The sequence below is a fragment of the Planktotalea sp. genome, from assembly GCF_050633725.1.
Classification (GTDB): domain Bacteria; phylum Pseudomonadota; class Alphaproteobacteria; order Rhodobacterales; family Rhodobacteraceae; genus Planktotalea.
Window position 1 is genome coordinate 56,586 of sequence record NZ_JBOEHB010000008.1, and the last position, 56,015, is coordinate 112,600.

Genomic DNA, 56,015 nt, shown 5'->3' on the forward strand with positions numbered 1-56,015 from the left:
CCAAGTTAGGCCAGCGTTGCACTGTTGTGCCTCAGCATGCGGCAGGATTCAATCGCTCGCGCAAGGGATCGCTCGAATGGGATTTACCATATGCCTTTGTCGTCATAAGGTGCGGATTGAAAAGGGCTCTTTTGGGCTTCTAGGACACTGAGAATTCAGGGTGAGAGTATGCGTTTGATTTGCCCGAACTGTGGGGCCCAATACGAAGTGCCTACAGAGGTCATTCCAACTGAAGGGCGTGATGTTCAATGCTCGGCCTGTTCTAACACTTGGTTTCAAGCGCACCCCGATCACGATGCAGCCTTAGCCGATGAAGTGGATACGCCAAGCGTTGAGCCTGTTACGCCTCCGCCCGAGCCCGCGTTAAATCAAGAGCCAGAAGTCGAAGAAGCTGACAACCAACAGCCCCCGATGCCACAGGTGACCAAGCGCGGACTAGATCCCCAAGTGTCAGATGTTTTGCGCCAAGAGGCCGAATTTGAAGCTGCCGCGCGTGCGGCCGAGCAATCAGCCCCGCTTGAAAGCCAACCCGATCTGGGTTTGGACGCCCCAGCCGAAGACGAAGGCGCACGCCGTGCACGCGAAGCGCGCGAGCGCATGGCCCGCATGCGCGGCGAGCCGGTTCCAGACGAAGTAGCGGTCGCCGCTGTAACCGCTGCGGCAGGATCACGCCGAGAACTGCTGCCCGATATCGAAGAAATCAACTCGACCCTGCGTGCCTCTGGCGAGCGCCGCAGACCTGCTGAAGCCACCGATGCCGACTTGCCCGGCACGACGCCGCGCATTCGCCGCAAGCGTCATGGGTTTAAGCGATCGTTCTTTGGCGTGTTGCTCTTAGCGCTGCTCGCAGCATGCCTTTACGTTTTTGGCCCAAAAATTTCGGCACTGGTTCCCGCACTTGAGCCATTGATTGAACAGTTTACGCAGGCGATCGAAGGCGCACGCTCTTGGCTCGCAGAGTCTGTAGATAGCGGCTTGGCATGGCTAGACAAAATGGCTTCGGAAAACCTCTAGGCCCAACAGTCGCCTTTAGAAGCGGTCCAGCAAACGCTTGAGATAGTCGCGTTCGCCCTCTGGACGCGCACCCTCGCCGCTTCGTTTGCGTATTTCATCCAGCAGCTCTCTCGCGCGGCGATAAACGTCTTCGCCTTGCAATAGGCCTTCGTCAGTTCCGGCCTGACCTGACGCGCCGGGACTGCGCCCCAAGGGATCACGCTGGCTGCCGCCTTGACGACCCTCTGCTGTGCCTTGCTCACCTGCTGGACGCTCGGACTGGGCCAAAGCCTCTCCTAGATTACGCATGCTATCGCGAAGCGCATCCATTGCTTCGGCTTGTTGATCAATTGCACCGGGCAAGTCATCACGGCTTAACGCCTCACCTGCGCCGCGCATTGCTTCTTCCGCACGGCGAAGTGCCTCTCGCGCAGCATCGCCAGCTTCCGTTCCCGCGCCAGGCAAAGATCCCTGCTGCCGCTCAACTTCTCTGCGCAATTCCTCTTGCCGCTGCGCCAAACCTCCAGCGCCGTTTTGCGCGCTTTGACGGTCTTGGCCTTGCCCTGATTGACCTTCGCCTTCCCCCTGACCTTCGCCAGAGAGGCCATCATGTGACTGCCCACGCCCCTGCCCGCCGTTGCGGCCCTCATTTCCTTCATTTTCGCCCGCTTGTGCATTAGGATTGTGCTGCTCTTGCAGATCGCGAAAGGCCTGATCCGAAAGACCCTGCTGATCGCGCAAAGTGTCAGCGAGCCCTTCCATTGCCTGCTGCCCTTCGGATTGCTGGCCTTGACCTTGCTGCCCTTCTGCAATCTGCATGTTCTCCATCATCTCTTGAAGCTCTTGCAGCGCTTGTTCAGCTTCGGCCATGCGGCCTTCTTCCATGAGCTCCTGAATGCGGTCCATCATCTTTTGCAGATCATCTTGTGTCATCTGCATCGCGTTGTCCTGCCCGCTTGGGGATTGCTCTGGATCCTCACCGTTGCGAGCGGCTTCGCGTTGTAACTGCTGGATATAATTCTCATTGGCACGGCGCAGCTCGTCCATGAGTTCAGCAATCTCATCATCGCTTGCGCCATTCTTCATGGCTTCGGATAGGCGTTCTTGCGCGCGACGCATCCGCTCCAGAGCGTCCTGTACATCGCCCTCTTCAATCAAAAGCGCCAGTTCCCACAGTGCTTGTGCGGCCTCGTCACGCGTTTCATTGCTAAAACTGTCAAAAGCAATCTGGGTTTCCATGCGCCTTAGTATTACGCGCAGACGCAAATATGCGGTTTCAGAGCGGAAGATGTCGTCGGGCCGATGAGACATCGCGCGCAACATTTGTGTGACCGCTGAAGCGTTCGCTTTGGACCATAAAAGCCACTGACGTTGCTCAACAATTGCGCTGGCGAGCGGGTCAAAAAAGCGTCGCCCGGGAAGCACCATATGTGTTGTATGAGCGTCAGAAGCCTGCCCTTTTGCATCTGTTACGCTAAGTGTCATTTGCACAGGAAGATTAGCAAAAGGATGCTGGGAAAAATCACCGAACAGGGTTTCAGAAAAATCACTGCGATCGCCTGAAATAGGCAGCGGAAGATCAAGCGTGATCGCCTCGCGCGGCTCGGGATCAACGCTAAGCCCATAGCGGCGCACGATAGATTGCAAATCCAGATCAACGACCGCGGTTCCCGAAATCACCTCATAATCGTCCGACGCGGCAAAGGGCAGGCTCATCACGCCTTCTGCCGAGCGATCAGGCGCGCCCGTCACCTCAACACGTGGCGCGGTATCCGGCGTCACGGTGAAATCCCATTTGCGCCCATTCACCCCTGCAATTTCGAGTTGACCGCTTTTATTAGCAAGAAAGTTCTGCTCGGGGTCGGCGACGCTACCAGTGTTCTGAGTGCGCGCTGAAATGGTTTCCGTGACTGTCAGCGCGCCTACTTCACCATAAAGGCGTACCGAAATCTGGCTGCCCTCAGGCACGGTGATACGGCCCTCTTGATCGTTCAAATATAGGCTCGGCTTGCCTGTATAGGCGGGCGGTTCGATCCAGCCTTCCCAAACAGGTCCACCCGCCACATCCACGGTGCCCTGCGCGATGTCTGTGACCGAGGCCACGCGCCACACCGAGCCGAACATCAACGCAACGGCTAACAGAAGTGCTGCAACATAGCGCAGCGCGTAAGGATCGCGCGCAGCTAGTCTGATTGTCGGAGCAACAGCCCGCGCATTCGCCGCACGCGTCGCCATCCGCTCCTGATGCACACGCCAAACCGCTTTGGACGCCTCATCTTGCGGCCCAATCGCTTGACTATCCATCAACGCTTGGATCGGGCGACCCTTTAATGTGCTATCTAAACGCGCCAACGCCTCGATGCGTTTTGGCAATCGAAACAACACAAAGCCGCGGATGAGGAAAAAGGCGGCCGCAATACAGGCGCTTACGCTGAGGACCCAAATCACTTCGATTGGCAGGCTTTCATGCCAGCCCAGCATCAATGCGCCCAGCACCGCGATCACAAGACTCCAGAGCGGCCATAACGCGCGCGCGGCACGCTCTGTTGTCATCCCGATCCACGTCAACGCCAATGGCACGCGCAACCGCGCGAGCGCTTTGGAATGCCGGGATGTGCCTTGCGTCATTCGCTACTCCCCGCTCACATATGCGGGATGCACATTAGAGCCATTCGGGGATCGTATCGCGGTTTATCATTTCTTCAAAGGTCGGACGTGACCGAATGACAGCGAATTGATCGCCTTTCACCAAAACTTCGGGAATGAGAGGCCGCGTGTTGTATTCGGACGCCATAACAGCGCCATATGCACCCGCTGATCGGAACGCCACCAAATCACCAGATTTCAGCGGCGGCATCTCGCGCCCTTTGGCAAAAGTATCGCCACTCTCACATACGGGCCCAACGATATCATAGGGCTGCCGAAGCACCCCTGCTTCTGGTTCGATCACAGGAATAATATCGTGATGGGCTTCGTACATTGCAGGGCGGATCAAATCGTTCATCGCCCCGTCAATAATAAGAAATTCCCGATCCTCACCAGATTTCACGTAGATCACTTCGCTGACCAAAAGGCCTGCGTTGCCTGCGATCAAACGACCGGGCTCAATCTCGATCTCGCAACCCAGATGGCCCACACATTTCTTGATCACAGCGCCATAGTCTGTTGGCAGCGGCGGAGCCTCATTCGAGCGCGCGTAAGGAATGCCTAGCCCGCCTCCGAGATCGAGTCGCTTGATTTCATGTCCATCGGCGCGAAGTTGCTCAGTCAGCTCTGCGACCTTGTTGTAGGCCGCCTCAAACGGGGCAAGATCGGTCAACTGGCTGCCAATATGCACATCAATGCCGATAACTTTCAGACCCGGCAAAGACGCGGCCAAAGCATAGACTTCGCGCGCGCGGCTGATTGGAATGCCAAACTTGTTCTCGGATTTACCCGTTGCGATTTTGGCGTGGGTTTTTGCATCCACGTCGGGGTTCACACGGATCGTGATCGGGGCTTGAAGGCCAAGCTCGCTGGCGATTTCAGAAATGACATGCATTTCTGGCTCGCTCTCTACGTTGAACTGGCGAATCCCGCCGCTCAGCGCCAACCGTACTTCATCGCGAGTCTTGCCAACGCCAGAAAAAACAATTCGATCGCCGGGAACACCCGCCGCCTTTGCGCGCGCGTACTCGCCACCCGACACAACATCCATACCAGCGCCGAGCGCCGCAAGCGTCTTCAGGATTGCCTGATTAGACGCTGCTTTCATCGCATAGCAGACCAGATGATCCATGCCCTCAAGCGCGTCATCAAACAGCTTGAAATGCCGCTCAAGAGTTGCAGTTGAATAGACATAAAACGGCGTACCGACGCTTGCAGCGATTTCGCTGATCGGGACATCTTCGGCGTAAAGCGCGCCGTCGCGATAAAGAAAATGATCCATGCGCGCGTGAATAATGACAATCACGCGCGCATTCAATCTGATAGTGTAGACGCTCCCCTGTCATCTTTGGGGGAACATCAGCCTAGCCAAACCTGTGGCACGGCTGTTGTCTTATATTTGCTGCTCTTTACGCAGTTTTTTGAACTCTTCGGTGCGCGTTTTCAGGATAGCTTGCGTGCGCGCCGCAACCTTATCGAACACAGGAGCGAAGTCTTCGTTCTTAATGCCGCGATCATGCGCCAATTGATACAGCGTATGGAAAGGGTTCGCGTTACATTCGATGATCACGGGACCATCTTCGCCGACCGCAATGTCCCACCCAAAAACACCGAACTCGGGGAACATGCTATGGCCTTGGCATGCGACCTCTTTGATTTTGTCCCAATGCGGGACTTGGAAACCAGCAAAGCTCTTGCCTGAAACGGGGTGCTGCTCAAGAATCTGGCGATCAAGCCCACCGCCCGTAATCGCATGGCTGACTTTGCCCGTTTCTGAATCCACCGCGCCCAACATTGAGCCCGATTGCCAAAAGTTGTCTGACATCGCTTTGGGGGATGGGATTTTCCAAACTGTGTACAGTACGCGTGGCGCGCCATCTTCGATCACCGTGACAACGCGCATCGTGCCAACGGCCTGACCAGCCAGCGCAGAAACAGCGTCATGTTGCTGGACTGCACTTTGAAAGGTGAAACCCTCTGGGTAGTCCATGATCACTTCTTCCGCGAATGCATCAATGTCAAAGGCTTTGCCATTGCCCATCTCGACCAAGCCCTTTGCCGCATCGATCCCTGTCAAAAGCGCTGAACCCACGGACTTGGAGCCCTCCAATGGCTTGGCGAATACAGGATAACGCGCCTCGCTGCGTAGGAACCGCGCAACATCGGCTGGCGTACGAAGCGTGTTGATCGCACCAAACCCGCGCTCTGTATGCGCAACGGCCTGTGTTTCCGTTGTCGGCATATCCATGCCACGCAGCATCGTCGTGTAAAGAACCTTGTCGCGGATAAACGACCGCTTATCGCCAAGTTTCGCAGGCGACAGGCGTAGGTTCAAATGATAGCTGCCCTTCTCGCCGACAAACTGAAGCTTTTCTTCAGCAGTAAGGTCTGTGCGATAGTGCTGGGCGGCATAGTATTCACCAAAGGAAATCCCTGCTTTGCGATCAAGGCGGAACATCTCGCGCATTTGTTTGATCGGGCTGACACCAAATTGGCGCGCCACTTCGACGATCATTTTTGATGCTGGCATCGCCGCCTTTTCCGGCGCGGCCAAAAGGGCTTTTTGCGAATGGACTTGGGATGCGTCGATGCTGCTCATGGGATTTATCCTCTGTGTGTTAATTGCCTACTCACACAAGAAAATGGGTGCCAAATGTGCCGAAACTTGGGCAGCAGAGGGTCCAAATTGGGAAAATCCTTACAATTCTCTTAGTTTGTTTCCAAAAACGTAGCTAATTCGCTCAAATAACTGGGCGCGTACGCAGAAAAAGATAAAGCGGCAGACCGCAACTCAGCCCGATGCAAAACGTAGCTGGGATCGCAATCAGCGCACTCCAATTGCGGCGCGCCGCAACTTCGGCCAATATCCAAACCGTTAAAGCAATTGCAGCAATCGTCAAATCCCAGACAAGTCCCGAGCTGGCCAAATTGCTATTCCAAGCGGACATCATCTTTCCGATGTCTAGCCCTTCTTGTCGAAACCAACGAATAAAATAGTACATCGGATGCGCTGCGCCCCAAACTGCCAAAGCGAAATAAATCATTCGGAGCACAGACATAGTTACCCTCGTTTCTAAGACGCGGCTGCGGCGCTAACAGGCGGAGCCTCTTCCGCTTTGTCAGACTTCGGTTCTGGCTTGGTCGGCATCCCATCTGCCCCGCAAGAGGCAAGAAATGCCGCCATGACCAACAGGCTTACCAAATGCTTCATGCCAAAACCCCACGCCAACGCGCGACCTGAGCGCGCACTTGGCTTGGCGCCGTGCCACCATAGGACGTGCGCGAGGCGACTGAGGCCTCAACCGTAAGCACCGAATATACATCTTCCGTGATCTCGCTATGAACCGATTGTAATTGCTCAAGCGACAAGTCAGGCAGATCACAGCCTTCTTTCTCTGCCAAAGCGACCAGCGATCCTGTTACGTGATGGGCATCGCGGAACGGCATGTTCAGCGCCCTTACGCACCAATCCGCCAAATCCGTCGCCGTTGAAAAACCTGATCCAGCCGCCGCAGCAAGGCTCTCTTGGTTTGCCGACATATCGCGCACCATGCCATCCATAGCCGCAAGCGCCAGCATCCAGTTGTCCGCGGCATCAAAGACCTGTTCTTTATCTTCTTGCATATCTTTCGAGTAAGCTAACGGAAGGCCCTTCATCACAATCATCAATGCCGTGTTTGCCCCAAAAATCCGACCGATTTTGGCACGGATCAGCTCTGCTGCATCGGGGTTCTTCTTTTGGGGCATAATCGAAGAACCGGTAGAAAAACGATCCGACAATGTTACGAAACGGAATTGCGCTGAGGACCAGATCACCAACTCTTCCGCCAAGCGGCTTAGATGCACTGCGCAAATCGACGCCGCGCTCAGGAACTCCAACGCAAAATCACGATCGCTCACCGCATCCAGCGAATTGGCAGACGGGCGATCAAAGCCAAGCGCCTGCGCGGTCGCATCGCGGTCAATCGGAAAGGATGTTCCAGCCAAAGCAGCAGCGCCCAAAGGCGATTCATTCATGCGCGCACGTGCATCGCGCACCCGAGATAAATCGCGCCCCAACATTTCGACATAGGCCATCATATGATGACCCCAAGTCACAGGTTGCGCGGTCTGCAAATGTGTAAACCCGGGCATGACCCAATCTGCGCCCGCCTCAGCTTGATCCAACAAGCCGCCAATCAATGACAAAATAGCGCCTTCAGCCGCGTCTAACTGATCCCGCACCCAAAGTTTGAAATCTGTCGCAACCTGATCGTTCCGCGAACGCGCTGTGTGCAAACGCCCTGCTGGCTCGCCCACAATCTCTTTCAGGCGGGATTCCACATTCATGTGGATGTCTTCCAAAGCAGCGGAATACTGAAACGTTCCGCCCTCAATTTCTGACAAGACCGTGAGCAGCCCTTCCCGAATTACGCTTGCATCGGTATCTGTGATGATACCTTGCGCGGCGAGCATCGCTGCATGAGCGCGAGATCCGTCAATGTCTTGGCGTGCCATACGCTTGTCAAACCCGATAGAAGCATTAATTGCTTCCATGATCGCATCGGGTCCGGCAGCAAAACGGCCGCCCCACATTTGGTTCGAAGTTGAATTGGTCATAGGCCTACCCTTGGAGGGAAAATGAGAAATATCGTTGTTGCTGTGATGTATACCGCTCTGCTGTTAGGTGCAAACCTAGCGCACGCAAATATGAGCGAAATTGCCGCGATGCGTAGCGGCGATATGGGAAAACTCAATTTCCACACCGTGCCAAAGGCAACATCAGAACAAAGCTACATCAAAGAGGATGGCAGCGAAGGCACCCTTGCGGACCACCAAGGCAAAATCGTTCTGCTAAACTTTTGGGCCACTTGGTGCGCGCCATGTCGTAAAGAAATGCCAATGCTTGCTGAGCTGCAAACAGAACTTGGCGGAGAAACCTTTGAAGTTCTCACTCTGGCGACCGGTCACAACCCGCCCCCGGCAATGAAAAAGTTCTTTAAAGACAGCAATATCACAAACCTGCCGTTACACCGGGACCCGAAACAGAAAATCGCGCGGGACATGGGGGTCTTGGGGCTGCCAATTACTGTAATCCTAAACACCGAAGGCAAAGAAATCGCGCGCCTTCGCGGTGACGCTGACTGGTCTTCCGACACGGCCAAAGCCATCCTGAGCGCACTCATAGAACACACTAACCCGACGCAGTAATGCTTCTTTGGTCCAAAAATATCTCGGAGTTTGAGGCAGCGCCTCAACCCGCCCCGTCAGGGGCAAAACTGCGCGCCTGTTAGGGCGCACAATTGTCTCAAGCAGCTTCGTGGGCGAGTATCGCAGCTTCAGATTTCGACAAAATCCTGCGCGCATAGCCGCCGTAACTGTTTGGATCTGCTTCAAGCTGGTCATTTACCTGTGCAAGACGCGCGCGGTCATCCTCTGGAATTGTCGATAAGGCGGTTGACGCGGGGTGGAAACTTTCCGTCTCAACTCCATTGGCCATGACAATCTGATGGCTTGGTAACATAAGATGAATGTAGGTCACTTCCTTGACCTGCGTATCCGTCGTTACCGTCGATCCGTTTATCAAATCTTTTGCCGCCACAAGAACTTCGGGCGTGTTGAAGAGATCTCGCGCAACGGCCCCTTTGATCAGCATTCGATGGTGCGGCGAGACGAGGAATTCCTGTTCCGGCTTCTCAACACCAAAAGCACCAGCGCGAATGCGCACAGGGCGCAGTTCTGGCATAGCGAACAATCGGGCCCCCGTCATTCGCCGCGCGCCAATCCATTGGATATCCTGTGCGCCGCTGTCGCGTGTCTGAAGCCGATCGCCTTCACGTAGATCTTCAACCAATCGCGCCCCATCGGGCGTATCGATTAACGTACCGGGCGTGAAGCAAATGACACCACCTGTAGAAACGGACACCATTTCATGGCTTCTTGCATCAATCGTGTGATGCACGACCCAAAGATCAACATCCTTTGGCGGCATTTCATCCAAGAACATCAAGAGCGGAGCCTTGCTCCCTGCGACATCAATCACAGTGATCGTGTAACTTTGCGCTCCGTCAGTCACCACAAAACTGCTGTCTCGTATCGGGTGATCGACGTCTACATCGTCCAGATTTTTTACATCCGTCAGCGCGGCGCCAACAAGTTTACGTACCATTTTTGCCGCGCGTTTGCGAATACTCGCATCCCCGTCTGCCTCATCCAATCGCAACAATTCGACTGGTCCATCAACGCGTACTGCGTCGCCGGTCCAAGCCCAAGCCGTACCCACATCAAGAGACTGCAATGGAACAGCCCCCATACCATCTAACTTTGTTTGCGACCAAGATATGACAAACGTGCCTCGAAAGCCCGTTTTCATATTCTAGCTCTGCCTCGTTCTTCTTTTATTATTACCAAAAGGTTAACAAACGAAGTTAAAGCAGGAAAGATTAATCCGGAATGCACCTAGGGATTGTGGCTAGAATGTCTCAAAACTTGAGAGCCAAGCGGATTGAGCCCACAACTTGCTCACTTGCTTGACTGGTATATTCGCGCCCCAAATAGGTAACACCAAAGAACCCGTGACTGGTTTTTCCCTGCCAAATAAGGCCCGCGCGTGCGCGATCTCGGTGATCTGTCAGCGTAAAACCAAGGCTTGTCGGCAGGTATTCGCTTTGTGCTACGATTGCAGTGTCCACGCCCATCACGAATGAAACCCCGCCTTCACCTAGCAAGATTGTGCGATACCTTTGACCGGTTATGCCGTCACGAACCATCAGATCATTGCCAGTCAACTCGCCAAATTCAAAATCAACACCGACCCGAGCAAGCATCTCAACGCCTGCGCGTGCCTCTACAAACGGGCGCAGATGCGCGCGTTCGCCAAAGCTAAATGTGCGACCAACTTCGACGACGCCGCCGGGATAAATCTTGTTCCCGATCTGCGCATTGCGCGTCGCGAGCGAGGGTGGTGCAACCCCGATCCCATCATGAAGCGCTGTTTGAAATTGATCGAGCCGCGTCTGCGGTCCCGTCGCCACCAACTCCGCACCAAGCGAGTATTCAAGGTGGGCGCGTTGAAAATGCGTGTGCAAACCAGCAGTCACCGATCCAGCAAAGGGACGATCGCCTGGCGCAGGATTTACTAGGTTATCTGGGGACTTAATGTCTGCCTGCAAACGAAATTCCAGAAATTCCCCGAACCGCGATGGCAGTTTTCCCGCCCAAGCTTCACCGTAGATTCGGCTGGCGACGTAGGATCCTGTTTGGCCCCGATCCTTCAGATCACCCAGAAAGTCATTGTTAATGAGACGGCCATATCCAAGCTGAACGATTTCACCCGAGGATGCTAAGCTTGGCAAAAAAGCAGCTATGCTCACACAGGCGGCTTTCAGGATAGCTCCAAAATGGTTCATTTGCGTCTTCCCAATTCAATCCCGAAGCAACGCTACAATTACGCGCGTGCCGTGCATGAAGCCAGCCCTTAGCAACCCTACGGACCAGCCAATCGATTTCTGTGTCAAAAGCGCCGCGTTTTTGGGCCAGCCTTGGCCGATCTCTTGGCCGCAGGATTCTCCTAGATGGTGGCCCAAACACGCAATCTTTCAACGAATGTTCCCGAAACGGTTACGATAGAAACATGTCCGCAATTGGGCGAAGATCGATTAAACGGGCAAAGCCGTGGTTTTGAACACCGTGCGCAGCGCGAAAGAACTTTGCATTTGAGCAACCCCCGGCAACCGCGCCAAATACTGGCGGTGAATACGCGCGAAATCTTCTGTGTTCTCGGCCACAACCTTAAGCAGGTAATCCGCACTACCCGCCATCAAATGACATTCCAGAACATCGGGAATTCGCGCAACAGATTTCTCAAAGGCATCCAGCACGTCGTCTGCTTGTCCGCTTAGCGTAATCTCGACGAACACTGTCGTGGGAACCTGCATTTTTCGAGCGTCCAGCAGGGCGACATAATCGCGGATATAGCCATCCTTCTCCAACCGCTGCACTCGCCTATGGCAAGCGGACGGGGACAAGTTCGCTTTTTCAGAAAGCTCTGCATTCGACATCCGCCCGCTCTTTTGCAGCGCCGCCAATATACGCTTATCGGTCGCATCTAGGCTCATCTGTCGTCAATCCTTGCATCTGATTGCCAAAATATAGTCGTTTATTGCACAGCTTTCGCCGAAAGAGGGCGATATTTCACAACACTTGCACGACGCCTTTGCCACTTTCAAGACATACGCAAGGGAGAGATGCGATATGAAGATTGGTTGCCCCACAGAAATTAAGCCGCAAGAGTTCCGTGTTGGAATGACACCGAATGCAGCCCACGAAGCTGTTTCACACGGTCACAGCGTTCTCATTCAAAGCGGCGCAGGCACGGGTGCTGGCTTTAGCGATGAAAACTATATCACCGCAGGCGCAGAGATCGCAGCAAATGCGCAAGACGTGTTCGCGCGTGCGGATATGATCGTGAAAGTGAAAGAACCGCAGGCAGCCGAGCGCAGGATGTTGCGCGAAGGTCAAATTCTATTCACCTACCTGCATCTTGCTCCGGATCCTGAACAAACCAAAGATTTGATTGCTTCTGGCTGCACCGCCATTGCCTACGAGACAGTAACAGATCGCAACGGCGGGCTGCCTTTACTCGCCCCAATGTCAGAAGTCGCAGGAAAACTCGCGCCCCAAGTCGGCGCTTGGACCTTACAAAAAGCCAATGGTGGTCGCGGTGTTTTGATGGGCGGCGTGCCGGGTGTTGGCCCTGCAAAGGTTGCAGTTATCGGCGGCGGCGTTGTGGGGACACATGCCGCGCGCGTCGCGGCTGGTATGGGGGCACAAGTCACCGTTCTGGACCGCTCACTGCCGCGCATGCGGTATCTTGATGATATTTACAGCAGCATTTTCAAGACAAGTTATGCCAGCGCGGGCAATACCGCTGAACTGGTCGCCGAGGCAGACATGGTCATCGGCGCGGTTCTGATCCCCGGCGCGGCCGCACCAAAGCTAATCACGCACGAGCAACTCGGCACGATGAAGCAAGGCGCGGCAATTGTGGACGTTGCGATTGATCAGGGCGGTTGCTTTGAGACCTCCAAGGCCACGACGCACCAAGATCCGATCTATGATGTTGACGGGATCATGCACTACTGCGTTGCCAACATGCCGGGCGCCGTCGCGCGCACGTCAACGATCGCTCTTGGCAATGCGACGATGCCCTTCATGCTGGCCATAGCCGACAAAGGGTGGAAGCAAGCCTGCGCTGATGATCCACACCTCCTGGAGGGCCTCAATGTCCATGCGGGCCAATTGACGTACTTCGCTGTTGGTAAAGCGCTCGGTCTCGATGTGACTTCGCCGCAACTGGTGATCAAATAGAAAAAAGGGCGGCACCGAGTGGGGCCGCCCTTTCAATTTCATTTCGAAGTCGCGATTATTTTTTCAACGCGGCCAGAATGTCTGCAAGCAATTCTTCCTGCGTTGGGCCAGCTGGTGCTGGCTCTGGCGCTGGCTCTTCCGCCTTCTTCGTCTTGTTCACGGCCTTAACCAACATGAACACAACAAATGCGATGATCAGGAAGTTGATGATCGCCATGATGAAGCGGCCCCATGCAAAGACGGCTGCGCCTGCTTCTTCAGCTTCTGTGATAGACCCATACTCGCCTTCACCCAGCAATGTGTACTGACCAGCGAAATCAACGCCGCCCATGAACAGGCTGATGATAGGATTGATCAAGTCACCAACCAATGACGTTACAATCGCGGTAAACGCCGCGCCGATGATGATACCAACCGCCATGTCCATGACGTTGCCCTTGGCGATGAAATCTTTGAATTCTTTAATCATGATAGTTCCCCTAGTTCCGTTTCCCTGTCTGCGCTTAATTTTCTATTGCATTTGCGCAGGTCCATATTGGTGATTTCGCACATGAAAGCCACTGTTTTAATGGGAAAAGATGCCCAAGTTCGTCACAACCGCATAGGAGAAAACCATGAACACCCTCAGCCAATTCGCCATAACCAAACGCTGGCCCACAAAACATGAAGATAAAATTCAGCTTTTTTCATTCCCGACCCCGAACGGAGTGAAAGTCTCCATCGCGTTAGAGGAGCTGGGGTTGCCTTATGAGCCTCACCTCGTCACTCTCTCGGATGCAGACGTGAAGAGCGATGAGTTCCTCTCGCTCAATCCCAACAACAAAATTCCGGCGATTATTGACCCCAATGGACCAGACGGCGCGCCCATCGGCCTGTTCGAGAGCGGCGCAATCCTGCTCTATCTCGCAGAGAAGACAGGCAAGCTGATTGGTTCAAACGCATCCGATAAGGCGCGCGTGACCCAGTGGCTCATGTTCCAGATGGGTGGCCTTGGCCCGATGCTCGGCCAGCTTGGGTTTTTCTACAAATTCGCAGGCTCTGAAATCGAAGACCCCCGCCCGCGCGAGCGTTACATCAACGAGGCCAAGCGCCTCTTGGCTGTTGTGGACAAGCAGCTAGACGGTCAGGATTGGATCGCAGGCGAGTATTCCATCGCCGATATCGCAATCGCCCCTTGGCTGCGCGCGCTAGATTTCTACGAAGCACGCGACATTGTTGGCTGGAACGATCACAAGAACGCAGTCGCCTATCTGGATCGCTTCCTTGAGCGCCCCGCGGTGCAGATTGGTCTCAACACCCCAGCGCGCCCTGCTTAAGCAGGCAGCGTCCCGTTCAAAACATAGCGCAGAATATCTGCGACTTGCTGTGGCTCTTTGCAAACCGCGAGGGCCGCAGCATCCACCTCTTTTAGCGCATGCTGATGCTCGTCCTGATGCAGGATGATCAAGGATTTCCCGAGCGCCGCAGCATAGCCCGCGTCAAACGCCGCGTTCCACTGTTTGTACTTCTCACCAAAGCGCACAACGACAACATCCGCATCCGCAATGCCTTTGCGCGTGCGGATGGCATTCAGCTTGGCACCTTTGTTGTCATGCCAAAACTTGTCTGGCTCTGCGCCCATGATCGCAACGCCGCAGTCATCGCTCGCATCGTGATCGGTCACAGGGGCCGAGAAAGACACGTCCAATCCCTCGGCACCCGCGATGATCTGCTCGCGCCAATCCGTGTGGATTTCACCTGAAAGATAGATCTTTAGCATTCCCAGCACCCTTCATTTTCCAAAATAAACTCTCGCCGAAGGCGAAACTATACCTTAACCGCGCAGCACACCGCCCGTGGCTTTACCAACCTTCTCGATGATCTTCGCTGCAACCGCTTCGATCTCCGCTTCTTTCAACGTTTTGTCAGCGGGCTGCAGGCGCACCGTCACAGCGATAGACTTCTTACCTTCACCAAGGCTGCCACCGATGAATTCATCGAACACGCGCACACCTTCGATCAGGGCCTTGTCCGCGCCAGCCGCCGCGTTGACCAAGGTCAAAGCCTCGACATTCGCATCCACGACAAAGGCAAAATCACGCTCAACCGCCTGCAAATCACGTACAACAAGCGCAGGGCGCGTTGCCGATTTCTTCTTCGGCAGCGGAACTTCCGCAGGCCAAATGGTAAAGCCCATCGCAGGACCTTTGACATCCATCGCGGCCAAAACCTTTGGGTGGATTTCGCCGAACACGCCAAGCACTTTCTTAGGCCCGAGGCAGATCACGCCGTGACGGCCAGGGTGCCACCACTCAGCGCCTGTGCGCAAGATTTGCACCTTTGCAGGGGCACCAATCGCCGCCAAGATCGCTTCGGCATCCGCCTTCACATCAAACACATCAACGCTGCGCGCCTCACCGTGCACGTCCTTTGGACCTGTGCGACCCACGATCAAGCCTGAAATCTGCACATGCTGCTCACCCGGCTCACCGCCGTGGAAGGCCGTGCCAACCTCAAAGAGCGATTGATCCATCGCCCCGCGCGCTTGGTTACGGGCAGCCGCCTGCAAAAGACCGGGCAACAAAGCTGGGCGCATATGGCTCATTTCAGAGCTGATCGGATTGGCCAGCATGCTCGCATCATCGCCGCCACTAAAGAGCGCAGCAGAGGCCTGATCAATGAAGCTGTAGGTCACGCATTCATTATACCCAAGCGCCGCCGCGGTGCGACGCGCCGTGCGTTCGCGCAGCTGCATGGGGGACAAAATCGCCTCTGTGATGCCAGCTTTCAAAGCAGGCAAAGGCGTGCCCACCAGACCCGTCAGGGATTCGATGCGTGCGACTTCCTCAACAAGGTCCGCCTCGCCTTGCACATCAGGGCGCCAGCTTGGCACTTGCGCCATATCGCCGTCCATCACAAAGCCAAGCGCTTCCAAAGTCGCGCGCTGCGTTTCGGCAGGAATATCCATGCCAACGAGCGAAGAACACCGATCCGTATCGAGCTTATAGGCACGCGAAACATCAGGCACCGCGCCCGCTTGGATCAATTCAGACGCTTCACCGCCCGCAACATCCACAATCATGCGCACCGCATGCTCAAGACCGACAGGCGTGAAGGCTGGATCAACGCCGCGCTCAAAACGGTAACGCGCATCGGAATTGATCTTCAAAGCACGGCCCGTGTAAGCGATCTGGATCGGATCCCAATAGGCGCTCTCAACGAAGACATTGACCGTTTCATCGGTGCAGCCCGTTTCCAAACCACCCATGACCCCTGCAATGCTCTCAGGGCCTTCATCGTCAGAAATGACCATCTGGCCCTTTTGCAGCGTGTACTCTTTGTCATCCAAAGCAACGATCGTCTCGCCGCCCGCCGCGCGGTGAACGCGCAGGTTGCCTTTGACCTTGTCCAAATCGAAGACGTGCAAAGGACGGTTCTGATCGTATGTGAAATAGTTGGTCACATCGACGAGGAAGCTGATCGGCCGCAGCCCAATCGCGCGCAGGGCGTCTTGCATCCACGCAGGGGACGGGCCGTTTTTCACGCCCTTGATCACGCGGCCACAGAAAACGGGGCACCCATCAAGCGTATCTTCGTCAATCGTGACAGAGACATCCGCCTTAAAGCTGCCTGCGACAGGTTCAACATCGCACGCCTTCAGTGTGCCAAGCCCACGCGCCGCCAAATCACGCGCAATGCCGCGCACGCCAAGGGCGTCAGGACGGTTCGGCGTAATCGCGATCTCGATCACAGGATCAACCTTGCTCGGGTCATTCTCTGCCAGCCAATCGACAAAGGTCTGACCCACCTCGCCAGAGGGCAATTCGATAATGCCGTCATGCTCCTCGGAGAGCTCCAGCTCACGCTCGGAGGCCATCATGCCGTGGCTCTCAACGCCGCGAATATTGCCAACGGACAGCGTCACATCAATACCCGGCACATAATCGCCCGGCTTACACAGAACCACAGTGATCCCCTCGCGCGCGTTCGGTGCGCCGCAAACGATCTGTTGTAGGCCCTCGTTGGTTTCAACTTGGCACACGCGCAAACGATCCGCATCGGGGTGCTGCTCGGCGCTCTGAACCTTCGCCAAAGTAAAGGACTTCAACGCATCCGCAGGGTTGCTTACCTCTTCCACTTCGAGACCGAGGTCGGTCAGCGCGTAGAGGATCTCATCCAAAGATGCCTCGGTCTCAATGTGCTTTTTCAGCCAGGACAGTGTGAATTTCATCGCTTTATTTCCTGTTTACTTAAGGCCGAGCGCTTCGCGGGCGAGCGCATGCCAATCTGTGTCGATGCCTTCGGGCACCTGTACCCAATCCTTGAACGGTCTGCCTTTGCCCGACGGATCGAACGGCACTGCCTCTGGATGGGAGACGAATATCTCTTCAACGCGGGATGCGCCGAGTTTGAAAACCATGCTGTCTTGATAAAAAGACAAGACAGGCTTTTGCCCCGCCAGCCGCGCGCAGGGTTTACCGAACATTTGCGCGGTTTCGAGGCTCGGAGCCTCATCGCGCATTTCGTCGATAAACTCTTCGAAGACCTGCGGGATTGCCATTAGAGCCCCGCCGCCAAGTTCGGCTGGTTCAAGCTAGAAAAGCCATAGTGACGCAACCAGCGCAAATCTGAATCAAAGAACGCGCGCAGATCGGGGATGCCGTATTTTAGCATCGCCATGCGGTCGATGCCCATGCCGAAGGCAAAGCCCTGCCATTCGTTCGGGTCAATGCCGCCCGCTTGCAGAACCTTCGGGTGCACCATGCCAGAGCCGAGCACTTCGAGCCAATCATCGCCCTCTCCCACTTTGACGGAACCGTTTTCCCAAGAGCACTGTATATCCACCTCGGCGGAGGGCTCCGTGAACGGGAAATGCGAGGCGCGGAAACGGGTTTTCACGTCCTTGCCAAAAAAGGCAGAGAAGAACTCTTCAAGCGTCCATTTGAGGTTCGCCATAGAGATGTCTTTGCCAATCGCGAGGCCTTCGACCTGATTGAACATCGGCGTGTGAGTCTGATCGTAATCGGCGCGGTACACACGGCCCGGGCAAATGATGCGGCAAGGGGCACCATGCGCTTCCATATGGCGAATTTGCACGGGGGAGGTGTGCGTGCGCAGAACATGCGGCGGGCGGTTATCGCCCTCGGCGCGGTGCGTGTAGAACGTGTCCATCTCTGCGCGCGCAGGGTGGTGGCCGGGAATGTTGAGCGCATCGAAGTTATACCAATCGGACTCAATCTGCGGACCTTCCGCAACAGAGAAACCAAGATCGGCAAGGATCGTGATGACCTCTTCGGTGACTTGCGAAATCGGGTGGATCGTCCCTGCAGGGCGCTGACGGGACGGTAAAGTCACATCGAGCCATTCACCGCGCAAACGCTCATCAAGCGCCGCATCGGCAAGGGCTGTTTTCTTTGCCGCTAAGGCCGAGTTGATCTCGTCCTTCAAAGCATTCAGTTTCGGGCCAGCGACCTGACGCTCTTCCGCGCTCATCTTGCCCAGCTGGCGCATTTGAAGACTGATCTCGCCCTTTTTGCCGACCGCTTGAACCCGCAGGTCTTCCAACGCGCTTTCGTCACTCGCCGCAGCAATTAAGCTGACGTATTTATCTCTTAGATCATCCATGACGGGCCTCGCGGAAACTATAGTGCAATGTGTTGCGTTGTGAGTTACCCGCTTGCCCCCTCGCGCGCAAGCGAGAGGCGCATAGATACAGCCAAGCTTTATTAAAATGCTCGGTTAACTGCGTGTTCTCGCCATATTTGCGCCACGCGACGCGCCAGTTTCAAGCGCCCTATTGGTCCCAAGGCCCGCTGCTGGGTCGATAGCATAAACCTCTGCTAAAGGACTTTACCATGAAAACGCCTATCGCTGCCGCTTTGTTCGCTTCTGCCATTTCGCTCGCACCTGCTGCGCTGCACGCTCAAGAAACGCTATACAATCCGAATCCCACATTTGCGCAAGCCGGTCAGTGGTACACAGCACCGAACGGGTGTTCTTATAGCCGCACGCAAGCACCGGGCCAGCCTGTACAATGGATGCTGATCCTTAATCCACACCACATTGGCGGCCGCAATGCCACATCAGGCTGCGCGAGCATTTTGCAAGGCTAACGCGCCTTACGCGGCCTGAAGCAAACTGCAAACTCTGCTTTGCTCTACAGGGCGCGCAAGCCCGATCAAACTATTGGCAAAGGCAATCGATTCTGGAAACAGATCGCGAATTTCCTTTGCCATTTGACTCGTCGCCAGAAGGCCTTCGTGACCGGGAAAAAAGCTCTCGGAGACAAAGCCAGAGCAGGTCACAAGCTGATGGCTTTCGAACATGACGTGCACATAGGTCACAGAGTTTCGCGACACCCGCTCAACCGTCTCGCCGTTGATCAGTGCCTTGGCGGGAACCAGTATTTCGTTCAAGCCAAACAACAACTCGCTCTGCCATCCTTCAATTAGAATCCTGTGCTGTGGTGAAACAAGGATGTTCTTCGTCGCCCCCAGCGTTCCCTTGCGAATGCGTATCGGAGCGTATTCACCTGTCCCGTCTACTTTGGTTTGACCAATCCAACGTACGGCGCATGCCCCATTGTCTATTGTTGAAACCAAATCGCCTACGCAAAGCGTCTCGATTGCAACAGGTCTATTCGGGGTGTCAATCATCGTGCCTTTCGTAAAACAGGCGAGACCAGAATCGCCCGGATTTACCGCTTCATAGACAAGCGTGTCAGGGTCAGGTTGATTGAATTGCAGCGTCGTTGTTGTGGAATTAGGCCCAACCACGACAGGCAGATTTTCGGACGTAGCGCCTGCCGCCAATCCATCAACCGCGACGATGTTCTGGGTGCCGCCGCCGATGTCATAGAAGTCAACAACAGTGCTCGTATCGGTATTGACCAGCGCATAAGCTTCATAGTTCCCGCTTCCACCACCATTCGGATCGGTCAAATAAATGGGAAAAAAGTCCGCAGAGATGACAAAGATTTGCTCGCCGTTGTCCGGATCAATTGAAGTTTGCACGTCAGGGTGCGTCAGTGGAATTTCAATGCCGACGGTCCCGTTCGCTTCATAAAACGAAACTGTGAAATCCGCAGGATCTTCACCCGCATTCAAGGCGACTTCTAAAAACTCAGAAACACCAGACGATGCTGCATAGGCGTTTGAGTAGTGTAGTTCACTGATACGAGCCATTGGGCAAACCCTCAGAACGAAAAACCAACATCGTTAAGATATGGTTTTCTTTGGTGGGTATCAGGGGGAAAACCCGCGAATTCCTTTCGGCAATGACAAAACCCTGTAAACAATCTGTTTCGCGAGCGTGAAGTCAATACGCGCGGAAATAGCCGCTGGCTAATCCTCTTGCGACACGGGCGCTTACCGCCCTGCGGGCTAAGTGAGCGGCTTCTCGAACCGCCAAAGCAAGAGAGGAAACGAGCCGCCTTGGGTATCGAGGGCGACCGTTTCTTCACCCACATTTCGCCAGCCTTGTCGGGCGTAAAAGCGAGCGGCGCGCTCATTGCCTATCGCGCAGGACAGCCAAGCCAATGTGTGACCGCTTGCGCAGATTGCTCGTTCAGCATCTTCTATTAGCAGCGACGCAACCCCTTTGCCGCGCGCTGCGCCACCGACATACATTTGATAAAGCTCCGCCGCCTTCACCATTGTAAAACCAAGCACTTCTTCGCCACGAAGCGCGACGCGCGTCTTGGTCATGTTCTCTAAGACGCGGTCTTGAAAGCTCTCTAAGGTGCGCAGCTTAGTCAGTTCAGCGGGAACGACATTGGCATGACCGTCGATCCACCCCTGATGCCAAAGTTGGGCGAGTTGCGCCGCATGCTCAGGCTTCATATCAACTAGCTTAATCTCCATTCCAAGACATCTAGTCGCCTTGGTGCCACGCAACAACGAAAAAGGCCCCGATCCAATGATCAGGGCCTTCTCAAATCTCGAAAAGCGGATCGCTTACGCTGCGAGCGCTGCTTTCGCTTGATCAACAACCGCGCCGAACGCTTCTGGCTCGTTCACTGCGAGATCAGCGAGAACCTTACGGTCCACTTCGATACCAGCAAGCATCAGACCATTGATAAAGCGGCTGTATGTCAGCGCCTCGTCGTGGCTGCGAACAGCTGCGTTGATACGCTGGATCCACAATGCGCGGAAGTTGCGCTTGCGGTTCTTGCGGTCGCGTGTTGCGTATTGATTTGCCTTGTCGACCGCCTGTGCTGCGACCTTGAAGGTATTTTTACGACGTCCATAATAGCCTTTTGCGGCTTTGACGACTTTACGGTGACGGGCGTGGGTTACTGTACCACCTTTAACGCGTGACATCTCTCAAATCTCCTTAGCGTGAATATGGCATCATCGACTTGACGATTTTCTCGTCAGCAGCCGCGAGTGTGGTTGTACCACGTGCATTGCGAAGGAATTTGTTTGTGCGCTTGATCATGCCGTGCTGTTTGCCAGCTTGAGCAGCTTTCACGCGGCCACTGGCCGTAGTTTTGAACCGCTTTTTGCAGCTCGATTTTGTCTTCATCTTGGGCATTTCCGTCTCCTCTTTAGGGTCGGTAAACGCGCGCACTCGGCATGCCACTTCGAGCCGGACGCACGTGTAGAGAGGGCCGTTTAGGACAGGCTTAAAGATTCCGCAAGAGGGAAGTTACCCGATCAGATCGCGTGTGACTTTAACAAAAACCTCCGGGATTTGATCAAGCGTATATCCTCCCGGCTTGCTCGTCACAGCCCAAGCTACCATTCCGCCACCTATCATGATCATAAGCGCAGCCGCGCGCGGTGTTCGACTGTCCGAAAAAGCCGAAACAATCGCGGGGATCGAAAACCCCGCAATGACCAAGCCTATCACCAAAGCCATGTCGTAACTCATCCCATACACTCCACAATTAAACGTGGCGGCACGCTACTCTGGATCAGAAGCGTAGATCAATCTTTCCTCGCAAGGTGCAACCCTGAGGATGTTTGTCGTGCCGGGAATATTGAAAGGAACACCCGCAGTGACAACGATTTGATCTGTTTCAGTTGCAAGACCACTGGATCGCGCGGCACGTGCCGCAGAAACAACTGCCCCTTTAAAGCGATCCAACTCGCCGGTCTTTACGCAGAATGTACCCCAGGTGAGGGCAAGACGGCGCGCCGTGCTAACCTGAGACGTCATCGCGATAATCGGTACACGCGGACGTTCGCGCGCAGTAAGCAGTGCTGTTGTTCCGCTTTGCGTAAAGCAGCAAATCGCCTTGATCTCAGTAGTCTCTGCAATTTCACGGGCGGCGGCAACAATACCATCCGCAACGCTTGTTCGGCTTGCCACGCGCGAGGATTCGATGATTTCCGTGTAGGTCGGATCGCTTTCCACCTCTTGCGCCACGTTATCCATCGTTGTCACGGCTTCGATAGGATACTCACCTGCGGCACTCTCCGCGCTGAGCATGATCGCGTCTGACCCTTCATAGATCGCCGTCGCGACATCGGACACTTCTGCGCGTGTCGGCATCGGGCTCTCGATCATCGATTCAAGCATTTGAGTCGCAACAATCACGGGCTTTGCCGCCGCGCGGCAGCGTCGCACCAACCGCTTTTGAATTGGCGGAACGTTTTGAACAGGCAACTCGACGCCTAGATCTCCGCGCGCGACCATTATGCCGTCGGACGCATCTAAAATCTCGTCAAAGCTGGAAACTGCGGAGGGCTTTTCAATCTTGGAGAGCACCGCGGCGCGCCCACGAACCAAGTCGCGCGCGTCCCAGACATCTTTTGCGCGCTGAACAAAGGACAATGCGAGCCAATCAACACCAAGTTCGCAAACGAATTCCAGATCAGCGAGATCTTTTTCTGATAGCGCAGCCAAAGGCAGCAAAACGTCGGGTACATTCACGCCTTTGCGATTTGAAATCGTGCCGCCAATAACAACCTCGCAATTGGCAAAATCAGCGCCGCAGTCTTTGACTTTTAGGCGTATTTTACCGTCATTCACCAAAAGGGATGCGCCAGGCTCTAATGCAGCAAAAATTTCTGGGTGCGGTAGACGCACACGGCTGACGTCGCCCGCCGCATCCTCAAGATCGAGCCTGAAATCCGCGCCTTCGATCAGTTCCTCTGCACCATTTGCAAACTCGCCAACCCTAAGTTTTGGCCCCTGCAAATCCGCGAGAATACCAATTGGGCTATCGAGGTCTTCTTCAACCTGTCGAATAGTTGCGTGTAGCTCACCGATTTTGTCATGCGTGCCATGGCTCATGTTGAGACGGAACACGTCCGCGCCCGCTTCATGAAGCGCACGGATCATATTATAATCGCTAGAAGCTGGCCCTAACGTCGCCACGATTTTTACGTTGCGATTGCGTCTCATATTTTAGTTCCCATCTCGGTTCATCTGGCGATCTGTCAAAATGTTATCGCTAACATGACTTATTGCGCATTTCCAATTGCGCAGCAACTACCCTATTGCTTAGGCAAACTAGGAAACAGACGTGTGACATACCAGCCTTTCTTTACATACGGCAGCGAACGGCAAGCCCGTTGGGTCGTAACCAGCGATCACGCGAGCAATACAGTGCCTGATTTTGTCAACGGTGGCGATTTGGGTCTTCCACCCTCTGACATGCAACGACACATAGCCTACGACATCGGCGCAGATGGCGTTGCACAGGCCTTGGGCGAAATGCTTGCCGCCCCTGTGATTTGCTCGAACTTTTCCCGCCTCGTTATTGATCCCAACCGCGGCATTGATGATCCAACTTTGTTAATGAAGCTTTACGATGGCACGATTATTCCAGCCAACAGAAACGCTGGCGCTGAAGAACTTAAGCAGCGCTTAGAAGCCTGCTACCTTCCCTACCACACTGCGCTTGACGCTCTTATGCAGCGCGTTGAAAAACCTGTTTTGCTCTCGATCCATTCTTTCACACCCCAGTTAAAAGGGCGCCCCAAACGACCTTGGGAAATCGGCATTCTTTACGCCCATGATGATCGCTTGGCACGTCCATTGATGAACCTCTTGCAAGATGAACCCGATCTCACGATTGGGGACAACGAACCTTACTTGGGTCATTTGCCGGGCGATGCAGTCGACAAACACGCGCTTCAGCACGGTCATCTTAATGTGCTGATCGAACTTCGAAATGATCTCATCGAAACGAAACCCCAGCAACGCGCATGGGCAGAGCGACTAGCACCTTTGCTTGAAACCGCGCTCGCTCGCACCGAGCTTTAATCCGACACGCTACAGGAGCCAAAAATGGACGCACAAACTCAGCTAGAACTCGAAGCCGCCGCCTTTCGCCGCTTGCGCGATCACTTAGCAGAACGCACAGATGTTCAGAACATCGACATGATGAACCTGTCAGGTTTTTGCCGGAACTGCCTCTCGCGCTGGTATCAAGAAGCGGCCAGCGAGCGCGGCATCGAGATGAGCAAAGACGAAGGGCGCGAAGCCTTTTACGGGATGCCCTATTCAGAATGGCGCGATCAATTCCAGACGGATGCCTCAGATGCACAAAAGGCCGCGTTTGAGATTTCTCACAAACAAGCGACCTAATGAAAAATGGCCCTGCGCTAAGGGAAACTTAGCGCAGGGCCTTCGTTGGCAATTAGTAAACGTCGCCGTCTTCAACACGTTTTGAGAACTCGGTCTCACCACCCGCTGCGAGCACTTTGGCTTGCGCAATCCAAGTGTCACGGCTTACGCGACCTTTGAACCCTTCGAGGTTCGCATTCACCCATGCTTCTTCGTCAGCAGTCCAATTGGCGATCTGATCGAAGTGATAAAAACCAAGCGAATTGCATAGCTTCTCCAGCTTTGGCCCGATGCCTTTGATCTGCTTGAGATCATCCGCCTGACCATTGCGCGCTTCGCTCAAAGTCTCGGGCTTGGTGCCCTCGTTTGCGCCTTCCAGAACGCCGTCGCCATCATAGTCAACCGCGTCCGTCGCTTCGGCAACAGGTGCTGGCGCGGCCGCTTCAACCACTGGCGCGGCGACTGCGGCAGGCGCGACTGGCTGTGCTTCCAGCTCTGCCTTGGCATCAAGCTCGGCTTGCAATGTCGCAATGCGCGCGTCCTTGTCAGCGTGTTTTGCTCGGCACGCCTCTAGCTCGCGACGTAGCCCATCGGCCTCACCGGAATCTACATTTACTGTGCTACGACGACCCCAAATCAACCAACCGACAAACAAACCTAGCAAAGCCGCCAGTAAGATCAGAACGACCATTTCACTTATCAAAAAGCCCCATTCACGAAACATAACTTAATCCTTCCACACTTTATTGCTGCGCCCAGCGCACTGTTGTCCGACGATTTGCCGCGCGCCCGTCTTCGGTCGCATTGTCTGCAATTGGTTTACTCGCACCATACCCGATGGCTGAAAGCGCGTTTTCCGGGATGCCCCGTGCGATCATCGCATTGCGCACCGCTTCTGCGCGCGCTGCGCTTAGCTCGAAATTGCCCGATCCGGTGTTATCCGTATGACCGCCAAGCTCTGCCACCAAATTTGCCTCTCGCACACAGCGGCCAAGAACCGCAGCCATTGCGTTGATCGCACGTAGGCTTTGCGGGCCAAGATCAGCTGAACCACTGAGGAAATTGATCTTCGTGCTCGCCAGAAGTTTATCCGACTGGGCACCGCAGTTTGCGAGGGACGGAGTAAAATCGAACTTGGGCAACCAAGCACCATACTCAAATCGCTCAGAGATGCCTGTCGCCGCATTCACCCGCTCACTCCCGTTTGCAGGGGTCGTCGTCAACGCCGTAAGTGAAGGCGTCAAAGAACCGTCGAAATCGTCGGCAATACTACTTTGTACAAGCGCTGCATTCACACCAGGAGCGGTCACACCTGACAAACTCGGCGTGTCACCCTGCATTGTGAGCGTTGCGTTTTCAAATTCGGGCAACCAGCCCTTTAGCTTTGCCAACATGCCGAGCGCAGGCGCACCTTCACCTTTCAATCCTGCTTTGGCACTGCCAGCGACCGCAGAAATGCCCAGCGCCGCGCCGATCTGCTGTAAATCAAGACCGTTTGGCAATTTACCGTCAACGGTAACGCCCTTTGCGGCATCGTAAGCAACCGAATAGGCAATTGGCTTCCCGTCGTCGCGGGTCTCGATATCGCTTTCTAATGTATAGCCTTCTGGCAGTTCCATCGCCGCAAGCAAAGTATCGCGATCATTTGGCGTATCAACCAAACCAGTGATGCGAAGCGTGTTGCCCGTCAGCGAGGTCGTTCCCTCATCGAGTTGCGACAAAGCCCCTAATCCTGTGCCGATTGCTGCTTCCCAACGCTCTGGGGCGCCGGATGCAAGCGTTAGACCCTCTGCTCCCGCCGCACCACTTTTCGCCAAGACTGCGCGCATTTCTTCAGAGGGAACGTTGCCTTGCATCAAGGTTTGTCCATCTTTGCGCGTAGCCGCGATTGTATAAGGCTTTGCAACGGGCAAAACCTCCAGCTCGTCCAGCACAACGCGACGACCTTCAACCTCGTGAAGCGATGCAACCAACGCCTCGCGTTCTGCTTCGGTGTCAGCCAACCCCGATATCCGAATATCGCGACCCGTAACTTCAGTTTGCACCGCGTGCACAGCGCTAGAAACAGCTGCTCCCGCGCGCTCACCAATTGCGTTTTGCATGTCCAAAGCGTGGTCTTTTGCGCCCCAATACCCAAGTGCGCCAACACCTGCGGCCAGCACCACACCACCTAAGAGTTTCCGCATAACTTGCCCTCTTTTCACTACACATTCTCGAATTTGAATGCTCTCAGCGCATAGGACGTCAGATCAATAGGCAGGCGCAAGGGGGAAGGTTCTTTGTAAAAACCCCAAAATGCACAAAACCTCGCGTTTCCACGCGAGGTTGCCACTAGAATAGGCGGTTTGCCAAATTTTCGATAGAGCTTTTAGATTGCTGTCTTCATGCTTTCTTCGAGATATAGCTCACGCAGACGTGGCGCGACACGTCCCGGTGTTCCATCGCCAAGCTGCGCACCGTCAATCTCTACGACAGGCATAACAAAAGTAGACGCAGAGGTAATAAAGGCTTCATCTGCCTGCATCGCCTCTTCAATGGTGAAGTTACGCTCTTCAACTTCCATCTGCGCCTCTTGCGCAAACCGCAACACCGCAGCGCGGGTGATACCGTGCAAAATGTCGTTCGACAGCGCGCGCGTGATGATTTTGTTACCCTTCACAATATACGCGTTGTTGGATGTGCCTTCCGTGACAAACCCATCCTCAACCAGCCAAGCATCATCAACACCTGCTTTTTTCGCCATCATTTTACCCATCGACGGATAGAGCAACTGAACCGTTTTGATGTCGCGACGCCCCCAACGCACATCCTCAATCGAAATGACTTTTATACCTTCTTGGGCGGCTGGTGACGCAGCAAGACCCGGCTTGTTCTGAGTGAACAGTACAATCGTTGAGGGCGTCGTATCAGGATCAGGAAAAACAAAATCGCGATCATCTGGCGCGCCGCGAGTGATTTGAAGATAGATCATGCCCTCTTCAATTCCGTTGGCGCGAACCAATTCACGGTGAACCTCTAACAGATCATCTTTGCTAATCGGGCTACGCATTTCCAACTCATCCAAAGAGCGCTGCAAGCGCACAGCATGTCCATCGAAATCAATCAGCTTGCCACCTAAAACCGATGTCACCTCATACACACCGTCCGCCATGAGGAAGCCGCGATCAAAGATCGACACTTTTGCTTCGGTTTCGGGGAGATATTCGCCGTTCACATATACGGTGCGGGTCATTGGGTTCGTCCTTGTAAGTAAATCAGTCGCGTTAGGGTGTCTTTTCCATAGCTTGCAGCACCTCTGCAAGGCTACGGATTGCCCCAGTTTGCAAATATTCCATCGCCTTGAGCGAGGCATCATGCGCCTCAATGCTGGACCCTGCCACGCACTCTTCAATCACGCGAGTGAAATAGTCCTGCTGATGGGCATCCACAAAAGTGTAATGCACGCATACATCCGTCAACCCGCCAACGAGGATCAGCGTTTCCGCTTTTAGACCCTTCAGCAGGATTTCCAGATCAGTCCCAAAGAACGCGGAGTAACGGCGTTTAGGTACCACGTAATCTGTGGGCAGGATTCCCATCTCTTTAACGGCCAACGCTGTTTTGGGATTGTCTTCCAAACAATGCACGTCTTCGTCACCATCAAGTTCACGGCCAAAGTCGATGAGATCCGGGCGGTGCACTTCTTGGATAAAAATCACAGGAATTCCTGCCGCGCGCGCGCCGTCAATAGCTTTGCGCGCCTCTAGCATACGCTCTTTATAACCCGGCATGTTGTCGATGGAACGCACGAGACTGTCGTCGATAAAGGTCGAGGCCTGAATATCAATCACGATAAGGGCTGCTTTGCCCTCGATAAGCGCGCGTTTAGGTGTGTTTGTGTTAGCCATTTCTTACCCCCAAAGCGCAGGTTCTGGCGGGTGAACGCCCTTGCTGTCAAATTGCAGCGGAGTTGCGCGATCTTCGGCCAACAATAGCGGCCCGTCCAAGTCCGTAAACGAAACACCTTGAGCCAGCAGCGTTGCTGGGGCCATCGCCAAGGAAGAACCAACCATACAGCCGACCATAACACCGTATCCTTCTGCCAAAGCCGCCTCTTTCAGCGCCAGCGCTTCGGTCAAGCCACCGGTCTTATCCAGCTTGATGTTCACCACATCATACTTGCCTTTCAGCTTCGGCAAACTCGCGCGGTCATGACAGGATTCGTCAGCGCAAACAGGCAGAGGGCGCTCGATTTCGCTTAGCATGTCATCTTGGCCCGCAGGCAAGGGCTGCTCCACCAATTCGACCCCGAGACCAACCAAATGCGGGGCAAGTTCCGCATAGACATCCGCGCTCCAGCCCTCGTTTGCATCAATGATGATCCGAGACTTGGGCGCACCTTTGCGCACGGCTTCAAGGCGGGGCATGTCATCTGGCGTGCCAAGCTTGATCTTGAGCAGTGGGCGATAGGCATTCTCTGCCGCCTGCGCTTGCATCTTTTCGGGGGTGTCTAAGGACAATGTGTAGGCGGTGATTTCTGGTCCAGGCTTGGAGAGCCCCGCAAGCTCCCAAACGGGTTTACCCGCGCGCTTGGCTTCCAAATCCCAAAGCGCGCAGTCCACGGCATTGCGCGCCGCGCCCGCTTCAAGCAGATCATAAAGCGCACCGCGCGTTACATCCGCTGGCAAGCCGCGTATTTGCGCTTCAACGCTTTCCATAGTTTCATCATAACGCGCATAGGGAACACATTCGCCCCAGCCGCTATGGGCACCGTCACTCACGCGAACGGTCAGCACTTTTGCTTCAGTGCGCGAGCCTCGCGAGATCGTAAAGACCTGCGCGAGTTTGAACACGTCGTGAGTGACGTCAATTTGCATAGTTTAAATTTCCGCTAGAGCATCTACCAATCGATCTGCACCATGACGATACGGATCAGTGGTTGGCAAGCCCATACGGTCCTCAACTTCTTTCAAATATGCGTCTGCCTCATCGTCGCTCATGTGCTGCGTGTTCACAGATATGCCAACAACCTTGCACGCTGGATTGCCCACCTGCGCCAGCGGCAATGCGGTGTCGCGAAGGGCCTCAAGGGTTGGAAGCGTATACGTTGGCAAGCCGCGCATATGCGTGCGCGTTGGCTCATGGCACAGGATCAAGGCATCAGGCTGTCCGCCGTGGATAAGCGCCATCGTTACGCCAGAATAGGACACATGGAACAAGCTGCCCTGCCCCTCAATCATGTCCCAGTGATCCGCATCATTGTCTGGTGTGAGATACTCAACCGCGCCCGCCATAAAATCCGCGACAACAGCATCAAGCGGAACGCCGTGACCTGTGATCAAGATGCCCGTCTGACCCGTTGCACGGAAGGTGGATTTCAACCCGCGCTTTTTCATTACAGCATCCATCGCAAGCGCTGTATACATCTTACCAGCCGAACAATCCGTACCCACTGCAAGGCAACGTTTACCCGTGCGCTTGATCCCGTTTGCGATCGGATACCCGACTGTTGGAACACGCACGTCGTGCAACGTGCCACCGTGAGTTTGCGCGGCAGCGACCAAATCGCCTTCATCGCGCAATAGATTGTGCAGGCCAGATGCCAGATCATATCCCATCTCAAGCGCCTCAATCAGCACGGCTTTCCAAGCTTGGCTGATAACACCGCCGCGGTTCGCAACACCGATCACCAGAGTCTTGGCACCCGCTGCTCTTCCCTCGGCCAATGTCATCTCTTTCAGACCAACATCAGCGCCGCATCCTTTTAGCGTAAGCTGACCAACAGAGTTCTCTGGACGCCAGTCCTTGATCCCTTGCGCAACCTTCGCAGAGAGCTGGTCCGGTGCGTCACCCAAGAATAGCAGATATGGTGTTTCAATCATGGTCGTCCCCTAAGAATCTATCGTGTTAACGCGCATTTTGCTGCGGACCAGTCGCGAGTTTCTTTTGTTGTCGTGAAGTTTGAGGGAAATATTGAAAGAATTTTGCAGGAAATCGAAAATACATGCAAAATTATTGCATCAATTCGCTGCAACCTTGCAACTTCGAGCGAGGCTCTCTGCAATGCGGCAACATCCAATGCAGGTGCAGAAAATTCACTTGCACTGCACCTCGCAACGAAATAACCCTGAACGCAATCAAAACGTAATTTAATTACTCGAAAGGTCTCCCATGAGCTTCCGCCTTCAACCCACTCCCGTCTCACGCCCGAACCGCTGCCAATTGTTTGGCCCCGGCTCAAACACCAAACTGTTTGCGAAGATGGCTGCAAGCGCTGCGGACGTTATCAATCTTGACCTAGAAGACAGCGTTGCGCCAACCGATAAAGACATTGCGCGTGCCAACGTGATTGCTGCGATTTCCGACATTGATTGGGGCAACAAGACTCTGTCCGTGCGTATCAATAGCCTCGACACACCTTACTGGTATCGCGATGTGGTTGATCTGCTCGAACAGGCGGGCGACCGCCTCGATCAAATCATGATCCCAAAAGTGGGCTGCGCCGAAGACGTTTATGCGGTGGACGCACTGGTCACAGCGATTGAAACTGCGAAGGGTCGCAGCAAGAAGATTTCCTTTGAGGTGATCATCGAAAGCGCTGCGGGCATCGCCCATGTTGAAGAAATTGCGGCGTCATCACCACGCTTGCAAGCGATGAGCCTTGGCGCTGCAGATTTCGCCGCCTCAATGGGCATGGCGACAACAGGCATCGGCGGCACGCAAGAAAACTACTACATGTACCGCGATGGCGACAAACACTGGTCCGATCCTTGGCATTGGGCGCAAGCCGCGATCGTCGCCGCGTGCCGCACGCACGGCGTTCTTCCGGTTGATGGCCCGTTTGGCGATTTCTCGGATGACGAAGGCTACATCGCGCAGGCCAAACGCTCTGCGACGCTGGGCATGGTCGGCAAATGGGCAATCCACCCAAAACAAATCGCGCTCGCGAATGAGGTGTTCACACCTTCCGAAGAAGCCGTCGCCGAAGCACGTGAAATTCTTGCCGCAATGGAAACCGCCAAAGCAAACGGCGAAGGCGCGACTGTCTACAAAGGCCGTTTGGTCGACATCGCGTCCATCAAGCAAGCGGAAGTTATCGTGCGTCAATCCGAGATGATCGCAGGTTAATCCCTTTTCCTCTTCAAGATCGCTTATCAGGGCCGGACGAAAGTCTGGCCCTTTTGCGTTCCAGCGCTTTTCATCAGCGCCTGCAATCGCTTGCCTTGGATCAACTTGTCTGTTCAATCTGCGCCACGCGACAAAAGCAAAGTAGAGCATGAGCAATATCGACATTCAGCACCTGCAAACGTGGCAAGGGCGCAGCGAAGAACACACAGACCTCATTTCCGCGTTCCCCTCAAACGCGCTGTCTGCAACGCTGGATCGCAGCGATGCGCCCTATCAGATCAACGATCCGCTCCCGCCGCTCTGGCATTGGCTGCACTTCCTGCCATTGCACAAACTTAAGGACAGCGGCTACGACGGCCATGCGGCGCTTGGCACGTTCTTGCCCCCTGTTCCCCTACCCCGCCGCATGTGGGCAGGCAGCCGCCTGAAGTTCCTTGCCCCCATGAGGATAGGGAAAAACTTGCGCAAACGCTCTGAGGTGACGCGCGTGTCGCATAAAGCAGGGCGCAGCGGGGATTTGGTGTTTGTTACCCTACAACACGACATTTGGGATGATCACACCCATTGCCTCAGTGAAGAACATGACATCGTCTATCGCGATTTACCAACGCCCCAAAGCCGCGCAAAAGCGCCGCCGACCGCTCCTGAGCGCAGCACATTTCAACGCCTCATCACACCTGATCCCGTCCTTTTGTTCCGCTATTCCGCCCTAACATTTAACGGCCATCGCATTCACTACGATCACCCATTTTGTGTCGAAAAAGAGGGCTATGAGGGCTTGGTCGTTCACGGCCCTTTGCTCGCTACTCTGATGCTTGATCTTATTCGCCGCGAGTTGCCCAGCGCCGTTATAAACACCTTCGAATTCCGCGCGATTGCACCGATATTCGACACACATCCCTTTTCCACCCACGCCACCATAAACACAGATGGAACCGTTAGCCTTTGGGTGCGCCGCCATGATGGCGCGTTGGCGATGGACGGCACTGCAACGATTGGACCCCAGCATGACTGACGCTTACGCAGACATTCGCGATGCGGTGCGCGCGCTGTGCGCTGAATTCCCGCCCGAATACCATCGCAAGATTGATGCAGAGCGCGGGTATCCAGAGGCCTTCGTAGATGCACTGACCAAAGCAGGTTGGATGGCAGCATTGATCCCAGAGCAATACGGCGGATCAGGACTTGGCCTGACCGAGGCCAGCGTCATCATGGAAGAAATCAATCGCGCAGGCGGGAATTCAGGCGCATGTCATGGCCAGATGTATAACATGGGCACCCTACTGCGCCACGGATCACAGGCGCAAAAAGCCAAGTATCTACCCCAGATTGCTGCTGGTGAATTAAGGCTGCAAAGCATGGGCGTGACCGAACCAACAACAGGCACAGACACGACCAAGATCAAAACCAAAGCTGAAAAACGCGGCGATAAATATGTGATCAACGGGCAGAAGGTCTGGATTTCGCGCGTTCAACACTCTGACCTGATGATCCTACTGGCCCGCACGACGCCACTCTCCGAGGTCACTAAGAAATCGCGCGGCATGTCGATCTTTATCGTCGATTTACGCGATGCGATTGGCAACGGCCTTTCGGTGAAACCGATTCCGAATATGGTCAATCACGAAACCAACGAATTGTTCTTTGATAACCTGGAAATTCCCGCTGAAAACCTGATTGGCGAAGAAGGCATGGGGTTCAAATACATTCTAGACGGGTTGAACGCGGAACGTGCGTTGATTGCCGCCGAATGTATCGGGGATGGATATTGGTTCACAGAAAAGGTGACCGAATACGCCAAAAATCGCGAAGTTTTCGGGCGCCCCATCGGACAAAACCAAGGCGTGCAGTTTCCTATCGCAGAAGCCCACATTGAAATCGAAGCGGCCAATCTGATGCGCTTTGAGGCGTGCCGCCTTTATGACTCAGGCCAGCCCTGCGGCGCGCAGGCGAATATGGCGAAATATCTTGCGGCAAAAGCCAGTTGGGAAGCTGCCAACGCATGTATTCAATTTCATGGCGGGTTTGGCTTTGCCAATGAATACGACGTCGAGCGCAAGTTCCGCGAAACGCGACTTTACCAAGTTGCGCCAATCTCGACCAACCTGATCCTATCCTACGTTGCCGAGCATATCCTTGGCCTGCCGAGGTCGTTTTAACATGCTGCCATTAGAAGGGATCACCGTCATCGCGCTTGAGCACGCTGTCGCTGCGCCGTTTGCAACGCGTCAACTGGCTGACCTTGGCGCGCGGGTGATCAAGATCGAGCGCCCCGGAACCGGTGACTTCGCGCGTGTTTACGACACCCGCGCTCGCGGCATGTCCTCGCATTTTGTGTGGACCAATCGCTCCAAGGAAAGCCTGACGCTTGATCTGAAATCACCTGCGGGCAAAGACATTCTTGGCAAACTCATTGCGCAGGCCGATGTGCTTGTCCAAAACCTCGCGCCCGGCGCAGCGGACCGCATGGGACTTGGCTTTGAAACGCTCCACTCGGACCACCCCAAACTGATCCTGTGCAATATCTCTGGCTATGGCCCTGATGGCCCAGAAACCGATCGCAAGGCCTATGATCTTTTGGTGCAAGCCGAAGCTGGTTTTCTGTCGATCACAGGAACCGAAACGCATCCGAGCAAAGCAGGTGTCTCCGTTGGTGATATCGCGGCAGGTATGTATGCCTACAGCAATATCCTCGCTGCGCTTTTGCAACGCGGGAAGACGGGCAAAGGCGTGGAAATCAACATCTCGATGCTCGAAGCCCTTGCTGAATGGATTGGCTATCCGATGTATTACGCCACCGATGGCGCAACGCCGCCTGCGCGCGCGGGCGCAGCGCACGCTACGATCTTCCCCTATGGACCGTTCATGGCGGGAGATGGAAAAGAGGTCATGCTGGGCCTTCAGAACGAGCGCGAATGGGCGATTTTTTGTACCGACATCCTGCAAGCGCCAGCGTTGCAAAATGATCCGCGTTTTGAAAGCAATCACGCGCGCGCAGCGCATAAGCTGGACCTGACCGCGATCATCATAAAGGCGTTTTCTGAATGGAGCGCCGAGCAAGTGGTTGAAAGGCTCAGCGCAGTAGGAATCGCAAACGCGCGCATGAACGATATGGCCGGCCTTTGGGCACACCCCCAACTTGAGGCACGCGCGCGTTGGCGCAACGTGCAATCGCCCGTGGGCTCTATCCCGGCGTTGCTTCCGCCCGGCGGTTTAGGCAATGCGGAACCGCGCATGGACCCTATCCCGGGAATTGGCCAGCACAGCCGCGAAATTCTAACGCAATTAGGTCTGGACAAGTCCGAGATTGATGCGCTTTCTGAGCAAAGAGTGATCTAGATCGAAAAGGACGAGGTATTGGCAAAGCTTAAAGTCACTGTTGCCGAAATGGTCGCAAACGCCCGCCGCGAAATTCAGGAAATCGAAACGCCTGATCTTATCGCGATGCTAAATGATCCCGATGTGGTCATCGTTGACATTCGCGATGTGCGAGAGCGCCAGCGCAGTGGCTTCATCCCGAACAGCTTTCACGCACCGCGCGGGATGATCGAATTTTGGGTCGATCCCGACAGCCCGTATTTCAAACCGATCTTTGGAGAGAACAAGAAATTTGTCTTTCATTGCGCTTCTGGTTGGCGCTCGGCTTTGACCTGCCAAACTTTGAATGCAATGGGCTTTGAATCGGCGCATTTGCGCGAAGGATTTTCGACTTGGGAAGCCCAAGGCGGTCCCGTGGAGCATAAAAATTGAGCGCGCCCTCCCAATCCAGCTACGATGTCGTCATCATCGGCGGCGCGATGATGGGATCGTCCGCAGCTTGGTTTCTCACTGAAAACCCCGATTTTGATGGCTCTGTTTTGGTTGTTGAAATGGACAGCAGCTACGCCAATTGTTCAACGGCACACACCAATTCTTGCATGCGTCAGCAGTTTTCGAATGAACTGAACGTGCGTATTTCGCAATTCGCCGCCGATTTCGTAAAGAACCTACGCAGCAATATGGGCGGCGATACGCGCGTCCCTGAGTTGGACATTCAGAATTACGGCTACATGTACCTCGCCGACAACGAGGGTTTCGCAAATACGCTGCGCGAGAACCAAGCGGTTCAGCTAGCAGCAGGCGCGGAAACCCAGCTTTTGACCGCTGATGAGATCAAAGCGCGCTATCCGTTTTACAACGTCGATGATGTTCTGCTCGGGTCAATCAATCTAAAGGACGAAGGCTATTGGGACGGCGGCACGGTCTTTGACTGGTGGAGACGTTCGGCCAAAGATCGCGGCGTTGAGTATGTCACGAACCGCGTCGTCGCGATGGACGTGACAGATAGCAAAGTCACCTCTGTTACGCTTGAAAGCGGCGACGTCATTGCTTGTAGACAGGTTGTGAATGCCTCTGGTCCGCGCGGCGCGCTTACGGCGAAAATGGCGGGAATTGAACTGCCCGTCGAGCCGCGCAAACGCTTTACGTGGATTTTCAGCGCTGAGTATCCGCTCGATCAAGAACTGCCGCTGACGATTGATCCCTCTGGCGTGCATTTCCGTCAGGACGGACCCACCACATACCTTGCTGGCGCGCCGCCCGAACTTGAAGATGACATTGCCGTTGATCCAAACGATTTCGCGATGGATCATGGCCGTTGGCAGAACCATGTTTGGCCAATTATCGCCACACGCATCCCTCAGTTCGACGCGCTTAAAGTGGTCAGCGAATGGGCGGGACACTACGCCTATAATACGCTTGATCAAAACGCTGTACTTGGCCCGCACCCTGAGATCGAAAATTTCATTTTCCTCAACGGGTTTTCAGGACACGGCCTACAGCAAAGCCCTGCAATGGGACGCGCTGTTGCCGAGTGGATCACCTATGGCGAATATCGCGCGCTTGATATGTCTCCCTTTGGATTTGAGCGGATTGCCAAAGGGCAAGCCTTTGAAGAGAAAGCGATCATCTAGCGGTGCGTGAAACCACGCACCCTACGGCGCAACATCAAGTAAGGCGCGTGTCCTTCTGGCAGCGCCGCGAAGACAAGGATCACGTAGATGTTGAATAAACTCGTGCTTACAGGCGCTGCAGGTCGGCTAGGCTCAAGCCTAAGAGAACCGCTTGCAAAACTATGCAAGGAATTGGTTTCAACCGATATCGTTCCAATACAGGGCCCGCTCTTGGACAGCGAGCGCTTCATCCAAGCGAATTTGAACGATCTCGCCGCCATCGAAGAACTTACCAAAGGGGCCGATATGATCGTCCACTTTGGCGCGATTGGGGATGAAACCGAATTCGATGCAATCCTGCAATCCAACATCATTGGAGTTTACAATATCTGGGAGGCGGCACATCGAAACGGCATTCGCAGGGTCGTCTACGCCTCTTCTATCCATGCGGTCGGCATGTATCCTAAGACGGAATTTATCGACACAAACGTGCAACACCGTCCTGACACCTATTATGGGTTGGCCAAGTGTTTTGCTGAAGATCTCGCCCGCATGGTTTGGGAAAAACGCGGCATCGAAGCCGTATGTCTGCGCATTCTAAGCTGTTCCAAAGTAAACAATACCCGTTCACTGGGGTCTTGGCTAAGCTATGATGATTTACACCAGCTCGTACGACGCGCAATCGAAACGCCAATTACAGGTTTCACAGTCGTTTATGGCGTATCCAACAATGACCGTGTGCCGGTTGATAACTCTCAAGCCGCATTTCTGGGCTATCGTCCAAAGGACAATGCCGAACAGTTTGCACCCGAGATCCTTGCGAACGCACAGCCCTCAGACCCAAGCGACGCGGGGCAAATGTGTCACGGCGGTGCTTTTGCATCCGTTGCGCTTGGCCACAGTGGGAATGCCGGAATGACAATCGAAGACGAACGCGCGTAAACCTCTGCAATGCGGCAATGCATACAACGGTATACTATGGACGACTCATCCTTGATCAACTAAGCACACCTCAAATCAAGCACTGATTATAACAAGAGGTTTCTATGTCTGATCAAAGCACGCCCGATATCATCTACACAAAGGTTGATGAAGCACCCGAACTCGCTTCGGCTTCTTTTCTGCCGATTATCCAAAAGTTCGCAGCAGCAGCAGGCGTCAGCGTTGGCACGAAAGATATCTCGCTTGCAGGTCGCATCCTCGCGACTTTCCCTGAGCACCTTAGCGCAGAGCAGCAGCAGTCCGACGATCTGGCCGAGCTTGGCAAACTGGTGAAAACGCCAGAAGCCAACGTGATCAAGCTGCCAAACATCTCCGCGTCTGTGCCGCAGTTGGTTGCAGCCGTAAGCGAGCTTCAGTCCCAAGGTTTCGCGCTTCCTGATTACCCAGAAGCACCTGCGAGCGACGAAGAAAAAGCAATCCGCGCAAAGTATGATGCGATCAAGGGCTCCGCTGTGAACCCCGTCTTGCGCGAAGGCAACTCTGACCGCCGCGCCGCGAAAGCCGTGAAAAGCTACGCGCAGAACAACCCACACCGCATGGGCAAGTGGACAAGCGATAGCAAAACACGCGTTTCCGCAATGAATGGCGGCGATTTCTTCTCTAACGAGACATCCGCGACGCTCGCAGCTGAGACAGGCGCGAAAATCGTTCTGGAAACAGCCGACGGCGAGACAGTTCTCAAAGAGGGTCTGAGCTACCCTGCTGGCACCGTCGTTGACGCGACATTCATGTCTGCAGCCGCGCTTGATGCCTTCCTCGCAGCAGAGATCGAAAGCACAAAAGCCGACGGCACGCTCTTCTCGCTGCACATGAAAGCAACGATGATGAAGGTCTCCGACCCGATCATCTTCGGCCACGCGGTCAAAGCCTTCCTCGCACCTGTCTTTGAAGCACACGGCGATCAAATGGCAGAACTTGGCGTGAACCCGAACTCTGGCTTGGGCGACCTTCTTGAGCGCGTTAAAGACCAGCCAGCGATCATGGCCGCGATTGAGGCCTGCATGGCTGAGCGCCCACCGATGTATATGGTTGATAGCGACAAAGGCATCACCAACCTGCACGTGCCATCCGACGTGATCATCGACGCCTCTATGCCAGCGCTGATCCGCGCGGGCGGTAAAGGCTGGGGTCCAGACGGTAAGGAAGGCGATTCCAACTGCGTCATCCCTGACAACTCCTACGCGCCCGTCTATGACGAGAGCATTAAGTTCTTCAAAGAAAACGGCGCGCTGAACCCTGCAACTGCAGGCACAGTGCAAAACATCGGCCTGATGGCGCAAAAGGCGGAAGAGTACGGCTCACACCCGACGACCTTCGAAATGCCTTCCGCTGGTACGGTCAAAATGATCCTCGACGATGGCACGGTTCTTCATCAGCACGCTGTTGAAGCAAACGACATCTGGCGCTCTGCATCTGCGCGTAAAGCGCCGATTGAAGACTGGGTGAACCTCGCGATTGATCGCCAAAAGGCCGAAGGCTGCCGCGCGATCTTCTGGCTCGATGCGAACCGCTCTCACGATGCTCAATTGATCGCTTACGTAAAGCCGATCCTTGAAGCCAAAGGCGTTGCTGACAAGTTCGAGATCATGGCACCGCGCGAAGCGACACGCGCCTCCCTCGAGACGATCACAGAAGGCAAGAACACAATCGCCATCACAGGCAATGTTCTACGCGACTACCTCACTGATCTGTTCCCGATCCTTGAGCTGGCGACATCTGCGAAGATGCTCTCCATCGTAAAGCTGATGAACGGTGGCGGTCTGTTTGAGACGGGCGCTGGTGGTTCTGCACCCAAGCACGTTCAGCAGCTGATGGAAGAAAACCACCTGCGTTGGGACAGCCTCGGCGAGTTCTGCGCGCTTGGTGAAAGCCTTCAGTTCCTTGCAGACGCACGTTCCAACGAAAAGGCGCGCGTTCTGGGCCAAGCGGTAGACGCCGCAACGCAAGGCATCCTGGACGACAACCGCTCCCCGTCCCGCAAAGTTGGCGAGCCTGACAACCGCGACAGCCACTACTGGTTTGCACGCTACTGGGCAGAAGCCCTTGCCGCGCAAAACAGCGATGCAGACCTCGCAGCCTACTTTGCACCTATCGCAAAAGGCCTGTCCGAGGGCGAAGAAGCCATTCTATCAGAGCTCGCAGCGGCGCAAGGCCCAAGCGTTGATCTTGGTGGCTACTACCACGGCGACGCGGCGAAAACCGCTGCTGTCATGCGCCCATCCGCGACGCTAAACGCGATCATCGGTTAAACAAACAAAAGGCGCGCGCAAATTTCCGCGCGCGCCTTATACTTCTTTGGTCCCTAAATATCTCGGGGGAGTCTCAGCTTGCTGAGACGGGGGCAGCGCCCCCAAACCCAAATTGACGTTAGGACCAGCCCTTTCTCCCCTCGCCTTTCCAGTCAAGCTTTGCCAAATTGCACATCTGGGAGACGACAATGACCAAAACCCGCGAACAGATTGCCTTGATTGGTGCAGGCCCAATGGGACTTGCCGCCGCCAAAATCATGGCCGAGCTTGATCTGCCCTTCCAAGGGTTTGAGTTACATTCAGATGTCGGCGGCCTCTGGGACATCGATGCACCCCGCTCAACCATGTACGATAGCGCGCATCTGATCTCTTCCAAACGCATGACCGAGTTTACCGATTTTCCAATGCGCGAGGACGTGGCCGAATACCCCTCGCATCACGAAATGAAGCAATACTTTCGCGATTTCGCGGCTCATTTTGATCTCTACCAACGCTATCACTTCAACAGCGAAGTCCTAAGCTGTGCTCCATGCGGTGAAACTGGCGAGGGCTGGCGGATCACTTGGCGCGACGCAGAGGGCGAGCATGACGCTGTTTTCGCAGGTGTTATGATCGCCAATGGCACCCTAAGCACGCCAAATATGCCGACCTTCAAAGGCGAATTTACAGGCGAGCTGATCCACGCTGCCGAGTACCGCGCAGCCACGCAATTCGCAGGAAAACGCACTTTGATTGTCGGAGCGGGCAACTCTGGTTGCGATATCGCGGTCGATGCGATCCATCATGCCGCGAGTTGCGATCTCTCCATGCGGCGCGGCTATTACTTTGTTCCCAAATACGTCTTTGGCAGGCCCGCAGACACGCTAGGCGGCGCGATCAAACTGCCGATGTGGCTCAAGCGCCCGATAGATCAAACCATTCTCAAATGGTTCACGGGCGATCCACAAAAATACGGCTTTCCCAAACCTGACTATAAGCTCTATGAGAGCCACCCGGTGGTAAATTCCCTCGTGCTTTATCACGCAGGCCACGGTGATTTGATGATCAAACCTGACATCGACAGATTCGATGGGCAGACCGTGCATTTCACCGACGGAACCAGCGCCGAGTACGATATGATCCTCGCCGCGACGGGCTATACGCTCGACTACCCTTTCATCGACAATACCTTGTTAAACTGGCAAGGCGATGCACCGCATCTTTTTCTTAATGCGATGCACCCCAACCGCGATGATCTCTTCGTGCTCGGAATGATCGAAGCCAGCGGACTGGGCTGGCAAGGACGCCACGAGCAGGCCGAAATGATCGTGCGCTACATTAAGGCTCTTAAACGAGACCACACCGGCGCACGCGCGTTGCAAGCTGAAAAAGCAGGCGACTTCAAACGCGCGACAGGCAAAATGGCCTATCTCAAACTTGCGCGCATGGCCTATTACGTAGACAAAGCTACCTATCGCAACGCCGTTGGGAATTGGATCAAGACATTGAAAAAGACTGACAGATGATCGACGACGTAGCTTTGAGTTTCAGCCCAAATTCGATCCTTGTGCTAAACGCAGTGCTCGCAATCGTCATGTTCTCGATTGCGATTGATTTGCTACCTCGCGATTTCAAAGCCATCGCGCGCGCGCCAAAGCCCTTGATCGTCGGGCTATGTTCGCAATTCATTCTTTTGCCTGCGCTCACGTTTCTGCTTGTTATCGTCACATCCCCTCCACCAAGCGTCGCCTTGGGTTTGATCCTCGTGGCAGCTTGCCCGGGCGGGAACATTTCCAACTTCATCACGCACCGCGCGGGCGGCAACTCGGCGCTTTCGGTGTCTTTGACCGCTTTTGCAACTGTCGGCGCAATCTTTCTGACCCCGATCAACATCGCGTTTTGGGGCAGCCTTTACGCGCCCACGCGCGCCATTTTGCAAGCTACTGAAATTGATCCCGTCTCTGTCGCGATCACCGTTGGTTTCATGCTGATCCTGCCGCTTTTGCTCGGTGTTTGGCTCAACGCGACAAAGCCCGAAATCACAGCAAAGATGCGCAAGCCGTTGCAGTGGCTCTCCATGATCATTTTCGTTGCCTTTGTCCTTGGGGCAATCGGGGCAAATTGGGCAAACTTCACCCAAATCGCCGGCGTCGTCGCGTCACTGGTGATCGCACATAATCTGCTCGCGCTTTCAGGCGGTTACGCGTTGGCAACGCTCACAAGAGTATCGCCCTTTGATCGACGCGCCATAACAATCGAAACTGGCATTCAAAACTCTGGCCTTGGCCTTGTCCTGATCTTCGGCTTCTTCGGCGGACTTGGAGGCATGGCTGTTATTGCTGGCCTTTGGGCGGTTTGGCATGCGCTATCGGGGATCGCTCTGGCCAGTGTTATGTCACGCACGAAAGCCGCACAATGAGCCGCATTCTGATAACAGGCGCAGCAGGGATGATTGGGCGCGCATTGATCGAAGAACTAGCGCGCGATCCCGCCCATGAGATCATCGCGAGCGATCTTTCAAATCAAACTCTGCCACCCGATTTAAACTTTAGGATTCTCGACGTCACAGGCGAAGACGCCGACATCGTTATCGAAGACCTCAAGCCAGATGTCGTGGTGCATCTCGCCTCAATCGTGACGCCCCCAGACGGGATGAGCCGCGCTGCCGCCCATGCTGTCGATGTGCAAGGCTCGCGCAATGTCCTTGATGCCTGCCTTAAGCATGGCGTTAAGCGGCTTGTCGTGACCAGTTCAGGTGCCGCTTATGGGTATCATGCAGACAACCCCGCTATGCTGGTGGAAAGCGATCCCTGTAGGGGCAACCCCGAATTCCCCTATGCAGATCACAAGCGCCAAGTCGAAGAGATGCTGGCCCAAGCGCGCAAGGATGCGCCCGACCTAGAACAAGTCGTTCTGCGCGTCGGAACAGTTCTTGGCGCAGGCACAGAAAACCAAATCACCGCGCTGTTTCACAAACCACGCCTTTTGGCAGTGAAAGGCAGCGACAGCCCCTTCGTTTTCATCTGGACCCGCGATTTGGCCCGCATTCTGAAACGCGCAGCCACTGATGGACCTGTTGGAATTTATAACGTTGCTGGCGATGGCGCTTTAGGTGTCACGGCCCTTGCGCAGAAACTGGGGAAACCGATCTTGCGCTTACCAGCGTTTGCACTCAAAGCTGCGCTTTTTGTAGCGAAACCACTGGGCCTGTCTCGTTATGGCCCAGAGCAAGTACGCTTTTTGCAATATCGCCCTGTCTTGGCCAACGACGCGTTGAAGTCCCAATTTGGTTACACGCCAGAGAAAACATCACAAGAGGTGTTTGAGCACTGGCAAGCGAGCGTCGGTCTCTAACCCTAAGCTAGGTCAAGTGACGGCAGTTTGCGCGCAGTTAAAGCACTAAGCCCCAACATTATCGCTGCAACGGTAAGACACAGCGGCAACCCTCCAAGTTGATAGCTTGCCCCAGAGAGCACCGTGCCAAGCAAACGCCCCGCCGCATTCGCCATATAGTAAAAACCAACATCCATCGTGACGCGCTCTGCTGTTGTGAAGTGCAAAATCAGATAGGAATGCAGCGCCGAATTGATCGCGAACAGCGCGCCAAAAACTAACAATCCGCCAATGACAAAGGGGGTCAGATTGGGGATATCGCTCCAAACAAGCAGAGCAAGCGTCAAAGGAACAAGTGCAAGCACCGCCGCGAGCGAACTCGCGCTTTGTAAAGGCAAACGCGCCAGCAGTTTTGGGGCGCCCGCTTGCACGAACCCGTAAAAAATCACCCAGAACGCCATGAACGTGCCGATCAGGAAAAACGCTGCGCGATTGCCTTCTTCTGATCCATCTGACCAGATTCCGTAGAAATAGATAGAAATCCCCACAACGAACCAAACATCGCGTGCTCCGAACAGAAATACCCGTGCAAGGCTCAGCCAGTTCACATCTGAATTGGTTGAAAAAACAGCCGAAAACTTAGCGCCCTTCATGCCTTTCGGAAGCCCGTCAGGCATTTTGAAGAAAACCGCTATCAAAATTATCGTTAGCGCAGCAGCCATCCACAGGATCGCACCCTGAAAGCCGATGCTGCCCAGAAGCGCCGCGCCAACAAGAAACCCTAGGCCTTTCACCGCATTCTTTGAGCCTGTGAGCAGGGCCACCCATTTGAACAGCGATCCGTCCTCGGTCGGAGCAAGTAACTTAACAGCAGATTTACTGCTCATCTTCGCGAGGTCTTTCGCGACGCCAGAAAGCCCTTGAACACACATTACGAAGGTAACGGAGGCAGCGATGCTCCAGGTTGGATCAAGCTGCGTCAAAGCAAGCAGCGCAACAATTTGCAAAGCCAGCCCCGCGTAAAGCGTCGAATTCAAACCAAAGCGCGCAGCGATCCAACCCGCGCACAGGTTAGTGATCACACCTGCAATCTCGTAAAGCACAAACAGATAGGCAAGCTGAACCGGAGAGAAACCCAGCGTATGAAAGTGCAAAAGCACCAACATACGCAGCGCGCCATCTGTCAACATAAAGGCCCAATAGGCCGCGGTTACCGCAAGATAAGCCGTGAAACCGGCTGGTTTGCTCATATAGATGCGCCTACCATTAGGGCGACGTCGATCAAGCGATGCGCATAGCCCCATTCATTATCGTACCAAGCGTAAATTTTCACATGCGTGCCATTCACGACCATCGTAGAGGGCGCATCAACAATCGAAGAGCGAGGATCATTGGTGTAATCCGTTGAAACTAGCGGGCGCGTTTCATAACCTAGAATGCCCTTGAGCGGCTCTGAGTTCGACGCCGCCTCAAACAGTGCGTTTACCTCTTCGACGCTGGTCGCGCGTTCAACCTCAAACACACAATCGGTCAGCGACGCGTTCAACAGCGGCACCCGCACCGCATGGCCGTTCAATTTACCCGTCAGTTCAGGGTAGATCAACGTTATCGCCGTCGCTGATCCTGTGGTTGTTGGGATGAGCGAATTGAGCGCAGAGCGCGCACGTCGTAGATCTTTAGCGGGACGATCAACGATAGTCTGTGTATTTGTTACATCGTGAATCGTGGTGATCGAGCCATGTTTAATGCCTAAATTCTCATGAATAACCTTAACAACAGGCGCAAGGCAGTTAGTTGTGCAAGAGGCCGCAGTAATGATGCGGTGCTTGTTTGGCTCATAGGTGTCGTCATTGACCCCAATCACGATGTTTGCAGCGCTCTCTTCTTTCACAGGGGCTGAGACCACGACCTTTTTCACGCCTGCAGCAAAATAGGGGGCAAGTTTTGCCTCTGTCTTGAACGCGCCCGTGCAATCTATAACGACATCCACACCCTCTAAAGGAAGCTCGTTTAAATCACGTGTCTGACAAAGCGGAATACGGGTTCCATCGATCGAAATACTGTCAGCATCGTGTGAAAACTCGGCATCCCAACGCCCGTGCACCGTATCAAATTCAAGCAAATGCGCGTGCATCTCGGGATCGCCGACGGCATCATTCAAAAATGCGATCTTCGCACCACTTTCGAGCAGCGGTCGGATTGCGAGTTTTCCCATACGGCCGAGGCCATTGATTGCATATGTGGTCATCTGTTTTCTCCTGCAGCAACGCGTAGATCGAATCTGTAACAGTTTTGTGTCGCGGTGCGTGTTAACACGCACCCTACGTAGATTCACTTGATCTTAATCGTGAGCCGCCAGAACTTTGGGATGTCCAACTATCATCGCCCCAAGATTCCAAACGCAACGATCTTCTTTACCGTTGGCCTGCGTTCACACGGCTCCAATCTGCTTTTACGGGAGATTACGCTGCTGCGCAGCGCCGTCCAGCGCACTTTGCGCGAGCGGCCTGTGACAGTGCATGCATGGGTGGTCCTTCCCGATCATATGCATTGTATTTGGACGTTACCCAGCGGCGATCATGATTTTTCTACGCGATGGCGCATCATCAAAGCTAGATTTTCGCGCAGTCTGCCAAAGGGACCCTTACGTGCCAGCGACATCACGCGCAGGGAAAGAGGGATTTGGAACAGGCGTTTTTGGGAACATCACATCCGATCAAAAGCTGACTTTGACGCGCATATGGAACTTTGCTGGAGGGATCCTGTGAACCATGGTTTGGTTCAAAGGCCTGAACATTGGGAATTTACGTCCTTTGCGAAGATGAAACGAATATCAGCGTAGGGTGCGTGGTTACCACGCACCTTACCCTTAGTTGTCCATCTTCAGCGCAGAAATGAATGCTTCTTGTGGAATATCCACCTTGCCGAATTGGCGCATCTTCTTCTTACCCGCTTTTTGCTTCTCAAGCAGTTTCTTCTTACGGGTCGCATCGCCGCCATAGCACTTCGCCGTCACGTCTTTGCGCATCGCGGAAAGCGTTTCGCGAGCGATTACCTTACCTCCAATCGCCGCTTGAATCGGGATTTTGAACATATGGCGCGGGATCAGATCTTTCAGTTTTTCAACCATAGCACGCCCCCGCATTTCAGCGCGGTCGCGGTGCACCATCGTTGAGAGCGCATCCACAGGCTCATCGTTCACCAGAATTGACATTTTCACCAGATTGTCCTGACGATAGCCCGTCATATGATAGTCAAATGACGCATAGCCCTTCGTGACGGATTTCAGGCGGTCGTAAAAATCAAAAACAACCTCGTTAAGGGGCAGATCATACACCACCATCGCGCGGCTGCCCGCGTAGGTCAGATCTTCTTGAATGCCGCGGCGATCTTGGCAAAGCTTCAAAACATCGCCCAGATATTCATCTGGCACCAAAATCGTTGCCTTGATGCGCGGCTCTTGCATGTGATCCACGAAGGTCAAATCAGGCATATCAGCAGGGTTGTGCAACTCCTGCATCGTGCCGTCTTTCATATGAATATGGTAGATCACCGACGGCGCAGTTGTGATCAGCTCGATATTGTATTCGCGCTCAATCCGATCGCGGATTACCTCAAGGTGCAGCAACCCTAGGAAACCACAACGGAACCCAAAACCAAGCGCAGCAGAGGTTTCCATTTCGAACGAGAAGCTCGCGTCATTCAGCGCCAGCTTGTCGATTGCATCGCGCAAGTCTTCGAATTCTGCGCTATCTACTGGAAACAGCCCGCAGAACACGACCGGCTGCGCAGGTTTAAAGCCCGGCAGGGCGTCCTGTGTGCCTTTTTTCTCATGGGTAATCGTGTCGCCCACGCGCGTGTCGCGGACTTGTTTGATTGACGCCGTAAGAAAGCCCATTTCACCGGGCCCAAGCTCTGCGATCTCTTCACGCTGTGGTTTGAACACGCCGATGCGATCAACAAAATGAGTGGAATTGTTAGAGAGCATTTTGATGCGCTCGCCCTTTTTCAACACACCATCAATGATTCGTACCAAAACAATAACGCCGAGGTAGGCGTCATACCAACTGTCCACAAGCATGGCCTTTAGCGGTGCATCCCGCTCGCCTGTCGGTGCGGGCAGCCGCGTGACAATCGCTTCCAGCGTTTCATGAATGCCTTGGCCAGTTTTCGCAGAAACTTGGATCGCATCTGTTGCATCGATTCCGATCACATCTTCGATCTGTTCTGCCACGCGATCACAATCAGCCGCCGGCAGGTCGATCTTGTTCAAGATCGGCACGATCTCGTGATCCGCATCAATTGCATGATAGACGTTGGCCAATGTCTGCGCCTCAACGCCTTGAGAACTGTCCACAACCAACAATGAGCCTTCAACCGCACGCATCGAGCGGGAGACTTCATAGGCAAAGTCAACGTGGCCGGGGGTGTCGATCAGGTTCAGAACATAATCTTCCCCATCGTCCGCTTTATAGTCAATCCGAACTGTGTTGGCCTTAATCGTAATCCCGCGCTCGCGTTCGATGTCCATGCTGTCGAGCATCTGCTCTTGCATGTCACGATCCTTCACTGTGCCCGTCTCTTGAATGAGGCGGTCAGCAAGGGTGGATTTCCCGTGGTCAATATGCGCCACGATCGAGAAATTACGGATTTTGCTCAAGTCTGTCATAGGCGGGATATGAGTGGCTTTTGCGCCTTGGTCAAGGCGCTGCACACGTACTAACCAATTTGCAAGATCAGCAAGGCTTTGCCGACACAGCGCAGGAATTGAAATCAAGCTATTTTTACGTTAATATTAACGGGTAGGTAAGCAGCACGAGAGACGATGGGCTTCAAGATCCGCGCCCGTGCTGAACAGAGGCAGAAACCATGAAACACATCATTTTGACACTCACTTTGTCGGCGATACTAGCACCAGCCCTTCCAACTACAGTTGAGGCAGGCTCAATGCAGCGCGCATGCATGCAATCTGACCGCAAAGCCGCGAATCGCAGCCTTTGCAGATGCATCGACAAAGCCGCGCGCAAAACGCTTAGCTCGTCAGACCAACGTCTGGCCGCGACCTTCTTTAAGAATCCCCATCGCAGTCAGGAAATTCGCCAATCGGATCGCGCCAGCCATGAAAAATTCTGGAAGCGTTACAAGAAGTTCGGCGTCCAAGCGCAAAAAATGTGCTCATAAGACCTTGCGCGCGCGCTCGGTGTATCGAAATGACATGAAGAAAATCGTCATCCTCACAGGTGCAGGCATTTCCGCTGAGAGTGGGCTGGGAACCTTTCGCGACGAGGGCGGTCTTTGGGCGCAACACCGCATCGAAGATGTGGCAACGCCCGAGGGGTTCGCGCGTAATCCCGATCTCGTGCATCACTTTTACAACGCGCGCCGCGTTCAGGCGCAGCAAGCCCGCCCCAACGCCGCGCATGAGGCATTGGCCCGGTTGCAAAGTGCATCTGATGGCGAAGTGATTCTGGTCACGCAAAATGTTGATGATCTGCACGAACGCGCCGGATCGCAGAACGTTATTCACATGCACGGCGCCCTAAGTGGCGCACTTTGCGCCAGTTGCGATGCCCGTTGGCGTGCTCCGCTTAAAATGAATCGCGATTCGATATGCCCGAAATGCGCAGCACATTCTGCCCGCCCGGACATCGTGTGGTTTGGTGAAATGCCCTACCAAATGGATGAAATTTACCACCATTTACGCGAGGCGGATCTTTTTGCCGCGATTGGAACCTCTGGCAATGTGTATCCCGCTGCGGGGTTTGTCCAAGATGCCACTCAGTTCGGCGCGGGTACGATTGAGCTTAATCTAGAACCCAGCGCGACAGTTTCGGCTTTTGCTCAAACCAGTTTTGGAAAAGCCACCGATACGGTCCCCGCTTGGGTTGAAAGCCTCCTCTAATCTAACGGCTTTTTGGCAAGGAATGGGGGCATCGCCCCCACCCATCACTTAAATCAGTTATTCGAATGATCCATGTCACCATGTTTCATTGCGCCGTGATCCTGGCGCTCTAGATCAACTGGAATTTGCACAACTACGTCACCAGCTTTTTCAAATGTCAAAGTAACTTCGACGGTATCACCGTGGTTCATATCCTGTGTAAGTCCCATGAACATCACGTGATCGCCACCGCGCGCAAGCCCATGCATTTTACCATCAGGGATAGAAAAACCTTCTTCGACATGCACCATCTTCATCACCCCTTCACCCATGTCTTCATGTGTGTGGAGTTCGACTTTTTTCGCGATGCTCGACTTGGCATCGATCAAGCGATCATCCGTGCCAGAATGGTTCATGATCTGCATAAAGGCCGCGCCCGTCTTTGCGCCTTTCATCGAGGTACGCGCATAGGCATCCTTGATCATTATGCCATCCGCAAAAGCTGGCAGTGCAACGGAAACAGCAAGAGCTGCGGCGAAAAACTTGGATGTGAAAGACATTGGTCTCTCCTTCATTGATTTAGAATTTGGAAAACGTGAAACTAAATCAAAGCAGGAGGCGCGCGCGCGTTTGGGGCTCCAAGGCGTAGCGTAGAAACCCCGTCATTCAAAACCTCAGCCTCTTGTGAGGTCCACAGGCCAGAGGCGCTAAAAACAACATCGCTGCTGTCCAACGCAACTATCAACGACAAAGCATAATCAGGGCAAAGCTGAGGTGGTGTGGTCGGCTCGCCGTTTTCGTCGACGTAGACCATTGTCGGGCCAACACCTGTGCAAATGACCATTTGACCCGTGGCATCTGGCATCGTGCGCGCAACGGCGGCGCTTTGCGCTGTTAACGCAATAACGCACGCCAGTACGGCGCTCAAAAGGAAGGATGACCACTTCATACCAATGACTTATGCTTGCACCGAACAGGCTGCAACGGACAAAACGAAGCACCCCGCAGCATAGGCTACGGGGTGCTCAAAATTCGAAAAACCGAAAAGAGATTAAGCGGCTGCCGCTTGCGCTTTCGCGATCTCTTTTTTGACTTTCAATGCGCCGTCAGACAGCTCTGTGTCTTTCGCTTTCGCAAGGAACGCGTCCAGACCACCGCGGTGATCAACAGAACGCAGTGCAGCAGCAGAGATTTTCAACTTGATACCGCGACCAAGAACTTCGGACTGAAGCGTCACATCGTTCAGGTTTGGCAAAAACCGGCGACGTGTGCGGTTTTTGGCGTGGCTTACGTTGTTGCCCGTCATCGGGCCTTTTCCGGTCAATTCGCAGCGGCGCGACATGGGCATATCCTCGTGTTCATTTGGTGCAGAGCGTTCCTCTGCAAACAAAAAGTAGGCGCAGCATTCACCGCGCCAATAATTCCGTTCGGGCCTCTTAGGACGATAACAGATAGGCGTCAAGCGATTCACCGCTTCGCAACCCCTATCCTTTACACTTACGCTCACTTTTCTGACTTCTGCGGCTGTCTCACGTCGTCTTTCAGAAAATCTCTTGGAAATTTGGGCGTGCGCTAGGGGCGTGTTACCGTCTAGCCCTTTAATAACTCTTGCATGTGCTGGGCCGCAAAAGCAGGGGTTACTTTGCCCTGCGCAACCGAAGCCCCGAGTTCATCCATCGCATCTCGCAAAGGTCCAGCTTCGCTTAAACGCGCAAGAAGCGCTTGGCGTACATCTTCTTCAAACCAGAATCGCGCTTGCTCGGCGCGGGTGCGGTTGAAAAATCCTTCTTCACGCCGCCACTCGACCAGCGCGCTCATCTCATCCCAAGCGCCTTGCAACCCGCTTTCTTCCAACGCCGAAATTGCCAGAGCTTTGGGAAACCCGTCCGGGTCTTGCGGGCGCTTGCGCAAAAGCCGCAAAGCCCCCGCATAATCCGCCATTGTCCGCGTAGCTGCGGATTTCAAGTCGCCATCTGCTTTGTTAACAAGAATCAGGTCGGCCATTTCCATGATGCCACGCTTCACGCCTTGCAACTCATCGCCGCCCGCTGGGGCCAAGAGCAGAATAAACAAATCTGCCATCTGGGCGACAACCGTTTCAGATTGCCCAACACCTACGGTTTCAATCAAAACGACATCGAAACCAGCGGCTTCGCAGACTGCAACGGCCTCGCGCGAGCGGCGCGCAACGCCGCCAAGATGGGTTTGCGACGGCGAGGGGCGAATAAACGCATCGCGCTCCCGTGCCAAACGATCCATGCGCGTCTTATCGCCAAGAATTGATCCGCCAGAGCGCGCCGAACTTGGGTCAACAGCCAAAACAGCAACCCTCAGACCCTGCCCCAAGAGCATCATGCCAAAGCTCTCGATAAACGTAGACTTTCCGACGCCCGGCGTTCCTGACAGTCCGATCCGCAAGGCTTGTCGCCCACTGGAGGCCAATGCTTCCAACAACTCCGCCGCTTGCGCACGATGATCGCTGCGCGCGCTTTCCACCAAAGTGATCGCGCGTGCCAATGCACGGCGGTCACCGTTTTGCACTGATGTTGCAAGCGTTTGGATGTCCATGTCGCGCCCCTTCAAAAACTCGCCTGTTTTTCTCTGAGCACGCAAGCGTTGTCTAGCCCCGCGCTTTGGACGATATGTAGCAGATGGACGATACTCTCCCTATTGATGCGGTTTTACCCGAGCTGATCGACGCGCTCAAAACGCGCGGCATGGCAGTTTTGCAAGCCCCTCCCGGCGCGGGCAAAACCACGCGCGTGCCTTTGGCCGTGCTGCGCGCCAAACTTTCGAGCGGCAAAATCATCATGTTAGAACCCCGTCGCCTTGCCGCGCGGGCCGCCGCAGAAAGGCTCGCTTCTCAACTCGGAGAACAAGTGGGGGAAACCGTCGGTTACGCAATGCGCGGGGCGCGCAAGATCGGGCCAAACACCCGCATAGAAGTTGTGACCGAAGGCATCTTGACCCGAATGATTCAATCCGACCCTGAACTTTCGGCGATCGGCACAATCATTTTCGATGAATTCCACGAACGCTCGCTAAATGCCGATCTTGGCCTCGCGCTTTGCATTGAGTGCCGCGCGGCATTGCGCGAAGACTTAGCGCTGATCGTTATGTCCGCCACGCTTGATGCTGCGCCCGTCGCCACGCTCTTAGGGAACGCACCAATCGTAACCTCAGAAGGGCGCAGTTTTCCGGTGGAAACTGTGTTCCTTCCTCGCCCGCGTCCAAAAGACATCCGTCTGGAAACGGCGATGGCCGATCTTATCGAAACCGCCTTAAAGGATACTACGGGCGGTTTGCTCGCATTCCTACCGGGCGAAGGCGAAATTCGGCGCACCGAGGCGCTGCTCGCAAGGCGCCTTGGCCCGAACATCGCTCTCAGGCCGCTCTATGGCGCGATGAAATTCCAAGACCAGAGATCCGCTATCCAACCCGAAACGGATGGACGACGCAAACTTGTGCTGGCCACATCCATCGCCGAAACGTCGCTAACGATTGAAGACATACGCATTGTTGTTGACAGCGGCCTTTCCCGCCGCGCGCGCTTTGATGCGGGAACCGGCATGTCGCGACTTGTCACAGAACGTGCCTCGCGCGCCGAATCCGAGCAGCGCGCAGGGCGCGCGGGGCGCGTTGCTCCCGGCATTGCTTACAAACTTTGGGCCAAAGGCGAGAACGGGGCGCAACCGCCCTTCGCGCCCGCCGAAATTGAAACCGCCGATCTCACCGATCTCGCGTTGGAAATCGCGCTCTGGGGCGCGCCTCCTGAAGATTTGCCGTTCCTAACGATGCCACCACCTTCTGCACTTAGCGAAGCGCAAAACCTGTTAAGCGATCTTGGCGCGCTTGATGCCGACTTGCGCATAACGGACCACGGCAAAGCCCTCGCACGGCTCCCAATGCACCCAAGGCTGGCACACATGCTCATCCGAGCGGGCTCGCAAGCCGCTGAAGCGGCCGCCATTCTGGGTGATCGTGATCCGCTCGCTCGCGGGAGCGGTTCTGATCTATTTCTGCGACTCCGTGCGCTTCGAGAAGGGCGCGTTTCAAAAGACTACAAAGCACGTATCGCTCAAGAAACCACACGTTTTCGCAAACTCGCCCCGAACAACACCTGCGCAGCCATGGACCTTGGCGCGATCTGCGCGCTTGCCTATCCTGATCGCATCGGCCAGCGCCGCAAAGGCGAGGCTCCTCGTTATGTCCTCTCTGGTGGCAAGGGCGCTGTGATGGAAGACGGCGATGCCTTGAGTAAAGCGCCATACATCGTCGTGACCGATACAGACGGACACCCCCGCGAAGCGCGCATTCGCCAAGCAACGCCGATACACCTCGCAGATATTCGCGCGCTTTATGGCGATCAAATCCTGTGGGTCGAAGAATGTTCTTGGTCCAAACGCGAACGCCGTGTTCTGGCCTACAAACGCGAAAAACTAGGCGCTCTGACACTGGACGAGCGCCTCTGGAATGATGCACCGGAAGACGCCACTGCAAAAGCAATGCTTGAGGGCGTCAAAATGCTTGGCCTGACGCTTAACCCACCCGCAGAACGATTTAGAACGCGCGTCATGCTGATGCGAAAGGCGGGTGAAGACTTTCCGGATATGAGTGACAGCGCGCTGATAAACGATGCGCAGGATTGGTTGCTACCCTACCTCGGCGGGGTGAAAAATGCGGCGCAACTCAAAAGCTTGAACTTGCTCGAACCGCTCAAATCTCGCCTGACATGGGAGCAAACGCAGCGCCTTGATACAGCGGCTCCGTCGCATGTTAGCACGCCTTTGGGCCGCAAAGTGCCTGTTGACTATTCTCATGGCCAACCAGAAATAGAACTCCGCTTGCAAGAAATGTTCGGAACGACGGTCCATCCGATCGTCGCAGGTCAGGCTCTGCGTGTGACCCTGTTATCTCCTGCGGGTCGGCCCGTTCAAACGACAACGGACATTCCCGCCTTTTGGGACAGCTCATATGCGGACGTGCGCAAAGATATGCGGGGGCGATATCCACGCCATCCTTGGCCCGAAAATCCGCGCGAAGCAGACCCAACGTTGCGCGCAAAGCGCAAAGGTAAGTGAAAATTGCATATTTGATCACTATCTGTTAATCCTCATCGGATAAAAGCAAAAAAAGAAGGGCAGGTAAGTAATGGGCGGACTTCTAAAAAAAGCATGGTCTGAAGTTGTTCAGCCACTTGTTCAGCGGCCTGGCCGCGTGCAAGTCGCGGCAATTTGCTATCGCGGCGATGGGGCAGAACGCAAAGTTCTGGTTATCACAAGCCGCAACACCAAACGCTGGATCGTTCCAAAAGGTTGGCCGATTGACGGTTTGGACGCACATTCCGCCGCCGCGCAGGAAGCTTGGGAAGAAGCGGGTGTAAAGGCTGCAAATATCTTGCCCGAGCCAGTTGGTGAATTCGACTACGAAAAACGATTGGAAGGCGGCTCTGTCGTGCCTTGCTCGACAAAAGTCTTTGCTATTGAGGTCGATCGCCTAGAAGACGTGTTCCCAGAGGCATCCGAGCGTACCCGCAAATGGGTCGATCCGGCGCAAGCTGCTGAAATGGTTGATGAACCGGGTTTGCAGGCAATCCTCAAGAACTTCCAATCCTAAGGTTTCGCCGCAAAATATCGGCCCTCAGTGCATGAATGACTTGTCTTGAATCGCTTTGCGCCTTACGCGCATGGGGACGAAATTGCATGCAAAAGAGATTAAAATGGCCGAAAACCCTCTTGGAAGTCAGTGGAAGACACTAGATCGCGACCTGAATCGAATTAGTCAGCTTGAATTAGCGACTCAATTTGTGGCGCGCCCGATGGTTGGCCTGGGGATTGCTTTTGCCTTCATCCTCGTCGCCTTTCTCATAGCGATTATCTGGTTTGGCGGAAGCGAAGGATCGTTGATCGTTGCGGCTGCTGCGGCGGTTGGTGCCTATATGGCGATCAACATTGGTGCAAATGATGTTGCTAACAACATGGGCCCGGCAGTTGGTGCCAACGCTCTTACGATGGGCGGCGCGATTGCAATTGCAGCTGTGTGCGAAAGCGCGGGAGCCTTGCTTGCAGGTGGCGATGTTGTGTCGACGATTTCCAAAGGCATTATCAACACCGACGCAGTGAAAGACGGCACCGTCTTTATGTGGGCAATGATGGCCGCGCTGATCAGCTCGGCGCTTTGGGTAAACCTAGCAACCTATGTTGGCGCACCAGTTTCCACGACCCACTCGGTCGTCGGCGGCGTTATGGGCGCAGGCATTGCAGCGGCAGGCCTTGCGGCTGTGAGCTGGCCAACGATGGGCAAAATTGCAGCAAGTTGGGTGATTTCACCTGTTCTTGGCGGTTTGGTTGCAGCGCTTTTCCTCGCGTTTATCAAGCACAAGATTATCTATCGCGATGACAAAATCGCCGCTGCGCGCGTGTGGGTTCCGGTTCTCGTCGGCATCATGGCAGGCGTATTTGCGACCTATCTTGCGATGAAGGGGCTGAAACGCATCGTCAAAATCGATCTGCAAACCGCATTGCTGATTGGCTTGGTTCTGGGCTTTGTAACCTATGTCATCACCCGCCCTTTGATCGCGCGTCAGTCGGAAGGTTTGGAAAATCGAAACAAATCCCTAAAGGTTCTGTTTGGACTTCCGTTGGTGTTTTCCGCAGCTTTGCTTAGCTTTGCGCATGGCGCGAACGACGTTGCCAACGCAGTAGGCCCGCTGGCTGCAATCGTTCATGCAACAGAGTTCGGAGACTTTTCATCCAAAGTCGCAATCCCGATGTGGGTGATGATCATCGGTGCCTTTGGTATCTCTTTCGGTCTGTTCTTGTTTGGCCCAAAACTGATCCGCATGGTTGGCAGCCAAATCACCAAGCTGAACCCGATGCGCGCTTACTGTGTTGCGCTCTCTGCTGCGATTACCGTGATCATCGCCAGCTGGCTTGGCCTGCCCGTAAGCTCAACGCATATTGCTGTCGGCGGTATCTTCGGTGTTGGGTTTTATCGCGAATGGCATATGGAGCGACGCCTTAAACGCTCGAAAGGGCCGATCCCCGC

At 54.6% G+C, this 56,015-nt stretch carries 56 protein-coding genes (1 of these 56 only partly in view); 23 read left to right on the top strand and 33 right to left on the bottom strand.

Annotated features, from left to right (window positions below; genetic code table 11):
* Window positions 1-168: 168 nt before the first annotated feature.
* Window positions 169-1,014 carry a zinc-ribbon domain-containing protein gene (locus tag ACRBCU_RS08785; RefSeq protein WP_431365006.1) on the top strand — a complete coding sequence of 282 codons (846 nt, stop codon included), beginning with the start codon at window positions 169-171 and terminating at the stop codon, window positions 1,012-1,014.
* 15 nt (window positions 1,015-1,029) lie between these two features.
* Here ACRBCU_RS08785 and ACRBCU_RS08790 read toward each other — a convergent pair whose 3' ends face one another.
* The 6 genes from ACRBCU_RS08790 to argH all read right to left on the bottom strand — a co-directional run bounded on the left by ACRBCU_RS08790 (window position 1,030) and on the right by argH (window position 8,238).
* A complete protein-coding gene (locus ACRBCU_RS08790) occupies window positions 1,030-3,621 on the bottom strand; it encodes a TIGR02302 family protein (protein WP_431365007.1) in 2,592 nt (863 codons plus the stop codon).
* A 34-nt stretch (window positions 3,622-3,655) separates the two neighbouring features.
* Window positions 3,656-4,921: a diaminopimelate decarboxylase gene (gene lysA, locus ACRBCU_RS08795; RefSeq protein ID WP_431365066.1), complete on the bottom strand. Its 1,266-nt coding sequence runs from the start codon at window positions 4,919-4,921 to the stop codon at window positions 3,656-3,658.
* 111 nt (window positions 4,922-5,032) lie between these two features.
* On the bottom strand, window positions 5,033-6,238 hold the full coding sequence (locus ACRBCU_RS08800; protein ID WP_431365008.1) for a sugar-transfer associated ATP-grasp domain-containing protein: 1,206 nt from the start codon (window positions 6,236-6,238) through the stop codon (window positions 5,033-5,035).
* A 142-nt stretch (window positions 6,239-6,380) separates the two neighbouring features.
* Window positions 6,381-6,698, bottom strand: coding sequence for a DUF2834 domain-containing protein (locus ACRBCU_RS08805; protein ID WP_431365009.1), 318 nt, complete (start codon window positions 6,696-6,698; stop codon window positions 6,381-6,383).
* Between the two features lie 14 nt (window positions 6,699-6,712).
* The gene (locus ACRBCU_RS08810; protein ID WP_431365010.1) at window positions 6,713-6,850 is read right to left on the bottom strand and encodes a hypothetical protein; all 138 of its coding nucleotides are present in this window, start codon (window positions 6,848-6,850) and stop codon (window positions 6,713-6,715) included.
* The gene (argH, locus tag ACRBCU_RS08815) at window positions 6,847-8,238 is read right to left on the bottom strand and encodes an argininosuccinate lyase (RefSeq protein WP_431365011.1); all 1,392 of its coding nucleotides are present in this window, start codon (window positions 8,236-8,238) and stop codon (window positions 6,847-6,849) included. The genes ACRBCU_RS08810 and argH overlap by 4 nt, the downstream gene beginning before the upstream one ends.
* 21 nt (window positions 8,239-8,259) lie before the next feature.
* Between argH and ACRBCU_RS08820 the strand changes: the two genes are divergently transcribed.
* Window positions 8,260-8,829, top strand: coding sequence for a TlpA family protein disulfide reductase (locus ACRBCU_RS08820; RefSeq protein WP_431365012.1), 570 nt, complete (start codon window positions 8,260-8,262; stop codon window positions 8,827-8,829).
* 97 nt (window positions 8,830-8,926) lie between these two features.
* On the opposite strand, the gene ACRBCU_RS08825 is transcribed toward ACRBCU_RS08820, so the two are convergent.
* The 3 genes from ACRBCU_RS08825 to ACRBCU_RS08835 all read right to left on the bottom strand — a co-directional run bounded on the left by ACRBCU_RS08825 (window position 8,927) and on the right by ACRBCU_RS08835 (window position 11,735).
* The gene (locus ACRBCU_RS08825; protein WP_431365013.1) at window positions 8,927-9,991 is read right to left on the bottom strand and encodes a Hint domain-containing protein; all 1,065 of its coding nucleotides are present in this window, start codon (window positions 9,989-9,991) and stop codon (window positions 8,927-8,929) included.
* Between the two features lie 109 nt (window positions 9,992-10,100).
* Window positions 10,101-11,027, bottom strand: a complete 927-nt coding sequence (locus tag ACRBCU_RS08830) for a lipid A-modifier LpxR family protein (protein ID WP_431365014.1) — start codon at window positions 11,025-11,027, stop codon at window positions 10,101-10,103.
* A gap of 249 nt (window positions 11,028-11,276) precedes the next feature.
* Window positions 11,277-11,735, bottom strand: coding sequence for an Lrp/AsnC family transcriptional regulator (locus tag ACRBCU_RS08835; RefSeq protein ID WP_431365015.1), 459 nt, complete (start codon window positions 11,733-11,735; stop codon window positions 11,277-11,279).
* Between the two features lie 136 nt (window positions 11,736-11,871).
* Between ACRBCU_RS08835 and ald the strand changes: the two genes are divergently transcribed.
* Window positions 11,872-12,987: an alanine dehydrogenase gene (ald, locus tag ACRBCU_RS08840; RefSeq protein ID WP_431365016.1), complete on the top strand. Its 1,116-nt coding sequence runs from the start codon at window positions 11,872-11,874 to the stop codon at window positions 12,985-12,987.
* Between the two features lie 55 nt (window positions 12,988-13,042).
* Here the strand turns inward: ald and mscL are convergent, their stop codons facing one another.
* Window positions 13,043-13,456 carry a large conductance mechanosensitive channel protein MscL gene (gene mscL / locus ACRBCU_RS08845; protein ID WP_431365017.1) on the bottom strand — a complete coding sequence of 138 codons (414 nt, stop codon included), beginning with the start codon at window positions 13,454-13,456 and terminating at the stop codon, window positions 13,043-13,045.
* Between the two features lie 145 nt (window positions 13,457-13,601).
* Between mscL and ACRBCU_RS08850 the strand changes: the two genes are divergently transcribed.
* Window positions 13,602-14,303 (top strand): glutathione S-transferase family protein, encoded by a 702-nt coding sequence (locus tag ACRBCU_RS08850; protein WP_431365018.1) that lies wholly within the window; start codon window positions 13,602-13,604, stop codon window positions 14,301-14,303.
* On the opposite strand, the gene ACRBCU_RS08855 is transcribed toward ACRBCU_RS08850, so the two are convergent.
* Genes ACRBCU_RS08855 through pheS form a run of 4 tightly spaced genes read right to left on the bottom strand, consistent with a single transcriptional unit; the run spans window position 14,300 to window position 18,591 of the window.
* Entirely contained in the window at window positions 14,300-14,746 is a 447-nt protein-coding gene (locus tag ACRBCU_RS08855; RefSeq protein WP_431365019.1) for a YtoQ family protein, read from the bottom strand. The genes ACRBCU_RS08850 and ACRBCU_RS08855 overlap by 4 nt on opposite strands.
* 54 nt (window positions 14,747-14,800) lie before the next feature.
* A complete protein-coding gene (gene pheT, locus ACRBCU_RS08860) occupies window positions 14,801-17,197 on the bottom strand; it encodes a phenylalanine--tRNA ligase subunit beta (RefSeq protein ID WP_431365020.1) in 2,397 nt (798 codons plus the stop codon).
* A gap of 15 nt (window positions 17,198-17,212) precedes the next feature.
* Complete coding sequence (locus tag ACRBCU_RS08865) at window positions 17,213-17,527, bottom strand: hypothetical protein (RefSeq protein ID WP_431365021.1); 315 nt, start codon at window positions 17,525-17,527, stop codon at window positions 17,213-17,215.
* On the bottom strand, window positions 17,527-18,591 hold the full coding sequence (pheS, locus tag ACRBCU_RS08870) for a phenylalanine--tRNA ligase subunit alpha (protein WP_431365022.1): 1,065 nt from the start codon (window positions 18,589-18,591) through the stop codon (window positions 17,527-17,529). Before pheS ends, ACRBCU_RS08865 begins: the two co-directional genes overlap by 1 nt.
* A gap of 230 nt (window positions 18,592-18,821) precedes the next feature.
* On the opposite strand from pheS, the gene ACRBCU_RS08875 reads away from it, so the two are divergent.
* Window positions 18,822-19,079 (top strand): hypothetical protein, encoded by a 258-nt coding sequence (locus ACRBCU_RS08875; RefSeq protein ID WP_431365023.1) that lies wholly within the window; start codon window positions 18,822-18,824, stop codon window positions 19,077-19,079.
* Between the two features lie 6 nt (window positions 19,080-19,085).
* Here ACRBCU_RS08875 and ACRBCU_RS08880 read toward each other — a convergent pair whose 3' ends face one another.
* The 6 genes from ACRBCU_RS08880 to pyk form a co-directional block, all read right to left on the bottom strand.
* Window positions 19,086-20,150: a Hint domain-containing protein gene (locus tag ACRBCU_RS08880; RefSeq protein WP_431365024.1), complete on the bottom strand. Its 1,065-nt coding sequence runs from the start codon at window positions 20,148-20,150 to the stop codon at window positions 19,086-19,088.
* Window positions 20,151-20,348: 198 nt separating this feature from the next.
* On the bottom strand, window positions 20,349-20,828 hold the full coding sequence (locus ACRBCU_RS08885; protein WP_431365025.1) for a GNAT family N-acetyltransferase: 480 nt from the start codon (window positions 20,826-20,828) through the stop codon (window positions 20,349-20,351).
* 93 nt (window positions 20,829-20,921) lie between these two features.
* The gene (rplT, locus tag ACRBCU_RS08890; RefSeq protein WP_431365026.1) at window positions 20,922-21,287 is read right to left on the bottom strand and encodes a 50S ribosomal protein L20; all 366 of its coding nucleotides are present in this window, start codon (window positions 21,285-21,287) and stop codon (window positions 20,922-20,924) included.
* A 13-nt stretch (window positions 21,288-21,300) separates the two neighbouring features.
* Complete coding sequence (gene rpmI, locus ACRBCU_RS08895; RefSeq protein WP_431365027.1) at window positions 21,301-21,501, bottom strand: 50S ribosomal protein L35; 201 nt, start codon at window positions 21,499-21,501, stop codon at window positions 21,301-21,303.
* 114 nt (window positions 21,502-21,615) lie between these two features.
* A complete protein-coding gene (locus tag ACRBCU_RS08900; protein ID WP_431365028.1) occupies window positions 21,616-21,840 on the bottom strand; it encodes a hypothetical protein in 225 nt (74 codons plus the stop codon).
* A gap of 33 nt (window positions 21,841-21,873) precedes the next feature.
* Entirely contained in the window at window positions 21,874-23,319 is a 1,446-nt protein-coding gene (gene pyk / locus ACRBCU_RS08905) for a pyruvate kinase (protein ID WP_431365029.1), read from the bottom strand.
* A gap of 123 nt (window positions 23,320-23,442) precedes the next feature.
* Here pyk and ACRBCU_RS08910 point away from each other — a divergent pair, with 123 nt between their 5' ends.
* Together ACRBCU_RS08910 and ACRBCU_RS08915 are read left to right on the top strand one after the other, a co-directional pair.
* A complete protein-coding gene (locus tag ACRBCU_RS08910; protein ID WP_431365030.1) occupies window positions 23,443-24,183 on the top strand; it encodes an N-formylglutamate amidohydrolase in 741 nt (246 codons plus the stop codon).
* Between the two features lie 24 nt (window positions 24,184-24,207).
* The gene (locus tag ACRBCU_RS08915; RefSeq protein WP_431365031.1) at window positions 24,208-24,507 is read left to right on the top strand and encodes a DUF1244 domain-containing protein; all 300 of its coding nucleotides are present in this window, start codon (window positions 24,208-24,210) and stop codon (window positions 24,505-24,507) included.
* A gap of 52 nt (window positions 24,508-24,559) precedes the next feature.
* On the opposite strand, the gene ACRBCU_RS08920 is transcribed toward ACRBCU_RS08915, so the two are convergent.
* The 6 genes from ACRBCU_RS08920 to dgcN all read right to left on the bottom strand — a co-directional run bounded on the left by ACRBCU_RS08920 (window position 24,560) and on the right by dgcN (window position 30,347).
* Entirely contained in the window at window positions 24,560-25,210 is a 651-nt protein-coding gene (locus ACRBCU_RS08920; protein WP_431365032.1) for a hypothetical protein, read from the bottom strand.
* A gap of 19 nt (window positions 25,211-25,229) precedes the next feature.
* Window positions 25,230-26,672, bottom strand: coding sequence for an OmpA family protein (locus ACRBCU_RS08925; protein ID WP_431365033.1), 1,443 nt, complete (start codon window positions 26,670-26,672; stop codon window positions 25,230-25,232).
* A 182-nt stretch (window positions 26,673-26,854) separates the two neighbouring features.
* Window positions 26,855-27,718, bottom strand: a complete 864-nt coding sequence (locus ACRBCU_RS08930) for a D-amino-acid transaminase (RefSeq protein ID WP_431365034.1) — start codon at window positions 27,716-27,718, stop codon at window positions 26,855-26,857.
* A gap of 31 nt (window positions 27,719-27,749) precedes the next feature.
* Window positions 27,750-28,373 (bottom strand): cysteine hydrolase, encoded by a 624-nt coding sequence (locus tag ACRBCU_RS08935; RefSeq protein WP_431365035.1) that lies wholly within the window; start codon window positions 28,371-28,373, stop codon window positions 27,750-27,752.
* Window positions 28,374-28,376: 3 nt separating this feature from the next.
* Window positions 28,377-29,342 carry an N-acetyl-D-Glu racemase DgcA gene (gene dgcA, locus ACRBCU_RS08940; protein ID WP_431365036.1) on the bottom strand — a complete coding sequence of 322 codons (966 nt, stop codon included), beginning with the start codon at window positions 29,340-29,342 and terminating at the stop codon, window positions 28,377-28,379.
* A gap of 3 nt (window positions 29,343-29,345) precedes the next feature.
* Entirely contained in the window at window positions 29,346-30,347 is a 1,002-nt protein-coding gene (gene dgcN / locus ACRBCU_RS08945; RefSeq protein WP_431365037.1) for an N-acetyltransferase DgcN, read from the bottom strand.
* Between the two features lie 289 nt (window positions 30,348-30,636).
* Here dgcN and ACRBCU_RS08950 point away from each other — a divergent pair, with 289 nt between their 5' ends.
* The 11 genes from ACRBCU_RS08950 (at window position 30,637) to ACRBCU_RS09000 (ending at window position 43,108) form a co-directional block, all read left to right on the top strand.
* On the top strand, window positions 30,637-31,593 hold the full coding sequence (locus tag ACRBCU_RS08950; protein ID WP_431365038.1) for an L-malyl-CoA/beta-methylmalyl-CoA lyase: 957 nt from the start codon (window positions 30,637-30,639) through the stop codon (window positions 31,591-31,593).
* A 148-nt stretch (window positions 31,594-31,741) separates the two neighbouring features.
* Window positions 31,742-32,608, top strand: a complete 867-nt coding sequence (locus ACRBCU_RS08955) for an FAS1-like dehydratase domain-containing protein (RefSeq protein ID WP_431365039.1) — start codon at window positions 31,742-31,744, stop codon at window positions 32,606-32,608.
* A complete protein-coding gene (locus ACRBCU_RS08960) occupies window positions 32,601-33,752 on the top strand; it encodes an acyl-CoA dehydrogenase family protein (RefSeq protein WP_431365040.1) in 1,152 nt (383 codons plus the stop codon). Before ACRBCU_RS08955 ends, ACRBCU_RS08960 begins: the two co-directional genes overlap by 8 nt.
* A gap of 1 nt (window position 33,753) precedes the next feature.
* Window positions 33,754-34,932, top strand: coding sequence for a CaiB/BaiF CoA transferase family protein (locus ACRBCU_RS08965; protein ID WP_431365041.1), 1,179 nt, complete (start codon window positions 33,754-33,756; stop codon window positions 34,930-34,932).
* An 18-nt stretch (window positions 34,933-34,950) separates the two neighbouring features.
* Window positions 34,951-35,343, top strand: coding sequence for a rhodanese-like domain-containing protein (locus ACRBCU_RS08970; protein ID WP_431365042.1), 393 nt, complete (start codon window positions 34,951-34,953; stop codon window positions 35,341-35,343).
* Window positions 35,340-36,545, top strand: a complete 1,206-nt coding sequence (locus tag ACRBCU_RS08975; protein ID WP_431365043.1) for an NAD(P)/FAD-dependent oxidoreductase — start codon at window positions 35,340-35,342, stop codon at window positions 36,543-36,545. Before ACRBCU_RS08970 ends, ACRBCU_RS08975 begins: the two co-directional genes overlap by 4 nt.
* An 87-nt stretch (window positions 36,546-36,632) precedes the next feature.
* Entirely contained in the window at window positions 36,633-37,466 is an 834-nt protein-coding gene (locus ACRBCU_RS08980; RefSeq protein WP_431365044.1) for an NAD-dependent epimerase/dehydratase family protein, read from the top strand.
* Window positions 37,467-37,570: 104 nt separating this feature from the next.
* Window positions 37,571-39,775 carry an NADP-dependent isocitrate dehydrogenase gene (locus tag ACRBCU_RS08985; protein ID WP_431365045.1) on the top strand — a complete coding sequence of 735 codons (2,205 nt, stop codon included), beginning with the start codon at window positions 37,571-37,573 and terminating at the stop codon, window positions 39,773-39,775.
* 188 nt (window positions 39,776-39,963) lie between these two features.
* Complete coding sequence (locus ACRBCU_RS08990) at window positions 39,964-41,280, top strand: flavin-containing monooxygenase (protein WP_431365046.1); 1,317 nt, start codon at window positions 39,964-39,966, stop codon at window positions 41,278-41,280.
* Window positions 41,277-42,173 carry a bile acid:sodium symporter family protein gene (locus ACRBCU_RS08995; protein WP_431365047.1) on the top strand — a complete coding sequence of 299 codons (897 nt, stop codon included), beginning with the start codon at window positions 41,277-41,279 and terminating at the stop codon, window positions 42,171-42,173. The genes ACRBCU_RS08990 and ACRBCU_RS08995 overlap by 4 nt, the downstream gene beginning before the upstream one ends.
* Window positions 42,170-43,108, top strand: a complete 939-nt coding sequence (locus ACRBCU_RS09000; protein WP_431365048.1) for an SDR family oxidoreductase — start codon at window positions 42,170-42,172, stop codon at window positions 43,106-43,108. Before ACRBCU_RS08995 ends, ACRBCU_RS09000 begins: the two co-directional genes overlap by 4 nt.
* Window positions 43,109-43,110: 2 nt before the next feature.
* On the opposite strand, the gene arsJ is transcribed toward ACRBCU_RS09000, so the two are convergent.
* Window positions 43,111-44,337, bottom strand: coding sequence for an organoarsenical effux MFS transporter ArsJ (arsJ, locus tag ACRBCU_RS09005; protein WP_431365049.1), 1,227 nt, complete (start codon window positions 44,335-44,337; stop codon window positions 43,111-43,113).
* Entirely contained in the window at window positions 44,334-45,335 is a 1,002-nt protein-coding gene (locus ACRBCU_RS09010; protein WP_431365050.1) for an ArsJ-associated glyceraldehyde-3-phosphate dehydrogenase, read from the bottom strand. Before ACRBCU_RS09010 ends, arsJ begins: the two co-directional genes overlap by 4 nt.
* A gap of 120 nt (window positions 45,336-45,455) precedes the next feature.
* Between ACRBCU_RS09010 and ACRBCU_RS09015 the strand changes: the two genes are divergently transcribed.
* Window positions 45,456-45,929 carry an REP-associated tyrosine transposase gene (locus ACRBCU_RS09015; protein ID WP_431365051.1) on the top strand — a complete coding sequence of 158 codons (474 nt, stop codon included), beginning with the start codon at window positions 45,456-45,458 and terminating at the stop codon, window positions 45,927-45,929.
* A gap of 27 nt (window positions 45,930-45,956) precedes the next feature.
* Here the strand turns inward: ACRBCU_RS09015 and lepA are convergent, their stop codons facing one another.
* On the bottom strand, window positions 45,957-47,756 hold the full coding sequence (gene lepA / locus ACRBCU_RS09020; RefSeq protein ID WP_431365067.1) for a translation elongation factor 4: 1,800 nt from the start codon (window positions 47,754-47,756) through the stop codon (window positions 45,957-45,959).
* Between the two features lie 546 nt (window positions 47,757-48,302).
* Between lepA and ACRBCU_RS09025 the strand changes: the two genes are divergently transcribed.
* The gene (locus ACRBCU_RS09025) at window positions 48,303-48,989 is read left to right on the top strand and encodes an NAD-dependent deacylase (protein ID WP_431365052.1); all 687 of its coding nucleotides are present in this window, start codon (window positions 48,303-48,305) and stop codon (window positions 48,987-48,989) included.
* A 53-nt stretch (window positions 48,990-49,042) separates the two neighbouring features.
* Here ACRBCU_RS09025 and ACRBCU_RS09030 read toward each other — a convergent pair whose 3' ends face one another.
* From ACRBCU_RS09030 to meaB, 4 genes are all read right to left on the bottom strand, one after another.
* A complete protein-coding gene (locus tag ACRBCU_RS09030; RefSeq protein WP_431365053.1) occupies window positions 49,043-49,528 on the bottom strand; it encodes a copper chaperone PCu(A)C in 486 nt (161 codons plus the stop codon).
* Window positions 49,529-49,569: 41 nt separating this feature from the next.
* Window positions 49,570-49,917 (bottom strand): hypothetical protein, encoded by a 348-nt coding sequence (locus tag ACRBCU_RS09035; protein ID WP_431365054.1) that lies wholly within the window; start codon window positions 49,915-49,917, stop codon window positions 49,570-49,572.
* Between the two features lie 102 nt (window positions 49,918-50,019).
* Entirely contained in the window at window positions 50,020-50,310 is a 291-nt protein-coding gene (gene rpmB, locus ACRBCU_RS09040; protein ID WP_431365055.1) for a 50S ribosomal protein L28, read from the bottom strand.
* A gap of 248 nt (window positions 50,311-50,558) precedes the next feature.
* The gene (gene meaB / locus ACRBCU_RS09045; RefSeq protein ID WP_431365056.1) at window positions 50,559-51,536 is read right to left on the bottom strand and encodes a methylmalonyl Co-A mutase-associated GTPase MeaB; all 978 of its coding nucleotides are present in this window, start codon (window positions 51,534-51,536) and stop codon (window positions 50,559-50,561) included.
* A gap of 83 nt (window positions 51,537-51,619) precedes the next feature.
* On the opposite strand from meaB, the gene hrpB reads away from it, so the two are divergent.
* The 3 genes from hrpB to ACRBCU_RS09060 all read left to right on the top strand — a co-directional run.
* Entirely contained in the window at window positions 51,620-54,049 is a 2,430-nt protein-coding gene (gene hrpB, locus ACRBCU_RS09050; RefSeq protein WP_431365057.1) for an ATP-dependent helicase HrpB, read from the top strand.
* Window positions 54,050-54,119: 70 nt separating this feature from the next.
* Entirely contained in the window at window positions 54,120-54,584 is a 465-nt protein-coding gene (locus ACRBCU_RS09055) for an NUDIX hydrolase (RefSeq protein ID WP_431365058.1), read from the top strand.
* A gap of 103 nt (window positions 54,585-54,687) precedes the next feature.
* Window positions 54,688-56,015: the 5' portion of an inorganic phosphate transporter gene (locus ACRBCU_RS09060; RefSeq protein ID WP_431365059.1), read on the top strand. 154 nt of this gene lie beyond the right edge of the window; 1,328 of the gene's 1,482 nt are visible here — the first part of the coding sequence; it begins with the start codon at window positions 54,688-54,690; its stop codon lies beyond the right edge, outside the window.

What these genes read in the sequence shown, in the direction of transcription:
- pheS (WP_431365022.1), bottom strand. Translation starts at nt 18,591, where the DNA reads ATGGATGATCTAAGAGATAAATACGTCAGCTTAATTGCTGCGGCGAGT.
- ACRBCU_RS08800 (WP_431365008.1), bottom strand. Translation starts at nt 6,238, where the DNA reads ATGAGCAGCATCGACGCATCCCAAGTCCATTCGCAAAAAGCCCTTTTG.
- ACRBCU_RS08920 (WP_431365032.1), bottom strand. Translation starts at nt 25,210, where the DNA reads ATGTTTCGTGAATGGGGCTTTTTGATAAGTGAAATGGTCGTTCTGATC.
- hrpB (WP_431365057.1), top strand. Translation starts at nt 51,620, where the DNA reads ATGGACGATACTCTCCCTATTGATGCGGTTTTACCCGAGCTGATCGAC.
- mscL (WP_431365017.1), bottom strand. Translation starts at nt 13,456, where the DNA reads ATGATTAAAGAATTCAAAGATTTCATCGCCAAGGGCAACGTCATGGAC.
- ACRBCU_RS08825 (WP_431365013.1), bottom strand. Translation starts at nt 9,991, where the DNA reads ATGAAAACGGGCTTTCGAGGCACGTTTGTCATATCTTGGTCGCAAACA.
- ACRBCU_RS08935 (WP_431365035.1), bottom strand. Translation starts at nt 28,373, where the DNA reads ATGGCTAACACAAACACACCTAAACGCGCGCTTATCGAGGGCAAAGCA.
- dgcA (WP_431365036.1), bottom strand. Translation starts at nt 29,342, where the DNA reads ATGCAAATTGACGTCACTCACGACGTGTTCAAACTCGCGCAGGTCTTT.
- ACRBCU_RS09015 (WP_431365051.1), top strand. Translation starts at nt 45,456, where the DNA reads ATGTCCAACTATCATCGCCCCAAGATTCCAAACGCAACGATCTTCTTT.
- ACRBCU_RS08960 (WP_431365040.1), top strand. Translation starts at nt 32,601, where the DNA reads ATGACTGACGCTTACGCAGACATTCGCGATGCGGTGCGCGCGCTGTGC.
- ACRBCU_RS09025 (WP_431365052.1), top strand. Translation starts at nt 48,303, where the DNA reads ATGAAGAAAATCGTCATCCTCACAGGTGCAGGCATTTCCGCTGAGAGT.
- ACRBCU_RS08810 (WP_431365010.1), bottom strand. Translation starts at nt 6,850, where the DNA reads ATGAAGCATTTGGTAAGCCTGTTGGTCATGGCGGCATTTCTTGCCTCT.
- ACRBCU_RS08925 (WP_431365033.1), bottom strand. Translation starts at nt 26,672, where the DNA reads ATGCGGAAACTCTTAGGTGGTGTGGTGCTGGCCGCAGGTGTTGGCGCA.
- ACRBCU_RS08930 (WP_431365034.1), bottom strand. Translation starts at nt 27,718, where the DNA reads ATGACCCGCACCGTATATGTGAACGGCGAATATCTCCCCGAAACCGAA.
- pheT (WP_431365020.1), bottom strand. Translation starts at nt 17,197, where the DNA reads ATGAAATTCACACTGTCCTGGCTGAAAAAGCACATTGAGACCGAGGCA.
- ACRBCU_RS08965 (WP_431365041.1), top strand. Translation starts at nt 33,754, where the DNA reads ATGCTGCCATTAGAAGGGATCACCGTCATCGCGCTTGAGCACGCTGTC.
- pyk (WP_431365029.1), bottom strand. Translation starts at nt 23,319, where the DNA reads ATGAGACGCAATCGCAACGTAAAAATCGTGGCGACGTTAGGGCCAGCT.
- ACRBCU_RS08955 (WP_431365039.1), top strand. Translation starts at nt 31,742, where the DNA reads ATGAGCAATATCGACATTCAGCACCTGCAAACGTGGCAAGGGCGCAGC.
- dgcN (WP_431365037.1), bottom strand. Translation starts at nt 30,347, where the DNA reads ATGATTGAAACACCATATCTGCTATTCTTGGGTGACGCACCGGACCAG.
- ACRBCU_RS08805 (WP_431365009.1), bottom strand. Translation starts at nt 6,698, where the DNA reads ATGTCTGTGCTCCGAATGATTTATTTCGCTTTGGCAGTTTGGGGCGCA.
- ACRBCU_RS08790 (WP_431365007.1), bottom strand. Translation starts at nt 3,621, where the DNA reads ATGACGCAAGGCACATCCCGGCATTCCAAAGCGCTCGCGCGGTTGCGC.
- ACRBCU_RS08850 (WP_431365018.1), top strand. Translation starts at nt 13,602, where the DNA reads ATGAACACCCTCAGCCAATTCGCCATAACCAAACGCTGGCCCACAAAA.
- ACRBCU_RS08985 (WP_431365045.1), top strand. Translation starts at nt 37,571, where the DNA reads ATGTCTGATCAAAGCACGCCCGATATCATCTACACAAAGGTTGATGAA.
- ACRBCU_RS08875 (WP_431365023.1), top strand. Translation starts at nt 18,822, where the DNA reads ATGAAAACGCCTATCGCTGCCGCTTTGTTCGCTTCTGCCATTTCGCTC.
- lepA (WP_431365067.1), bottom strand. Translation starts at nt 47,756, where the DNA reads ATGACAGACTTGAGCAAAATCCGTAATTTCTCGATCGTGGCGCATATT.
- ACRBCU_RS08830 (WP_431365014.1), bottom strand. Translation starts at nt 11,027, where the DNA reads ATGAACCATTTTGGAGCTATCCTGAAAGCCGCCTGTGTGAGCATAGCT.
- ACRBCU_RS08855 (WP_431365019.1), bottom strand. Translation starts at nt 14,746, where the DNA reads ATGCTAAAGATCTATCTTTCAGGTGAAATCCACACGGATTGGCGCGAG.
- ACRBCU_RS08900 (WP_431365028.1), bottom strand. Translation starts at nt 21,840, where the DNA reads ATGAGTTACGACATGGCTTTGGTGATAGGCTTGGTCATTGCGGGGTTT.
- argH (WP_431365011.1), bottom strand. Translation starts at nt 8,238, where the DNA reads ATGACCAATTCAACTTCGAACCAAATGTGGGGCGGCCGTTTTGCTGCC.
- ACRBCU_RS09010 (WP_431365050.1), bottom strand. Translation starts at nt 45,335, where the DNA reads ATGACCACATATGCAATCAATGGCCTCGGCCGTATGGGAAAACTCGCA.
- ACRBCU_RS09030 (WP_431365053.1), bottom strand. Translation starts at nt 49,528, where the DNA reads ATGTCTTTCACATCCAAGTTTTTCGCCGCAGCTCTTGCTGTTTCCGTT.
- ACRBCU_RS08785 (WP_431365006.1), top strand. Translation starts at nt 169, where the DNA reads ATGCGTTTGATTTGCCCGAACTGTGGGGCCCAATACGAAGTGCCTACA.
- ACRBCU_RS08915 (WP_431365031.1), top strand. Translation starts at nt 24,208, where the DNA reads ATGGACGCACAAACTCAGCTAGAACTCGAAGCCGCCGCCTTTCGCCGC.
- ACRBCU_RS08995 (WP_431365047.1), top strand. Translation starts at nt 41,277, where the DNA reads ATGATCGACGACGTAGCTTTGAGTTTCAGCCCAAATTCGATCCTTGTG.
- ACRBCU_RS08880 (WP_431365024.1), bottom strand. Translation starts at nt 20,150, where the DNA reads ATGGCTCGTATCAGTGAACTACACTACTCAAACGCCTATGCAGCATCG.
- ACRBCU_RS09035 (WP_431365054.1), bottom strand. Translation starts at nt 49,917, where the DNA reads ATGAAGTGGTCATCCTTCCTTTTGAGCGCCGTACTGGCGTGCGTTATT.
- ACRBCU_RS08865 (WP_431365021.1), bottom strand. Translation starts at nt 17,527, where the DNA reads ATGGCAATCCCGCAGGTCTTCGAAGAGTTTATCGACGAAATGCGCGAT.
- meaB (WP_431365056.1), bottom strand. Translation starts at nt 51,536, where the DNA reads ATGGACATCCAAACGCTTGCAACATCAGTGCAAAACGGTGACCGCCGT.
- ald (WP_431365016.1), top strand. Translation starts at nt 11,872, where the DNA reads ATGAAGATTGGTTGCCCCACAGAAATTAAGCCGCAAGAGTTCCGTGTT.
- rpmI (WP_431365027.1), bottom strand. Translation starts at nt 21,501, where the DNA reads ATGCCCAAGATGAAGACAAAATCGAGCTGCAAAAAGCGGTTCAAAACT.
- ACRBCU_RS08820 (WP_431365012.1), top strand. Translation starts at nt 8,260, where the DNA reads ATGAGAAATATCGTTGTTGCTGTGATGTATACCGCTCTGCTGTTAGGT.
- rplT (WP_431365026.1), bottom strand. Translation starts at nt 21,287, where the DNA reads ATGTCACGCGTTAAAGGTGGTACAGTAACCCACGCCCGTCACCGTAAA.
- ACRBCU_RS08885 (WP_431365025.1), bottom strand. Translation starts at nt 20,828, where the DNA reads ATGGAGATTAAGCTAGTTGATATGAAGCCTGAGCATGCGGCGCAACTC.
- ACRBCU_RS08990 (WP_431365046.1), top strand. Translation starts at nt 39,964, where the DNA reads ATGACCAAAACCCGCGAACAGATTGCCTTGATTGGTGCAGGCCCAATG.
- ACRBCU_RS08950 (WP_431365038.1), top strand. Translation starts at nt 30,637, where the DNA reads ATGAGCTTCCGCCTTCAACCCACTCCCGTCTCACGCCCGAACCGCTGC.
- ACRBCU_RS08835 (WP_431365015.1), bottom strand. Translation starts at nt 11,735, where the DNA reads ATGAGCCTAGATGCGACCGATAAGCGTATATTGGCGGCGCTGCAAAAG.
- lysA (WP_431365066.1), bottom strand. Translation starts at nt 4,921, where the DNA reads ATGGATCATTTTCTTTATCGCGACGGCGCGCTTTACGCCGAAGATGTC.
- ACRBCU_RS08980 (WP_431365044.1), top strand. Translation starts at nt 36,633, where the DNA reads ATGTTGAATAAACTCGTGCTTACAGGCGCTGCAGGTCGGCTAGGCTCA.
- ACRBCU_RS09055 (WP_431365058.1), top strand. Translation starts at nt 54,120, where the DNA reads ATGGGCGGACTTCTAAAAAAAGCATGGTCTGAAGTTGTTCAGCCACTT.
- rpmB (WP_431365055.1), bottom strand. Translation starts at nt 50,310, where the DNA reads ATGTCGCGCCGCTGCGAATTGACCGGAAAAGGCCCGATGACGGGCAAC.
- arsJ (WP_431365049.1), bottom strand. Translation starts at nt 44,337, where the DNA reads ATGAGCAAACCAGCCGGTTTCACGGCTTATCTTGCGGTAACCGCGGCC.
- ACRBCU_RS09000 (WP_431365048.1), top strand. Translation starts at nt 42,170, where the DNA reads ATGAGCCGCATTCTGATAACAGGCGCAGCAGGGATGATTGGGCGCGCA.